Below are 57,671 nucleotides of genomic sequence, written 5' to 3'. Positions count from 1 at the left end.
CCAAAGTCCTGCGCGGCGCAGGCTGCTCTCGACAATATCATCAAGCTCTGCCTTGCGGCGCGCCAAACCATGCAAGCGCGGTCCGTAGGCAATATTTTCATAGATGGATTTGGGGAACGGGTTAGGCTTCTGGAATACGATGCCTACCTGGGCGCGAAGCAGTACCACGTCGCGATCAGGTGCATAGATATCGTTTTGATCCAGGGTAATTTTGCCTTCAACCCGACAGATATCAATCGTGTCATTCATACGGTTCAAGCAACGTAAAAATGTCGATTTACCGCAGCCCGAAGGGCCGATAAAGGCCAGCACTTCGTTTTCATAGATATCCAGATCGATACCGTTAATCGCCTGAGCGTCGCCGTAGAAGACTTTGACATTCTCGGCGTTCATTTTGACTTTATCTTTGGCTTTGCTCACGCGGCTTTCACCGCCGCCAACGCTTACTGAAGATGTTGCCATAGGCTGTGCAGGAATATTCACTTACCACCTCGTTTCGAATTTTTTACGCAACCAAATCGCCAACGCATTCAAGCTCAGCATTAACCCTAGCAGCACAATAATGGCTGCCGACGTGCGCGCTTCAAAGAAATTACGTAGCTCATTGCCCTGCCATAGGTAAATCTGTACCGGCAAGGCGGTTGATTGATCTAACGGTGTGCCCGGTACGTTAGCCACAAACGCGTTCATACCGATCAGCAGTAGCGGTGCCGTTTCACCCAGCGCCTGAGCAACCCCTAGAATGGAGCCAGTTAAAATGCCCGGCAATGCCAGCGGCAGCACGTGATGAAATACCGTTTGCACCCGCGATGCCCCTATGCCCAACGCCGCTTGACGAATAGACGGCGGGATTGAGCGCAGTGAAGCGCGAGTAGCGATAATAATAGTCGGCAGCGTCATCAGCGTCAGTACCAAGCCACCTACCAATGGCGCCGAGAGGGGCAAACGTAAATAACCGATAAATATCGATGCGCCCAGCAAACCAAATACGATAGAAGGCACTGCCGCCAGGTTATTGATGTTGATTTCAATCAGGTCGGTCAGGCGATTTTTAGGCGCAAACTCTTCCAGATAAATCGCGCTTGAGACCCCCAGCGGCACTGACAACGCAATGACGACCATCATCATAAATAGCGAGCCCATAAAGGCGCCAGCCAAGCCTGCCGAAGCCAGCGAACTGCGGGAATCGGTATTTAAAAACAGCGAGGTGCTAAACGAATTACGAATAACGCCCTGTTCATCAAGCTGGTCGGCCCAGGCACGGGTTTGAGCACTTAGCTGCTGACGGGCATCGGGCAGGTCACGATCAATATTGCCTTTGATCCACACATCCACGTTTGCGCTTGCCAACATCTTAAGTTCAACGGTCTGGCCGAGCAGCGATGGGTCTTCCACAAACCGGTCACGCAGTGCATAACGCTCGCCGGAGGTGACCAGGGCCCGTAAATCTCTTAGCTGACGTGGCTCAACCTCTTCACCCAGCGCGTCTTCAACGGCGCGATCAATAATCGCTTGCCAGTTCACCAGGCCAGCTCTAGTCATCCACTGTGTGTAACGCTCATCAAACGCAAACTGGCTTTCACCGCTTTCACGTTCAGGTTTTGGCTCAAGCTCAATCACTTCAGGGTCAAAATATACGTCTACATAAAACGTTGCCTGCCAAAAGGCGGGCACACCGCGCATAAGAATACTGGCAAACAGGATAGCCACCAGCGTCATGCCGGTAATTACCGCCATCAGACCCAGGCGCCGGAAGACGTTCTCCTTGCGGTGACGCTTCGCCAGCGATTTTTCGATCGTCATAAGCCGGTGCTGACGACGCTGCTCAATCGATATGGACATAGTCACTTACTCGTATTGCTGGCGGTATTTACGCACGACAACCAGTGCGATGACGTTTAACCCCAGCGTGATAACGAAGAGGGTAAGACCCAAGGCGAACGCGACAAGCGACTGCGGGCTTGCGAAGTCCATATCCCCGGTCAACTGATTGACGATCGTGACGGTAATGGTCGAAACGGCCTCAAAAGGATTGGCATGCAGCACGGGGTTATTACCCGCAGCCAATACCACGATCATGGTTTCACCAATCGCCCGGCTCGCCGCCAGCAAAAATGCGCCCACAATGCCTGGAAGTGCGGCAGGTAGCACCACCTGACGAATCGTTTCTGATTTGGTTGCCCCCAGGCCCAGCGCGCCATCGCGCAGTGATTTAGGCACCTGGGTAATAATGTCGTCAGAAAGCGAGGAAACGAACGGAATAATCATGATCCCCATTACCAGGCCCGCCGTCAGCGCGCTGGTCGTGCGAATATTGATACCGATCAGGTCACCGACGCTGGACAGGAACGGCCCCACTACGATCAATGCAAAGAAGCCGTAAACAATGGTCGGAATACCCGCCAGAATTTCGATCACTGGCTTGGCTACGTTACGCAGCCAAGGGGGTGCATATTCCGCCATGTAAATAGCGGTCATCAGGCCCACAGGAATGGCGACCAGGAGCGCGATGGTACTGACCATCATCGTTCCCCATAAAAGCGGCAGTAAACCAAAATCGCCCTGACTTGAAGTACCCGCCGTGCTGAACCGGGGGTTCCAGACCGTGCCAAAAAAGAACTCTGCGGGGCTGATGAAGCTAAAAAACCGCAGCGCCTCACCCAGCATGGAAAGCACAATGCCAATAGTGGTAAAGATGGCCACGGCAGAGCTTGCCGCCAAAGCAAACATGATAACGCGCTCTACCTGATTACGGGCGCGCCAGCTAGGCGAGATGCGCCGCCGGGCAACAATCAGGCCGACCACGACCAGTACGGCCATCAAGGCGACCAAACTAAAGTTCTCAATAGTTTGCAGCCTTGCCATATGTGTCGCGGCGGCTAGCTCTTCAGAGCTTCCCCCACCAGACACACCCTGTCCGTTGGCCAATGCAGTCACACGACGCAACAGGGTTTGTAACTCACGATCACTAAGCCCTGCCACCAAGTCGACTGGCAACTGCTGAGTGACTAGCATATCGATTAACTGTGGCGCCAAAAAAGACCACAACAAGAAGATGGCCAGTGCGGGCAGTCCACACCAAAGGGCTACCAGCACACCATAATAACCGGGCCGAGAATGCATCCGTACATCGTGCTCTGCCGCAACCGCGCGACTGCGAGTCAAGCCCAAGTGGTATGCCAAGGCCATCATTACCAGCAGCGTGGCTATCAAGGCAAGGTTGCTCATTATTTCTCCGCCTATGACTTCCTACGTTTAAACGCCAGCATCAACGCTTCGATGCTGGCGTAAAACAGACCTAATTAACTTGAAAACCTGAACCGTTCAGCTTACTCGGCAGTGGCTACCGTGCGTGACTGAAACTGTTCTAGCGCTTCGGCGCGCTCTTCTTCATCCATAGGAATCAAGCCAGCGTCTTCCAGCGGGCTGCCGTAGCCAGAGATCATTTCATTCAGGAAGAACTCAGTGTATTCAGCCAGGCCAGGAATCACGTCCAGGTGCTCGCCCTTCACGTAAAAGAATAGCGGACGAGAAACCGGGTACTCGCCAGAACCGATGGTTTCCAGGCTTGGCGTTACGCCGTCAACGGTTGCAACCTGTAGACGGTCACGGTTTTGGTCATAGAAGCTCAGACCGAAAACACCTACCGCGTCTTCCTGAGCATCCAGGCGGGCCAGCGTTTCAGTGTAGTCGCCTGCGATCTCTACGATACGGCCATCGCCACGCAGGTTGTTACAGGCGTCGTCTTCCACTTCAGCCACAGTATCGCAGCCTGGGTGCACGACTTTCTCTTCGAATACTTCGCGGGTGCCATGGTTGGAGGCAGGAATTACCAGAACGATTTCCTGATCCGGGAGGCTTGAGTCAATTTCAGACCAGCGGGTGTAGGGGTTATCAACCAGTTCGCCATCTTGCGGCAACTGTGCAGCGGCTGCTTTGAATACGTGCTCAGGCGTCAAGGCAAACTCGGCGCGGTCAAGACGCGAGGCGAATACAATGCCGTCATAGCCAAATTTGATTTCAAGAATTTCGTTAACGCCGTTCTCGCCACAGCTTTCGATTTCGCCGCTGCGGATTGGACGTGAAGCATTAGCGATATCAATAGTGTTTTCGCCAACGCCTTGGCAGAACTGGCGCAGACCGCCGCTAGAACCACCAGAACCAACGACCGGCGTGTTGAACTCAGAGTAAGTATTACCGAACTCTTCCGCTACGATACTTGCAAACGGCAGCACGGTAGAAGAACCCGCAATCTGGATAGTGTCACGTGCCATGGCGGCGGTTGAGACACTGGCGGCTAGACCGGCTACTACTGCAACACTTAGCATCTGCTTTTTCACGTCGAGCTCCCCTTTGGTTTTAATATCCGGTCAGCCACTGCTTACCGAAAAATTGGCCTTCTGGCCTTTCACAAAGAGGAGTTTGCACACAAACGATTGCAGAAATATGACAGTCAAAAAAATCTTGGCAAAGAGTCCGAACGATCTACAGCAACAGCCCGGCTGCTGCTGTACATAGCGCAAAGGAGGCGTATTGAAGCAGGCGCCTATCAAGGCGATGGGTAATCTTGTCGGCGTCAGGCTGCCAAACAAAGCTAGACATAACGGGCAGGTTTAACCGTTAGCAGTCGCACGCCCACATTCCCAAGCAAGGAAGCACCCAGCATGGTCAGCACCATTGGCCACAGGTGCGCCACTTCAAATGCCCCGACCAGAAAGCCTGCCAGCGCCCCACAGCTAAACTGAATGCCTCCCAATAGGGCAGTGGCCGTTGCGCTGATATGCCCAAAGTGATCCAGCAGGGACGAAATCGCATTGGGGGTAATCAGACCGATCATTCCCGTAAAGAGCATAATCAACGGCACAACGGTATAAAGCGATGCCATATTCAGCGCCGTCACCAACACGAGTGCCAGCGCCGCCACAAGCTGTACCGTTAACCCCAGGCGTAGATTTTGTTGCGGCGTGCGCTTGCGCAATAAATGGATATTGACGCGATTGGAGAGCGCAATGACCACGACATTCACCCCAAATACTACCGGATAGATACCGGGCGATAGCTCGAAGTAATCAAGGTAAACAAACGGTGATGCGGTGACAAAAGCGAAAAGCCCTGCAAACGAGGCAGCAACGGCGCAGATATAACCCATGCCTTCCCGATGGCACAGTACGCTTGCGTAGTTTCTGATTACCTGACGGGGCGACGCCGCCGGTAACGTCATATCCCGGGTTTCGGGAAGTCGGGTGCCTAACAGCCATAGTAAAAAACCTGCATATACGGCAAGAAAGACGAAAATCAGCCACCAGCCAGCGACATGTAGCAGCAGGCTGCCCACGGCGGGGGCCGCCAAAGGCGCCAACATCATGATCATAGCCATGGTAGACATCACTTTCGCCGCCTCACGCCCGCTGAAGCAGTCGCGCACTATCGCGGCCGAGTTCACCACACAGGCACCGCCGCCCAACGCTTGTACAAACCGCCAAAGTAAAAGCGTGGTTAAACTATCGGCAGTAGTAATCATCAAACTGGCCAACATGAATACCGTTAAGCCACCTAGCAATACCGGCTTGCGCCCTACCCGGTCGGAAAGCGGACCAAAACACAGCTGGCCAATCGCAAAACCAAACAAGAACACACTAATGGACAGTTCCGTATGGTGAATGCTGGCACCGATTGAGTCGGCCAATATGCCGATCGCAGGCAGATAGGCATCAATCGCAAACGGGGCTAACGCCGTATTGGCCGCCACCAATATAGCGACCCGGCGAGGATTCAGTTCCATGGGACTTCTTGAATTATTCGGGAATCATTAAGCAAAGTAGCCGAACGATAGGCCGCTAATAATACAGTGACAGCGAAGATTAAGCACCGAAGGCGCCTAAAACTGAAACATAAAACCCCTAGCCTCTGATTCATAAGTCTTTAACGATAGCTATCGAGGACAGTATGAGTCTTAAAGCGTTAAGCAATATTTCCCTTCGCTGGTTAAGCCTGGCAGGCCTATTTCTCGTTGCGCTATGCGTGCTTATGTTTGCACTACTAACGTGGAAAGTGATGCAACAGAGCCAACATGATCTGGCAGTTCTTGAGCAAGTGAATGTTCAGCAGTCGTCATCGCTAAACCGACTGCATATAGCCGGTCTTGAAGGGCTACACCGCCTGGACCGAGCGCTGGAACGTCAGCTACGCCCCTCACTTGGGGACCCAGTAGAGGCGCTTCAGGCGGTTGAACATGAGCTTTCTGAAATGTCTCTGGCCTTGGCAACGTTTCTGGAAGCAAGCGCAGAAACGTCTAATCAAGCGCTGCGCAACGCTATTGAGCAGCAGGCCACGGCACTGATGAGCACTATGCAGGAGCAGCTAAGCGCTGTTCAAGCCGGTGATCGTGCCAATTACCGCCAACTGACACTCATTGCCTTATCCAATAGCCAGGCATTCACCCAGCAAGCCCGCGCCTTTTATCAACTTGCCGACCGCCAAGGCACCGATTTAATGACCACAGCCGGGCACCGCGCCCAGTTTATCGGGCAGTTGCTGCTGGGAGGCATGGGCCTTGCTCTGGGGCTGCTGGGCTTAATGGCATGGATTGGCCAACGCCACTTGTTATCACCCATCAATCACCTGATCACCCATTTTCGAACCATGGCGCAGGGCGATTTAAGCGTAGGGGTTCCTCAGCGAGGCAATAATGAGATTGGTCAGCTCTATCAGGCGCTCGATCATATGCAGGGCGCGTTGATCAATACCGTCTCCCAACTGCATGACAATAGCCATCACATCTTCGATAGTGCACAACGTTTAGCGTTAGGCAATGAGGACCTGGCCATTCGAACCCGCCAGCAAAACTCGTTTCACGAGACCACGGCGGCCAATCTTGACGAACTGACAGAGAACGTGGCCACCACCGCCGGTTACGCTGCTGATGCCACCCAGCTTACCGCAACGGCGGCGGCCCAAACCCAGGATGGCAGCAAGATAATGGCTGAATTTCTTACCACCATGCAGGAAATCCATGCCCGCTCCAAGAAAGTGGATGAGATCGTCAACGTGATCGACTCCATCGCCTTTCAAACCAATATCCTGGCCTTGAACGCGTCGGTAGAAGCTGCCCGTGCGGGTGAGCAAGGCAAGGGGTTTGCCGTTGTGGCCGACGAAGTCCGCCTGTTGGCCTCGAGAAGTGCGGAGGCCGCGCGCCAAATTCAAGCCTTGCTGGCAGCGTCGGGTAGCAGTATTGCCCAGGGCCAAACCTTGTCGACCCAAGCGAGCCAAGGCATGCAAGCGATTGTCGAGTCTACCGAACAGGCCAATAGCATAATGCTCCAGATCGCTGACGCCGCCAACGAACAGCACCGCCATATAGAGCACCTTAATTCGACCCTGCACGAACAGACCCAGGTAAATCGGGCCAATGCCCAGCAGGTTGAAACCACCGCGCAGAATGCCATGTCGCTTGAAACCGCAGCGCAAAGTATGCGCGAACAGGCAGCACGCTTTAAAGTCGCCGACGAAATACCCAAAGATGGGTTTATTTGGCAGCCAGCACCATCAACATCGGCTGAACCGCCATCGGATAATATTCAGCGAGCACAAGCCTTGCTACAGTAAGGGTCTTACTACGCAAGGAGCAACGCATGGCCACTAGCTTACTGACACAACTTAAAGAAATGACCTCGGTGGTTGCCGATACAGGCGATCTTGATGCTATTCGCCGTTTTGCGCCTCAGGATGCGACCACGAACCCTTCGCTGATACTTCAGGCCGCACAGCAGGAACAGCGTCGGGCACGCCTTGCGGTTATTGCCAAGGAAAGTACCGATATTGATGATGCGGTAGACCGCGTTGCCGTTGAAATCGGCAGTGAAATTAGCGAACTGGTGCCCGGCTATGTATCGACTGAAGTTAGCGCCAGGCTTTCGTTTGACCGCGATGCCACGATTGCGCGAGCGCATTCGCTTATTGAGCGCTATGCCCAAAAAGGCGTTGGTGCAGATCGCATACTGATTAAAATGGCATCAACCTGGGAAGGTATTCAGGCCGCCCAGCAGCTTGAACGGGAAGGCATTCGCACCAACCTTACCCTGCTATTTGGTTTCGCTCAGGCCCAGGCGTGTGCGGATGCAGGGGTTACCCTGATATCGCCGTTTGTAGGGCGCATTCTTGACTGGCATAAAGCCCATCAGCCCGATGCCGATTTCAGCGGCCAGAATGACCCTGGCGTGCAGTCGGTTAAGCAGATTTACAATTACTTTAAAGGCCACGGTTACGCCACCATCGTAATGGGCGCAAGCTTTCGCAATATAGATGAAATTGTTTCATTGGCCGGTTGTGATCGATTGACGATCTCCCCCGCGCTGCTTAACGAGTTAGACGAGCAGCAAGGCGAACTAATACGTCAATTAACCCCGATGGGTGCAAGCAGCTCGGCAGACGAGGCGCTAACCCAGAGTGAATTCCGCTGGGCAATGAACGAGGACGAAATGGCCTCGGATAAGCTAGCCGAAGGTATCCGCAAATTTATGGCCGACCAGCGCAAACTGGAAACGCTATTAGGCGATCTGCGTAAAGCGTAACGTCCAGGTAATTAAAAGCCTCCGAGCGGAGGCTTTTGTTAGTGCTGAGCTTCGGTATTTTGCGCTTCCAGCATATCAACCAGCGGCTGAAACTGTTCCCGATTATGCTCGTTCATGTGCATCAAAATACGGTGCGCCTCAAGAATACGTTCGCGCAGCCCCTCTTCATCCGCAGGCTCTTCAGGCAGCTCAATCAGCGCGCTATTAAGCGCCGTTGTCTGCTGAAGCGGCGCTTCCATCAGCGTAAAAAAACGCGCAAACCCCATTACGTCGAGCATTTTTCGAACGTCAGGATTATCGGCAATGATGGTAGGCGGGTGCGCCAGGCGCCCTTTCACCGCCATCGCCACTTTTGCTAAAAAGCCCAACGCCGTCGAATCAACATTCGTTGCTTCGCGTAAGTCTATCATTACGGTCTGTAAGCCTGGCGTTTCAGCAAGGCGCTGTGCTTGGCTATCAAGCGTGGCACAAAGCGTTAAACGCACATCGCCACAGAGTTTTAATACAAAAACACCGGAGTCGAACGCCGCCTTAATACGGCCTTCATCAATCAGCATGACCAAATCCGCTCACCATCATGATTGTTAGATCATCGGGTAAAGCATCGCGGTCTGGGTTTGCCTCATCAATTGCATCGCCTTCTGCAAGGAGTGCATTTGTTTGGGCTAGCCGGTCGCGCAACTGCTCAAGCGTGACACTTTCGCTTATTAATTGCTCAAGTTCCTTGAGCCGCGTGTCGAGCGTTTTACCCGGCAAGCATTCCAATACACCGTCTGAACACAGCCATAAACGAAATTCAGCCGGCAAAGTACAGCTCAGCGAAGGATACTCTATATCGGGGAAAAGACCTACCGGCATTCCCTCTCCTTCAAGCCGAACGAGCTGGCCATCAGCGACCAATAAAGGCATCGGCAGCTGAGCGCCGAGCGAATAGTGAAGGGTATGCGAGCAATGGTCAATAACCCCGACGAACAAGGTGGCATGTTTACCGATATCGGTGCCCTGCAACTCCCGATTCATGGCCGCCAGCCAGTCCGGTGGCAGGCGTTCTGGCTGCAGACCATCCCACTCATTGAGCCATCGATTGCACAAATACTTCAAAAGTACAGTTACAAACGCCGATGAGGCCCCATGGCCAGAGACATCGGCGAAGTAGAACGCGCTGTAGCGCTCGTTATAACGCTGGTAATCGAGAAAGTCGCCGGACAGATACAGCGAAGGCGCAAACCAGTAGTCGTAATAGATACTGTTGATCACCTTAGGCCGGGGCGGAAGCAGCCTTCGCTGTATATGACCGCCGCTCTGCTGATCCATACGTAAAAGAGCCAGGTGCGTTTCGAGACTCTCGTTAAGCTCCGCCAGGCGCTCACGATCGCGGTCGCGCTCAATGGCCAGGGCATGCAACTCAATCGCCTTACGAATCATTCGGCGCAGCAGCTCAGCATGGCGCAGCGGGTGCACAATGTAATCAACAAGACCTACATCAACGGCCTTGATAAGGTCGGCATCCTCGCGTGAATCGCTGACGACCAGGGTGGGCAGGCGGCGGGTTAGCTGCGACCACTGCTGGCGCGGAACAGAATGCGCATGGGCCACAATAAGCGCTGTCTCTGCCGGGAGATGATCGATATCAGCTGCTGCGTACACCCACATGCCGTCGCAGGTGATCGCTTCTGCCAGCGCGTTGCGGTCAGGGCCCGGCTCGTCGATCACCGCAATCAGCTGTTTGGAATGATCCATGTTAAGCCTCAATCGGCGAAATCGTCGTCACTAATGTCGCTGTCGTCGAAATCACTGTCTTGGAAATCGCTGTCCTGGAAATCGCTGTCCTGGAAATCAAAGTCATCCATTGCAAAAGGATCATCGCCTAACTCGCCATCATTAATTTCAAACTGGCGGCGCTGTAGAAAAGCATCGCGTATAAACCGATAACGATCACCGCTAATCAGTTTTTCCTGGTCGAGCAATCCAGCGCGAATATCGACAATATTAAGCGCGCGAAGACCTAATCTAGTCGCATCATCTTCCACATAGGTGGTTGGATACGCCGCCATATCCGCCGGTAGCCCTGTTGTATCACGTAAGGTGCTGGGGCCTAAAAGCGGTAACACTAAATAGCGCGAGTCTTCCCATCCCCAAACGGCCAGGGTCTGTCCAAAATCCTCGTCACTTGCGTTAATTTCCATCAATGTCGCGTAATCAAGCAGTCCGCCGATACCCACGGTTGAGTTGATCAAAAAACGTGACGTTGCCAAACCAGCATTGGCCGGCTTGCCTTGAAGCAAGCTGTTGATGGCCGTGCGTATTTCTCCCAGGTTGGAGAAAAAATTACCCACCCCGGTCTGCACAGGGTCTGGCGTGACCGTGCGGTACCCCGTTGCTACCGGTTTTAACGCATAACGATCAAGCACATCGTTAAACACAAAAACGCGGCGGTTAAAGCCTTCCCAAGGATCTTCCGGGTGCGCTTCGGCAGTCATTTGAGTACTGGTGCTGGCGCATCCGCCTACCGCAAACGTAGCAAACAGCACCATAGGCAGCGCCGCATTACGCAGGGATATGGCGGAATTCCGTTTGGCTAAAAACCGCAGCATGGTCTTTCCTCTTGTAAAACTTAAATGCTATTACTGACGCCGCACCACAACGCTACCCGCGCTATAGCCCGCTCCAAACGAGCAGATCACCCCAATATCGCCCTCTTCCAAACCATCACGATGCAGGTGAAAAGCAATAATGGAGCCTGCTGAGCTGGTATTGGCGTAACGGTCCAAAATGATAGGCGCCTGCGTTTCGCTGGGCTCAAAACCTAGTACCTTACGGGCGATAAGATCATTCATATGGCGATTGGCTTGATGCAGCCACATTTTTTTAAGATCGCTACCCGATAGCTCAAGCGACGCTAAATGCTCAGAAATGAGCTTAGCTACCAGCGGGCATACTTCCTTGAAAACCCGCCGCCCTTCCTGCACAAACAGTTTATCAATTGCCAGCGGATCACTATCCGTCACACGGTTCAAAAACCCCGCGTTATTACGAATCGCATTGGAAAACTGAGTAACCAGTCGCGTGCCCAATATCTCAAAGCGCTCACAAGCAATGGCCGCCGCACTATTTTCTAATACCACAGCCGTACAAGCATCGCCGAAAATAAAGTGGCTGTCACGGTCTTGGAAATTTAAATGTGCTGAGCATATTTCCGGATTAATCACCAAGGCACGCTTTACGCTACCCGATGCAATGGCATTCGCGGCGGTTTCCAGAGCAAACGTCGCGGAACTGCAGGCAACGTTCATATCAAACCCATAGCCGCCTGCGCCCAGAGCTTGCTGTACTTCAACCGCCACGGCCGGATAGGCACGTTCCAGGTTTGAACACGCCACAATTACGAGTTCAATATCTTCTGGCGCTACCTGGGCATTTTCCAGCGCCTGCCGGGCGGCCGCGGTTGCCATATCACACTGAATGGACGGCTCATCATTTAGCCGCACGGGAAGCTGGGGGCGCATACGTTCAGGATCGAGAATGCCCGCGGCATCCAATACGTAACGACTCTTGATACCCGAGGCTTTTTCAATGAACTCACTGCTGGAGTGCGCTAACGGCACGCGCTCACCGCGCAGTATCTCTTCAGCAAAGCGCGCATTCTCATTGTCGACCCACGTATTAAATGCGCTCACCAGAGCCGCATTATCAATGGCGTGTTCCGGCGTATAAAGCCCCGTACCGGTTATCACCACATTTGTCATGCCTGTTCTCCTCTAAGCGGTTTGCCATCCATCATTGGCGTAGGCCTATGGCTCGCGCTTAACATTACTGTGTGCGTTATTGGCCGGTTTTACCAGTCATCCTCTAAACGCTAATTATCTCTTGCCAGCGTTTTTCAAGCCGTTTGCCCGATACCGGTATTAGCGTTCCCAACTGCTGAGCAAAAAGTGACACGCGAAGCTCCTGTATCCACCAGCCAAATGCCACTAACTCAGGGTCTTCAACCTGCCCACGCCGCTCGCTTTTACGCCGGGCATCAAAGCGTGTTTCCAGGGCTTGAATATCGTGCATCATCATATGATCACGACCACGCTCACGAGCCGCTTTTTCAAGGCGAATAAGCGCCGCTTCCGTATAGCGCGGATATTCGGTAAGCCACTGGTCCGCATCACGAATGAAGCCAGGATAGACCAAGCGCTGCATCTGTGCGCTGATATCGCTGTAGGTCAAAGCCAGTGCAAAATTGAGCTTACCTTTAAGCACTTTAGTCACCGCCAAATGGCCTTTCAATGCGGCTTCAACCTGTTTGAGTAACGTGGCGGCATGCTCAACAAGCTCTGCTTTAGTGGTGTCCAGGCGCGCGACCAACTCAGCAGATGAGCGCGGCAGAGGATGCTGAGCAACTACCTGGGTAAATACCGCCAGCAAGAGATCGTCCACTAATGCCTGCTTGCTGCCTACCTTGGCAAACAGCAGCGCGCATTTTTCAACATCAGGTAAGCGTTTGATGGCCTTAACCTGGTCAGGCTGACGGGCAATGGCCAGACGGGCAACGCCTTCCTGATGCGCGGCTTGCGCTTTTGCCGGATGATCAAACAGCGCAACTCTAAACTCACCGGCCTCAGCGACTAGCGCGGGATAAGCTTCAACACGAATACCCGCCTGTGTGGTAACGCGTGACTCGGGTAACGGCTCGTCAGGCAATCCCTCAAGTGCGGGTGCCTGGTTTGCCTGCTCGGCTAATGCCTGCGCACCGGCGCTGGCAGCCGCCTCAAAGCGCTGTTCAAGCACCCTTACGTTGCGCCCTTGCCCCAGCTGTTTTCCCGCATGATCGACCACACGAACATTCATCATCAGATGCGGCTCAAGCAGATCCAACCGCCAATCATCCGTATGCACCCGTGTGCCTGTGCGGCGGCGGATAAACTCACCCAGCGCTTCCGTTAGCGGACGTTGGTCAGGTACCAGCGTCTCCAAAGCAGCGTCTACCCAATCAGGAATAGGCACCACCTGGCGACGAATGCTTTTGGGCAGCGATTTCAAGAGCGCAATGCACTTCTCACGCAATAACCCCGGCACCAGCCACTCCAGAGCATGTACCGGCAGTTGCGGCAACATGGCAGCTGGCACCGTCAGGGTAACGCCGTCATCCTCGGCATGGGGTTCAAAATGATAGCTAACCGGGTAGGCCACCCCGCCAAGCGTTAAATGGTCAGGATACTGCGCCTGAGTGACATCGGCTGCGTCACGGGCTTTTAACGCCTCAATATCAAAGTGCAGCAGCTTGGGTGTCTGACGTTCCGCCTCTTTACGCCAGTGCTCGAAGCCTTTGCCGTTGATAACGTCATCAGGAACACGCTCATCGTAAAACGCAAACAGCGTATCTTCATCGACGAGAATATCCCGCCGACGGGCACGATCTTCGAGCGCCTCGACTTCATCAATCAACCCACGGTTATGGGCGAAAAACGCACCTTTCGTATTGAATTCACCCTCTACCAGCGCGCGACGAATAAACAGCTTTCGTGACTCTTCAGGGTCAATTGGCCCGTAATGCACGCGGCGGCGCGCCACAATCGGCAACCCAAACAGCGTCACTTGCTCAAACGCTACAACCTGAGCGCGCTTTTGCTCCCAGTGCGGTTCACTATAGCTGCGTTTGACCAGATGTTCGGCCTGCGGCTCGATCCATTGAGGATCAATTTTGGCCACGGTACGCGCATAGAGCTTGGTGGTTTCAATCAGCTCAAACGCCATAACCCATTTAGGCGACTTCTTGGCAAGTCCCGAGCCTGGGTGAATCATGAACTTACGGTTACGTGCGCCCAGGTATTCACGATTTTCGAGCAGCGTGCCCAGGTTCGACAATAAGCCGGATAGAAGAGCCTGGTGCAGCTTGCCGGATGTTTTGCGCCGCGCCTGACGGGCCTGCTCTTCGCTCTCATCTTCATCCCGCGGTAGTGGTGCAGGCACCTCGATCTGCATATCACGCAGCAGCTGCCGGAGCTGGCGGAACGTATCGTGCCATTCGCGCATACGCAGGTAGTTAATATAGTGTTCGCGGCACCAGCGGCGCAGCTGATTACCCGACAAGGCCTCACGAGCATTTTCAATGCCGTGCCAAAGGTTGAGCAGGGCCACGAAATCGGAATCCGGGTCATGCCACCTCTGATGCGCCTGGTCGGCGGCCTGGCGCTTATCGGCCGGGCGGTCACGCGGGTCCTGAATGGCCAGTGCGGATACCACGACCAGCACATCGCGCAAGCTGCCGCGCTCGGCACCCGCCAGCACCATACGTGCCAGCCGCGGGTCAATGGGCAGCTTGGCCAGCTTGCGACCCAACGGACTTAAGCGCTGACCTTCATCGACCGCGCCCAATTCAAAGAGCAGCCGGAAGCCATCTTTGACGAACCGGCTATCGGGTGGATCCACAAACGGAAACGCTTCGATATCACCCAGCTTCAGCGCCAGCATGGAAAGGATTACCGAGGCCAGATTGGTGCGCTGAATTTCCGGGTCAGTAAACGCCGGGCGGGAAAGAAAGTCCTCTTCATCATAAAGACGAATACACACGCCTTCCGCTACCCGACCACAACGCCCCTTACGCTGATTGGCGCTGGCCTGGCTTACCGGTTCGATCGGCAGGCGCTGAATTTTTGCCCGGTAGCTATAGCGGCTAATGCGCACCAACCCAGGGTCAATCACATAGCGAATGCCCGGCACCGTCAGCGAGGTTTCCGCAACGTTGGTGGAGAGCACAATCCGCCGACCACGATGCGCCGAAAACACCCGATTCTGCTCTTCATTGGAAAGGCGTGCATAGAGCGGCAGAATTTCCGTGCCCTTTAAATCGGCACGCCGCAGAGTATCGGCCGTTTCGCGAATTTCCCGCTCGCCGGGCAGAAACACCAGCACATCCCGCGGGCCATGTAGCCAGCCCTTTTCACGCTCCATGGTTTCGATTTCGTTGACCGCATGCAAAATACCCTCCTGGAGCGTGCGGTCTTCTTCGTCTTCTTCATCACGTGCCAAAGGGCGGTAGTGCACATCGACCGGGTACGTACGCCCCGATACCTCAATCACCGGCGCGGGCGCATCAGGTGTGCCGAAATGGGCCGAGAAGCGGTCTACATCAATAGTGGCCGAGGTGATGATAACTTTAAGATCGGGACGTTTGGGCAACAGCCTTTTCAGGTAACCAAGCAGAAAGTCGATATTCAGGCTGCGCTCATGCGCTTCATCAATAATGATGGTGTCGTAACGCATGAGTAAGGGGTCGTGCTGGGTTTCAGCCAGCAAGATACCGTCGGTCATCAGCTTAACCAACGTTGTAGGGCTACTTTGGTCGGTGAAGCGCACCTGGTAACCCACCTGCTCGCCCAGCGGGACTTCAATCTCTTCCGCCAACCGCCCAGCAACGCTTCGCGCCGCTAACCGGCGCGGCTGAGTATGGCCAATTAGTCCTCTCCGCCCACGTCCTAGTTCCAGGCACATTTTGGGTAGCTGGGTGGTTTTACCCGACCCGGTTTCTCCAGCGACCACCACCACCTGATGATCGCGAATGGCGTTTAAAATATCGTCCCGACGCTCGACGACCGGCAGCTCAGCGGGGTAGTTAAAGGCTACGTTCAGCGCCTCACGCTGGTTGAGTAATTGCTGTGACCGCTCAATCTCGCGCTGCACCTCGTTCAAACCATGATCGATTGGCTTATTATCACGTACACGCCGCGCCAACCCTGCTACACGGCGCTCCAGGCGCTGTGCATCACGCAGCATAACGTTGCTTATGGCTTTTTTGAGCACAGCAAGGCGTTGGGTATCGGTTAAATCGGAGGGCATATCGGTGGTCACGTTAGGCTCAGTTTCCATTCGTTACTCAAAAGCGGGATTGCCAGCCGTGTAGCGACAGGGCAAATAAATATCCGGCCCGCTTTAGTGAGCGGGCCGGATATTGTAACGCTTCCATCAACGTGACGCCTAACCGGGGCTGGGGGCGTTAATGGCTGTCGCTAGACGCTGGCTTTTCATCACGTAGTTCGCGGCGTAATACCTTGCCGACATTCGTTTTGGGCAGTTCGTCACGAAACTCAATGTACTTGGGCACTTTATAGCCCGTTAACTGCTCTTTACACCAGCTACGCAGCGTTGCAGCATCTAGCTGGCTATTTTTGGATACGACAAACAGCTTGATGACTTCTCCGGCATCTTCATCCGGCACGCCAACCACCGCTGCTTCAATAATATCTGGGTGAGAGGCGACGATATCTTCGACTTCATTGGGATAAACGTTAAACCCGGACACCAAGATCATGTCTTTCTTGCGATCCACAATGCGGATGTAGCCATCGTCCTGAAGTACCGCAATATCGCCGGTGAAAAACCAGCCATCGCTATCAATGGACTTACGAGTTTCATCTTCACGCTGCCAGTAGCCCTTCATTACCTGAGGGCCCTGTACGCAGAGCTCACCCGGCTCGCCTAGTGCTACGTCATTACCTTCAGCATCAATGACTTTCACAGCGGTGCCCGCGACGGGCTTGCCGATGGTGCCAAGCTGAATGGCATCGGTTGGATTAAAGCTCACAATGGGCGAGGTTTCTGTTAATCCATACCCTTCCGCAATCGGGCAGCCGGTGGTTTCCTCCCAGCGCTGAGCTGACGTCTTTGTTAAAGCCATCCCACCGGAAATCGTCAGTTTAAGCTGGGAAAAGTCGAGCTGTTTGAAATCATCCCGGTTGCATAGCGCGTTAAACAGCGTGTTCAAACCGATAAACGCGGTGAACTTAACTTTTTTGAGTTCTTTAATAAACCCATCGAGATCACGCGGGTTGGTAATCAGCAGCGAGTGATTGCCCGATTCCATCAAGAACAGGCAGTTAACCGTAAACGTATAGATGTGATAAACCGGTAGCGGCGCAACCACCAGCTCCTGACCTTCTTTTAAGTGCGTACCGATCGCCAGCCGTGCTTGCAGCATATTAGCAATCAGGTTGCAGTGCGTGAGCATCGCCCCTTTGGGCAAGCCGGTAGTGCCGCCGGTGTACTGCAGTGCAGCCAGATCATCCTGGCTTCGGCTTACCTCGGTATACTTTAAGGAGGCGCCCTTGTTCATGGCATCGCGGAAACTGATCGCTTTAGGCAACGAGTAAGCCGGTACCATTTTTTTCACGTGCTTGACCACAGCGTTAATTAACCACCGTTTGGGTAAGCCGTGAAGATCACCAAGCTCGGTCACCAGCACATGTTTGATGTCGGTCTTATCAACCACGTTTTCAAGCTTTTTAGCCATATTGGCTAAAATCAGCACGGCCTTGGCACCTGAGTCCTTAAACTGGTGGGTCATTTCCCGCTCGGTGTAAAGCGGGTTGGTATTTACCACTACCAAGCCTGCGCGCATAGCTCCGAATACAGCAACCGGAAACTGTAAAACGTTAGGCAGCTGGATGGCTATTCGATCGCCAGGCTTAAGGTCAGTCTCGTGCTGAAGCCAGGCCGCAAAGTCGGCGGATAGACGATCAAGGTCGGCAAAGGTTAGCGTTTTACCCATGCAACTAAACGCAGGCCGTTCCTTATGACGGCTGACAGCAGCATTAAAAACGTCCGTAATGGAGTCGTACTGATCCAACCCTTCAAGCTCAGGGCCGCGTAATATAGGAGCTGTGGCGTGTTCGCTCATGGGCAATCTCCGCTATCCATGTCGATGATATTACCGACCTTGTTATTGTCGTAAGGTGAGAGAGCCAACGATATACGACGCGCAGCATGCTGTAAAACGATCGCTTGAAACTTGTGTTTAAACTTTAGCCATAGTGATCGAGTCGTACGCCACCCTCTCAATGTCTACTTAGTAATGTAGCGACTATTGGCCTTAAGGACAGTATTGCGCCTTAATTTCTCCTTCATGCCAGACTAATAGCTCGCCGGGAACCATTCGCCCCCACGCTTCATTATGGGTTAACGGTTCGGTGGCAATCACTGACACCACGTCGTTAGGCGTTGTATGCTCGGCAAAGTTAACCGTTATTTCCGCATCAGAGAGTTCGGCATCACCAAACGGGGCTCGCCGGGTGATATACGCAAGCTTCGTGGAGCAGTAGGTGTAGAGATATTGACCATCGGAGAGCAGTAAATTAAACACCCCCAATGCTCGTAGCTGCTCGCAAAGGCCATGCAGCGTTGTCCATAAGGCATTGAGGGATGCTGGCGGGGTCGGAAAAGCATCACGCAATTGGCCCATCAACCAGCAAAAGGCATGCTCGCTGTCGGTATTGCCAACTGGCGTATATACCCCCAGAGGCAAACCCTGCCAGTCGCTTAGCTGGCCGTTATGCGCATAGCACCAGGGGCGTCCCCACATTTCACGGGTGAAAGGATGTGTATTGGCCAGTCGCACGCCACCGACGTTAGCCTGTCGGATATGGCTAATCACTACGTTGGACTTAATCGGATAGTCGCAGATCAAGCGGGCGATAGGGGAATCAACCGACGGGTGGGGATCGCGAAACTCCCGGTACCCGCCCTCTTCATAGAAGGCGATACCCCAGCCATCGCGGTGCGGACCGGTACCGCCACCACGATGCAAAAAGCCTGAAAAGCTAAAACAGATATCGGTCGGAACGTTGGCGCTCATCCCCAGCAGCTCACACATAGCAACGCTCCTTCTCGGTGACCATCAACATTAACCGATAACCGGTTCGCGCCGACGCGTGGGCTGAGGGTCATCTTCCACGTCCTGCTTGACGCGCTTGGCGGGCGGCGTGCTGGCTGGTCTGCGCCACCACCAAAGAGCAATACCGATCACCGCACCAATTGCCACGCCGGCGATCAGGCAGAGCAGGCCACCGGTGATTGCGCTGGCGTTATGCTCTAAAAAACCTACCGCGGCAACCATCGCCGCTGGCGCCCATCCGGTATAGAATTCACCTTCTTCTATCAGGGGTAAGCGGAAAAACGCTGGCGCCCACATGGCCCCTCCCACACCCCATGTGATCACTAAGCGTGGCAAACGCGGTAGGAACGCCAGGGCAAAATAGACAGCCACTAACACCAGCAGCGAAATACCGTAATAACTTAGCCACAACAGTGACATTGAATTTACAAGCAGCATAATACCTCTCATATGGGTGTACGCACCCGACGTTGATTTCCCGCTATGGTACCTATCAATTTATGAAAGCACAGCCAGACACGCTCTCAGGTTCTCCCGTCGCGCGCTATTATCGCGCTAATGACCCCAAATGGCACTGGCTGGAAGCACGCGAGACGCCTGATGTCAGCGCTTTTTTGGAAAGCGCTAATCAGCAGCAGGAAAAATGGTTTGCCCCACTAGCGCCGTTGGCCGAGGCATTATACAAAGGCCACCTGGCGCGTCGCGAGCTTTCCGTCACAAGCCTTGAGACACCGCTTGACCACTATACGTTCTGGAGCGAAACCGGTTCTGAAGACGACTACCCTCGCTGGTGGCGTTACCTCAATGGGCACCCAGAGCAGCGTGAATGCTTTTTTGACGTTCAGGCTCGCGCCGTCGATGAAGAGTTTTATGAAATGGGCGATATGGCCCTTTCGCCGGATGAGCAGTGGCTCGCCTGGACAGAAGATACCCAGGGCGACGAACGCTATACGCTGTGGATCAAATCGCTGCCGAATGGCCAACCGCAGGCACTGATCAGCGATATAGGCGCCGGTCTGTGCTGGGGTGAGGATCAAACTGCTGCCTCGGCCACGCTGTTTTTTACTCGCTTTGACGCAACCCAGCGCCCCGACAGCATATGGCGGGTATCACTGCCTTTTGAGGCGCCTGAAAAGCACGCCGAGCCCGCGCTTGTCCTGCGTGAAGACGATACTGAATTTTGGCTCGGCATCGGTAAAACACGCTCACGTCAGTGGCTGTTAATTGAAAGCGGCTCCAAAGATACCAGCGAAGTCTACGCCCTGCCGGCCCAACAGCCTACGGCGGTGCCGCTCTGCGTTCAGCCCCGCCAGGCAGGCGTTGAGTACAGCATTGACCATCGCCCCGGCGCCTTTTACCGGGTACATAACCAGGCAAGCACACATTTTCAGCTTGATTATCTGCCTGAATCCGCGCTGGGCGACACCAAAGCGCAGTGGCAGCCGCTTATCGAACCGCGTGACGACGTGACCCTGGAAGGCATTGATGCCTTCTCCTGGGGGCTTATGATCGCTGAGCGCGATCATGCTCAGGCACAGGTCGTGCTGCGCCGCTGGGTGCTGGATGCGCACCAGCATCGCTTGCTTGATGAGTATTTGGATCTTCCCGAACAGCCCTGCTCCCAGCTACTCGAAGATGCGCCGCATTTTGATACCCAGATACTGCGCCTGCGTGAGGAGTCGTTTACGCAACCGCCCAGCTGGTTTGCACTGGACCTTACCAGCGGCGAGCGGACGCTTCTAAAGCGCGCACCGGTTTATGGCGCCCTGACACCTGAACAGCTGGTAAGCCGTCGAATCTGGGCAACCAGCTCTGATGGCGAACAGGTGCCGGTATCCATTGTAATGCGCGCGGACCTGGCTGATCAGCCGCTACCCACCCTGCTATATGGCTATGGCGCCTATGGTGAGGCACTTGACCCGTGGTTCTCGATTGCCCGCCTTGAATTACTGGAACGTGGCGCTGCCTTTGCCGTGGCCCACGTGCGCGGGGGCGGCGAACGGGGTGAGCCCTGGTACCTGCAGGGTAAAATGACCCATAAAGAGAACAGCTTTAATGACTTTTTAGCGGCCCGAGATGCGCTGGTGGAAACCGGTATTAGCGATCCTGACCGGATAGCGGCCTATGGCGCCAGTGCCGGTGGTTTGCTAGTGGGCACCTGCATTAATCGAGCGCCCAAGGCCTTTTGTGCGGCCTTGCTGGATGTACCCTTTCTGGATGTTTTGCGCACCATGCAAAACCCTGACCTTCCGCTGACCACCGCAGAATACAGCGAATGGGGCAATCCAGAAGAACCCGAGGTAGCCGAGCGCATTCGACGCTACTCACCGATGGACAATATTACCGCCCAGCACTACCCGGCCCTATGGATCGAAGGCAGCTGGTTTGACACACGGGTGAGCTACTGGGAGCCGGCCAAATATTACGCGCAGGTAACGCAACACCAGCAAGGCAGTGCGCCCATTCTGCTGCATACCGATATGAGCAGCGGCCACGGCGGGGCGTCCGGCCGATTTAAAGCGTGGCGCGACACCGCCCGCCAGGACGCGTTTATTCTTTGGGCATTGGGCTTAAGCGCTCTCTAAGCACAAGCTTCAAGGCGTAAGCATTCAAACACGTTGCGGCTCAGGGAGTTGAGCCGCCTATCAAAAGAACAATCGCTTTAGGCAGCCCTTGCGCTGCCTTTTTATTCTTTGAAAATACTTTCCATAAAAATAATCCTGCGCCATACTATACCTTAGTAGCACAAACCTTAGTCGCGTGAACTTATGTCTAGCACTGGAGTAGAGCATGAAGTATCAGGATAACTTTCCCACCATTTGGGATACGCCGCTTAAGCAAGCCAAACCAGCTAAAAACACAGCCGCTCAGCCTCCCGCATCGTTTAAGGAGGTATTTTTCACTATCTGGGATAGCGCTAAGCGTAAGTCAGCTGCCTAACTGTCGGGCCAGGGAGGGCGTTATTTAAGACATTTATCAAATGCTCGCTTACATCGGCAGTACGGCGATAATGTGAGACTCCAGCGCCCGTTCGGGCACGTCATCCTGAGACACGGCAAAGCCACGCACGCTAACCCCTTTACGGTGTACGCGCTCTGCATCGTTGCTCAACAGCGGGTGCCAACCGGCGAGCTTTCTGCCCTCTTCAACCCGCCGATAAGCGCACGAGGCAGGCAGCCAGGTAAACTCTTTAACCAGCGCAGGGGTTAATTGGGTGCAGTCCGGCACGCTTTTAAAGCGATTCTCGTAATCACTGCACTGGCAGCTTTGAATATCCAAAAGCCGACAGGCAACGTTTAATACCGCAAGCTCCTGGGTTTCATCATCGTGCAGCTTTAACAGACAGCACTGGCCACAGCCATCGCACAGCGCCTCCCACTCTTGTGGGGTTAGCTCTTCCAGCGTGTAACGCTCCCAAAAGCGCTCGCGCATTGTGGTTTCCATCATGACTCCTCTCGTTGCGACTTATCGCACTGGGCATTACGCCCTGAACTACTTAACGTGGCACTTAGCGCTGGCCATAAGCTCTGAAAATCCGCTTCCAATAAAGCGTAGTCGCGGTGCAGCCAGGGAATGAGCTCTGCCAATCGGTTAGGGCCTGAAAGCCGCCGACCGAGCCCCGCTACCGCATTACAGGTGAACTCAAAATCAGCGTAGTTTCTTAACCAGTCGTGTTCGACCAAATAGGGCACCATGGCCTCAAGGCGATTGGGCGCAGACCTTGACGACAGCAGATCATAACAGCGAGTCACAAGCTTTTGCTGCTCGTCACGCCCAGCTTTATCGCGTGCCAAAAAATGATCCCAAACAATATCCAGGGCAATGCCCGCATAGCGGCGCTTGCCTTCGGGCGCCCGCTGTTTGGCACCCAGCACGCTGGGGTGCTGATCCACCCAGGCATCAACCTTGCGGTGATGACGAATACCGTGTGCCACATCAGACGTCCAGGCGCTTAGATCACTGCCTTTGACGCCGTCGGCAACAAGATTTCCGTACAGGAAATCATCGTTGCCGCTTGATGCCAACCACGCATGGGCAAGAAAATTCACGGCAAACCGCTACTGCGCCGAGCCGCGCGCGCTCTGCTGCGCCCGATGCACGTCGAGTAGATAGTCCTCTTTAGCGGGCGGCATCTGCAGATAGAACCCCTGGGTCTCAATCGCGCTGATCACGTCTTCGGTGTTAACGCGTGCAAGCTTTTTATCCGCCGTTAAAATCATCGTTAATACCGCAATTGGCTTACCGAACGTTGCCATTAACGCTTCAGGTACGGGCTTTACCCCCTGGCGCTTATCAACATATAGGTACATCTCTTCTTTACGCGAGCTTTTGAAAATCTCGCAAAGCAGCTTGTCGCTCATTTTGACAACTCCTCAAGCGCTTGGCCCAGCGCATCCGCCAGACACTCTCCCCGCCACCCTTCGGGTAGCAGCAGAGGCTGCCCAGCCATATCCTGCATTACCAGCGCTTCGATATCACGCCGACGCATCAGCATTTCTGAAGCCATTCCCAGCTCGCCCGCCTTGGCGTTAATAACACTTTTGAGCGCTTTGAAGCGCTGCTTAAACGCCGGCTGCATCGGGTCAGGCCAACGTTCTGGCAAGTCACTCTCTTCGCCGTGCTGCGCCTGTTTAACCAGCCCTAACAGCGTATCGCCCTCTTTCTTGACCAGCATCGGCTTAAAGCCTTCCACGTTGGCCAGGTCATAACGGCTTTTAGGCATCGCTTCAGCAGTCGCGAACAGGAGCTTGTCACTGATCAGCCAATTGCGCGGTAAGTTACGGCGCCGTGTCTCTCCTTCACGCCAGATGGTCATTAGGCGGTAAGCTTCCACCTGACGTGCATTCAGCCGCCACAGCTGACGGTTACGCATATACCACTGACCATCAGCCTCGACGCTGCGCCCCGCCTGATCTATCAAGCCAGTACACTCTTCACTCAACCAGCGGTAGCGCCCTAACTCTTCCAATCGCTCAGCCTGAAGCGCCCAGACTTGAAGCAGGTAGATAACGTCCAGCGCCGCGTACTCGCACTGTGCAGGCGTTAAAGGCCGCTCCAACCAGTTTGAACGCGTCTCCTCCTTAGGCAAAGTTTCGCCCATCCAGAATTCAACCAGCTTCTGGTACCCCATTGAAGGCATTTCGCCGAGAAACCCTTGAGCTACCTGGGTGTCGACCAGCGGCGTGGGCAATACACCTGCCCAGTGCTGGAATACTTCCAGATCTTCACTACAGGCATGCAGCAGCTTGATCGCACTGTTTTGCAGGAGCTTACGAAAAGCAGGCGTGCAGGGCGTCGCCAGCGGATCAATCAAATACGCAAGCTCACCGGCCGCAAACTGGATCAATGCCGGAACCGGGAAAAACGTATTTTCACGGAAAAACTCGGTATCCAGGGCGATGACAGTGGCATTAGCCACTTGTTCACAAGCCGCATCAAGCGCCTCGGGGCTGTCAATCCATTGATATAAGGGGGAGGCTAGAGAAGACAAAGCATACTTCCAGGTTGCTACAACCGCGATTGCGCTTGCAATGTGAGGTGGGGTTAATCGCTGGTAAAAGGCTGACGCCCATTAAACGCTCGGCTTAGCGTACCGCCGTCGACGTATTCAAGCTCTCCCCCCATGGGAACACCATAGGCCAAACGTGAAAACCGCACACCGTAGTCAGACAGCTGGGCGGCGATATAGTGCGCCGTAGCCTCGCCTTCAACAGTCGGGTTGGTCGCCAGAACGATTTCTTCGATATGGCCTTCCGCCACCCGCGCTTCCAACTGCTCAAGGCCAATGGCGTCGGGGCCGATACCATCCAGCGGCGATAGATGACCATGCAGCACAAAATAACGCCCCTGAAAACCACCCGCTTCTTCGATCGCCAACTGGTCTGCTGGCGACTCAACCACACAAAGCAGTGCATCATCGCGACGCGGCGTTTCGCATATGGCGCAAATATCCGCTTCCGTCAGCGTACGGCAGCGTTGGCAATAACCGACTTCATCGATAGCCTTTTGGATGATCGATGAAAGCCGCTGACCACCTGCCCGTTCACGCTCAAGCAGATGCATTGCCATGCGCTGGGCCGTTTTAGGCCCAACGCCAGGCAACACACGAAACGCATCCATCAGCTGTTCAATAAGAGGAGAGAATCTCATTCTTTAGAACGGCATCTTAAAACCAGGCGGTAGGTTCAGGCCTGCCGTGGCTTCTTCCATTTTCGCTTTAGAGTTTGCTTCGACTTTACGTACCGCATCGTTAACAGCGGCTGCCAGCAGATCTTCAAGCAGCTCCTTATCTTCTTCCATGACGCTTGGGTCAATCGTCACCTGGCTCACGTCATGACGACCGTTCATGATGATTTTGACCATGCCTGCGCCTGCCTCGCCGTGTACTTCTGACTGGGCAACCTCTTCCTGGACGCGCTGCATTTTGTCCTGCATTTCTTGGGCTTGTTTCATCAAGTTGCCCATTCCACCTTTAAACATGGCGCGCTCTCCTAGCGGGTTAAATACTGACCTGTTAAAACAGATATTGGATTAAATGCTAACGCTTTGCAGTCGCTGGCTTGACGGTCGATTCAATGAGCGTTGCGCCAAACGCCTGCTGTAATTTCTGTATATTGGGGTCGTGGTTCAAGAGATCAACGGCCTGCACATGCCGCTCTTGATTAAGCCGACCCTCACGCTGACGAGGCGTTTCGCTTTGCGTGGAAAGCTCCGCGACCACAAACACTATCCGACGCGGCATCCCCTGTTCGCTCAATGCCCGCTCAATACGCGTCTGATGAACCTCTGCCTGCATGGCTTCCTGGCTTGGGTCCAGGCGCAGCGTCAGGGTTTTACCATCATCGCTCTCTAAAAGGCAGTTGGCGGCAAGGCTACGTGTTAATCCGCCCAACCCCAGAGAATCAAAGCATAGCAGCCATTTCGCATGATCAAGCAATTCATCCGCTACGTCTGCGATCGTTAGAGGTTGCTCTTCTGTCGGCGCAGGGGCTTTTACTTCTGACGCAGACACGACTGGTGCGTCGACAGACTCCGGCGCGGCTTCTTCAGGCTGCGGCGCTACCATCGCTTGTGATACGGGCTCAGGCTCAGGCTCAGGAGCTGGAGCTGGAGCTGGAGCTGGAACAGCGTCAGGCTCAAACGCAGATTCCTGCTCCATGGCTGCCGCCTGGGCGACGTCATCAAGTGACCAGGGCGGCGGCATTTGATTGTCAGCGTTAGACGCCGCAAGATCGGGCGGCTCGATGCGGCTCTCAGGCTCAGCGCTTGTCTCTTTCAAGCTCTCTTTCAAGTCGGCGCCTTCATCAGAGCCCGGCTGTTGAGTATGTTTTTTTTCGAGATCAGCCGAGGCTGGGCTGGCACTGGCAACGCCGGCGTTGCCGAAGTTGCCTGCGTCAGGTGCCGCGTTTACATCCGGCTTAACCGGCGTTTCAGTTCCAGCTTTATGCTCCGCTTGAACGTTATTACTAGCGGGCAGCGGAGCAGACGGTTGGGCAGGCGTACTCGCTGGTGCAGAACCAGAACTTGTCGGCTCAGCGCGCAGCGGTAGCGGCGTGCGCGGCGGCTTGGGAACGCCCTGGGGCCGAAACGCCAGCATGCGCAACAGAGTCATTTCCAGCGCGCTGCGCAAATCGGGGGCGTGCACCATATCGCCTCGCCCCTGAATGCCAATCTGGTAGTAAAGCTGAATATCCTCAGCGGTAAAGCGGCTGGCCAGCTGTAAAATTGCTTCCCGGTCGCCGTGGCTGTTATCAACAGCGTCCGGCACCATTTGGGCGACAGCAAGCCGGTGTAAAATGGCCGAAAGCTCGTCCAGTACGGCGGCAAAGTCAGGGCCCTGCTCAGCAAGCTGGGCGACTTCGGCCAAGAGCTGCTGTACGTCCACATCGGCCAGCGCCCCCACCAAGGCTAAAATATGCCGGTGGTCGAGCGTACCCAGCATGGCCGCAACATCGACATGGCGCACGGCGCCCTGACCAAACGCAATCGCCTGGTCGGTCAAGCTCATGGCATCACGCATGGAGCCTTCAGCCGCCTTGCCTAATAGCCATAGCGCGCTTTCATCAAACGCCACGCCCTCTTCACCCAGCACATAGGTCAAATGCTCGACAACGCGCTCGGGGGGCATATGTTTAAGCGTGAACTGCAGGCAGCGTGAAAGCACCGTTGCCGGGAGCTTTTGGGGGTCGGTAGTTGCTAACAAAAATTTAACGTGAGGCGGTGGCTCTTCCAGCGTTTTCAACAGCGCATTGAAACTACTGGTGGAGAGCATGTGCACCTCATCAATCAGGTACACCTTATAACGCCCTTGGGTAGGCGCGTACTGGACGTTATCCAGCAGCTCACGCGTATCTTCAACCTTGGTGCGTGAAGCTGCATCGACTTCGATCAGGTCGACAAAGCGCCCTTCATCAATCGCTTGGCAGCTATCGCATTGACCGCAAGGCGTTGAAGTAATGCCTTCATCGCCACGCCCTTTGGCCGTGCAGTTCAAACACTTTGCCAATATACGGGCCAAGGTGGTTTTACCCACCCCACGGGTGCCAGTAAATAAATAGGCGTGATGAAGACGGCCTTGGTCAAGCGCATTGACCAAGGCACGCTGAACATGGGCCTGACCCACGAGTTCGTGGAATGTACGTGGCCGCCACTTACGGGCCAGAACCTGATAGCTCATTGAGCAATATTTCCTTCGGCGGGCTGTCCTGATGGTGCATTAGTTCAATACAGCAGGTGCCACAATGCGTGATAAAACGCCATTCTAGCGGCTACGCCTCAGCCCGCCAACCGCCCGAGCAGGTAACCCGGGCATCGTCATCAGGCGTTCTGCTCGCCGCCTTCGACGTTAGCACGCTGCGCGGCGGCTTTAACTAGCGTTTCCAGCTCACCGCTTTGGTGCATTTCCATCACGATATCGCATCCTCCCACTAGCTCGCCTTCTACCCATAGCTGCGGAAAAGTAGGCCAATTGGCAATTTTGGGCAGCTCTGCTCGAATATCGGGGTTATCTAAGATATTAACGAAGGCAAAGCGCTCACCGCAGTTCATTAGCGCCTGAACGGTCTGAGCTGAAAACCCACACTGCGGCAGTTGGGGCGAGCCTTTCATATAAATCAAAATGGGATTTTCGCTAATTTGGCGCTGAATATTTTCGGCTGTTGTGCTCATGTGGATACTCCTTAAGTAAAGAACTAGCGCGACGCAGGTAAGTATACGCAAGAAATAAAACGCAGTTCATTCAGGCGTCTGTCACCTACCTTAATACCCGAGTGCGACACTCGGCTTTAATCTTTGGACGCCATTCTACGCGTGCCGTTCGCGTTGCGCATCCCCCGCTGCCTCGCTAGGATGGTGTTTTTGCGCGGAGAGAAGCAACCATGGCGACACGCCATTTCCTTACCCTGCTGGATTTGACGCCCGGTGAACTGGATTATCTGATTCAGCGTGCTATTAAAATTAAAACCGACCTTAAAGCTAACGGACCGGTTTACACTCCGCTGCCTAACCGTACGCTGGCGATGATTTTTGAGAAGTCATCCACGCGCACACGCGTCTCGTTTGAAACCGGCATGGCGCAATTTGGCGGACACGCGCTGTTTCTGTCTCCGCGTGATACTCAGTTGGGTCGCGGCGAACCTATCGAAGATACCGCGCGGGTACTTTCTGAGATGGTCGATGCCGTCATGATTCGCACCTTCTCTCACGCTGGGCTCGAAACATACGCCAGCGCCAGCAACGTTCCCGTTATCAACGCATTAAGCGATGATTACCACCCCTGCCAGCTGCTCGCCGACGTAATGACCTGGACCGAGCTGCGCGGCAGCGTAAAAGGCCGCACGGCTGTCTGGATTGGCGATGGCAACAATATGTGCCACTCATGGATTAACGCGGCCCGCCAGTTTGATTTTAAGCTGCGCGTGTGCTGTCCGAAAGGCTATGAGCCACGCGCAGACATTATGCAAGCGGCCGGAGATCACGTCACGCTGACGCACGACCCACAGGCTGCCGTTCAGGGCGTTGACCTGGTTACCACGGATGTCTGGGCTTCCATGGGTCAGGAAGAAGAGCAAGCCAAGCGCGAAGCAGATTTCACTGGCTTCCAAGTAACGGAAGCCATGCTGGATCAAGCGAAAAGCGATGCGCTTTTCTTACACTGCCTGCCTGCTCACCGCGGTGAAGAAATCAGTCAAACGCTGCTTGAAGACCCGCGCGCCGTAGTATGGCAAGAAGCTGGAAACCGCCTACATGCTCAAAAAGCGCTGATCGAGTTTCTGCTGCTGGGCCGCATCGACAGCTAAGTCTTTTTATTGGCTAGCCGCTGCACACACTATGCTAGCGGCTAATCAAAACGACTTATGGGATGAACTTATAAATTCATGTCATTAATTGGGGATATACAAAAAGCCTCGCTATGAATAGCGAGGCTTTTTGATTGTATCTTGGTGGAGCCTAGCGGGATCGAACCGCTGACCTCAACACTGCCAGTGTTGCGCTCTCCCAGCTGAGCTAAGGCCCCTTCAACCATCCTGGCGGACAGCGAGCGAATACTATTATGAAATTAGACCGAGGTCAATCCTCCGTTCAATTAAGTCCTTACTAATTCTCCTTTATACTTAGCTGTGGCACTCTATGGGTCAGCGTCAAAGGCCATCGCCTGAGCCCACTATGTTTTCATGCAGGAGCTAGCCCCTTGATCAACGTTCTAATAGCCGATGATCACCACCTGGTGAGAACCAGTATTGCTCACCTGCTAAACGAAGAAAGTGATATTAAAATTATAGGCGAGGTCGACGATGGCGAAAGCGCAGTCACTCAGTGCCGCCATTTGAAACCGGACATAGTGCTAATGGATATACGCATGCCCGGAATAGGGGGACTTGAAGCCACGCGCCGCATTCATCGCACAATGGAAGATGTCAAGGTACTGATCTTAACCGCGCATATGGAAGATAGCGTGCTACGACGCATGCTTGAAGCCGGTGCTTCAGGCTTCTTGAGCAAGGGCGCTGATGCAGCGGAAATGACTGATGCGATCCGCCAGGTTTTCCATGGCCGTCGCTACGTCAGCCAGGAAATTGCTCAACGCCTGGCACTGGCGCACTTTACCAACGAAGACAACCCGTTTAGTCATCTGTCGCATCGTGAGCTGCAAATTGCATTGATGATCGTCAACTGTCAGCGTGTTCAGGACATTTCTGATCGCCTGCATTTAAGCCCTAAGACGGTTAATACGTATCGCTACCGGTTGTTTGATAAACTACAGGTAGCCACTGATGTGGAGCTAACCCATTTAGCACTGCGCCACGGTTTAGTGGAAGGCTTTGACGGCAGCCAGGGATAAACCTAACATCCTTAGCCACTTCTCGGCGCTCGATACGGTGCAATGACATTTAACGCAAAGCAGTTTTTAAGCTCGGTAAGCACCTCGCCCGGCGTTTACCGAATGCTTGATGAAAGCGGCAACACTCTTTATGTAGGCAAAGCGAAACGCTTAAAAGCACGCCTTGCCAGCTATTTTCGTGGCCAGTTAAACACCAAGACACAGGCAATGGTCGCGCGGATTGCGGATGTGCAGATTACCGTAACCCGCAGCGAAACCGAGGCGCTGCTGCTTGAACAAACGCTTATCAAGGAGCTGCGCCCGCCCTACAATATTTTATTGCGGGACGACAAATCCTACCCGTTTGTTTTCGTGACCGACCGCCACGCCTACCCCAAGCTTGAATATAAACGCGCCCGCCAGCGTCGCGATGACGGCCGCTACCTGGGGCCATACCCGAGCAGTGGCGCGGTGCGCGAAAGCCTTTCGCTAATGCAAAAAATCTTCCGTATCCGCAACTGCGAAGATAGCGTGTTTGCGCACCGCTCACGGCCGTGTTTGCAGCACCAGATTCAGCGCTGTAGCGCTCCCTGTGTCGACTATATCGCCGAAGAGGATTACCGGCGCGATGTCGAGCATGCCATCATGTGCCTGGAAGGCAAAAGCGAGCATGTCACCCAAGCGCTCACCCAGGCGATGGAAGCGGCCAGCCAAGCGCTGGATTTTGAAGAGGCGGCCCGTTTTCGCGACCAGATACAGCAGTTGCGTCAGCTACAGCAGCGCCAGTTTGTCGATAATGAGAGCGGCGATGCGGACATTTTCGCCCTTGCCCAACGCCCTGGCGCCATGGGCGTTTCCGTATTAAGCGTTCGAGATGGCCGCATGCTGGGTGCTCGTCACCATGCACCTAAGAATGGTCTGGATCTTACCCCGGAAGCTCTGCTGACCGACGTCGTCAGCCAGTACTATTTTGGCCAGCCGCATAATGTTCCCAGTGAAGTCATTACCAGCCACACCCTGGACGATAGCGAGCTGATTGCTGACGCTTTGACCGAACAGGCAGGCAAACGTATTCGCGTTACAAGCCAGGTGCGCGGACATCGCGCCCAATGGCAGCAGCTCGCCATGACCAATGCCGAACAGCAACTGGCATCTCAACTGGCTAACCATACCCAGCTGACCCAGCGCTTTGCCGCCCTTCAGAAAGCTCTGAAGCTTGAATCGATGCCCGAGCGGCTTGAGTGCTTCGATATCAGCCATAGTCAGGGCGAAGCCACCGTGGCCTCCTGCGTGGTGTTCGATCATCAGGGCCCGCGCAAGAGCGACTATCGCCATTTTCGTATTGAAGGGGTGGCGGCTGGCGATGATTATGCTGCCATGCAACAGGCGCTTACCCGCCGCTTGAAACGTGTTCAGAGCGGCGAAGCCATAGCCCCGGATATTTTAATTGTCGATGGTGGTAAAGGTCAGCTCAACATGGCTCGCGAGGTACTTAATGAGCTCGCTATCAGCAATATTATTTTGTTAGGCGTGGCCAAAGGCACAACGCGTAAAGCGGGACTTGAAACACTGTTTCTGGAAACATCGGATAACCCTCTGCCGCTGGACCCCGCATCCCCAGCCCTGCACCTCATTCAGCATATTCGCGATGAATCACACCGTTTCGCCATTGCAGGACACCGCGCCCAGCGCGATAAAGCCAGGCGTACTTCTACCCTGCAGGACATTCCCGGCATTGGCCCTAAACGGCGCCGTGAACTGCTGCGCTTCTTCGGCGGGCTACAGGGCGTCCAGAAGGCCAGCCGTGCCGAGCTATCGCGTGTTCCAGGGATCAGCGCCGCGCTGGCAGAGAGTATTTATCTGGCCCTTAACGGATAAACCCGCTTTGGGCATAGATGCTGCTCGCCAAGGGGGATAGAATGTCCCTACCCTACATTTCGAATTTAATGACTCTCCGGTAAGGATCGCCGCCCGCGATGAATATTCCCAACATACTTACACTGGCAAGAGTTGCCTTTATTCCACTCTTAGTGGTGCTGTTCTACCTGCCGTACAACTGGAGTATGCCACTTGCTGCGGGCCTGTTTGCAGCGGCTTCAGTGACCGACTGGCTGGACGGCTACCTGGCCCGTCGCTGGAATCAGTCAACGCCCTTTGGGGCTTTTCTAGACCCAGTGGCCGATAAATTGATGGTGGTGGTGGCGCTTGCGCTCCTGATTGAACGCTACGATACACTCATCCTGACCTTACCTGCGCTCGTCATCATTGGCCGTGAAATCGTTATATCCGCCCTACGCGAGTGGATGGCAGAAATGGGTAAGCGCGGCCTAGTGGCGGTTTCCTGGGTCGGCAAGCTTAAAACCACGCTACAGATGGTGGCCCTGCTGATTCTTCTGGCGCTGCCACCCGCACATGAAATCGCCCTGCTGGGTGTAGTAGTGCTGTACGTCGCTGCGGCCATGACGCTTTGGTCAATGATTCAATATCTCAAAGCTGCCTGGCCTCATCTTAGCCGCTCCATGTAAGCAGTTGATTACTCGGGCGTGATGTTTAAGAAATTGTTGATTGACAAGCTCGCAACGATGCGTATAATTCGCCCTCGAGTCGAGCGGGAATAGCTCAGTGGTAGAGCATCGCCTTGCCAAGGCGAGGGTCGAGAGTTCGAATCTCTTTTCCCGCTCCAACTTGGATAGTGCGGTAAGCAGGTAGGGTCGAAAGCTGAGGCGTCAGTCCGATGGAGCGCCAGCCCGGTCAAATCTCTTTTCCCACTCCATCGACTCTTTAGGCTGGATGGCAGAGTGGTTATGCAGCGGACTGCAACTCCGTGTACGCCGGTTCGATTCCGACTCCAGCCTCCACTTTTGTGTTAAGTGCAAGATGCACCCACTGCACTGCCCGGATGGCGAAATTGGTAGACGCAAGAGACTTAAAATCTCTCGGAGGTAACTCCGTGCCGGTTCAAGTCCGGCTCCGGGCACCATTACTTATATGTCCCCAATGAATTTATTGTCTGCGAGATCACTTAGATCGGCGCGGATTTTTTTGCGTCTATACATCGTCAACGGCTAATGGCCACGCTATGATGCCTGCCTTTATGCTGCACAGCATTAGATAAAGAATAAGGAGCGGGCCGCATGAGCACGCCAACAACCAATGTATTAATTATTGGCGGCGGTGTCGCAGGGTTAACCCTCGCCCTGGAAGTCGCCAATCACTTATCAGTCACCTTGGTAAACCCAGCCCACGGCGATAAAGGTGCAAGCCGCTGGGCTCAAGGTGGCATTGCCGCAGTACTCTCGCCCGATGATGACGTACAAGCGCATATACACGATACACTGGTAGCCGGTGATGGCCTATGCGATGAACAGGCCGTTCGCTTTACCGTTACCCATGGCCCTGCCGCTATCCAATGGCTGATTAATGGCGGCGTACCGTTTACGCCAGACCCCGACCCCAATGCCCGCTACCCGTATCACCTGACCCGTGAAGGCGGCCATAACGCACGGCGTATAATTCATGCCAATGACGCTACCGGACGCGCGGTGGTGGATACGCTACTCCAAAAAACCATAGCACACCCCAATATTACCCAGCGCCGCGATGTGACCATTTTAGGGTTATTACAAAATAATCAGGGACACTGCGTAGGTGCCTACGGGGTTGATGACCATCATCAGTATCAAACGCTAACGGCGCATTACACGGTGCTAGCCACCGGCGGTGCCAGTGGGCTTTACCGGCATACTACGACACCCACCCCCAGTAGCGGCGAAGGCATGGTAATGGCGGCCGAACTTGGCGCCGACCTGATGAATCTAGAGTTTCAGCAGTTTCATCCGACAAGCCTTTACGACCCAGATGGTCCGGCTTTTTTGATCAGCGAAGCGGTACGCGGTGAAGGCGGTTACTTAATCAATGAAGCTGGCGAACGATTTATGCCTGCTTTAGATGAGCGCGCAGAGCTGGCCCCTCGCGATGTGGTCGCGCGCGCGATCGACACCCAGATTCAGCAAGGCACTCAAGGTCATGTATGGTTGGATATTCGCCATCTGGGAGAAAAAGCCATCCTCCATCACTTTCCTACCATTCTTGCCCACTGCGCCTCACGATGCATTGATATCACGCAGCAACCGATTCCGGTAGTACCCGCCGCACACTATAGCTGCGGAGGAGTGGTAACGAATTGCGATGGGGCAACCAGCGTATCGGGGCTTTACGCCGTGGGAGAAATTGCCTGCACCGGCCTGCATGGCGCAAACCGTATGGCGAGCAACTCACTGCTGGAATGCTTGGTATATGCACGCAGCTGTGCAGGCGCTCTGCGGCAACTAAGCTTTGATACATGGCAAGCACCGGCTTTTGCCCCTGCAGAGCCGCCTACTCGCCCGCTAACCGCTGAGGAACAGTGCCTTTTAACTCAATGGCGTCACGAGCTACGTGCCACGATGAGTCAGCACGTCTCGATTGTACGCAGCAATGCCGGATTAAGCACTGCCCACGAGCAGCTCACCTTGCTATCGATGCGGCTGGAAAACCTTGAGAAGGGACAGCGGCCGAGACGAGCGGAATGTGTATCGCTGCGCCACGCCCTTACGCTGGCACAACTAACCGTGATCGCTGCTCTAAGACGGCATGAATCACGCGGCCTGCACTACTCAACCGACTGGCCGGCGCAGCACCCTACCCCTACGCCCTCACGTTTGACTCTGGCGGACTTAGCGACCCGCACGGTGGCATAAACGGCGAAGCATTCGATGACTGTGGCGCGGCAAACTATCCGGCCACAGCCAAACTCGCTCAGGGCCAACCCATAAGCCGATCAGCCAAGGCCCAAGGTAATCGCAGCGCACTACCAGCTCCTCACTTAACTCGCCATAAGGCCGCTGCCAGTGGCCGTATAAGTGATCATCACGCCTGGCCAGATAAAGCATACCGCTTGCCTGAGCATAAAATGCGCGCCAAAGTAAAAAGCCCGCCAGAAGGGTAACGCTACTGCTTATCCATACACCCAGCCACCATCCCCTCAACGCACAGTAACAGAGCACACAGAGCCCAAGCGCCAGGCCAAACTGGAGTAACGCGGCAATTTTAGAGGGTGCGATAGGCAGAGTTATCGGTGTTTTCTGCATGTTCAACGATCATTTTCACAAGGCGCCGTAATGCTGGGTCTTCCGGCCATTCACGGTGCATTAGCCAAACAAACAGATCTTGATCTTCTTCTGCGATTAGCCGCTCATAGGTAAGCCGATCATCTTCGCTAAGTGTATCAAAGCATTTTTCTAAAAACGGGATCAATAAGAGATCCAGTTCCCACATGCCGCGGCGTGAATGCCAGTATAGCCGTTTGCGCGTTATGGCTGCTGGGGATGCATCGTCGTTCAAGGTCAGCCTCTTTGATTGGTATAAATGAAACGCCAGTATACCTAAGCTAAAGGGTCGCGCCAGCGCCAAGCTTCGCCTATGCTGTTATTCAATCTAGTACCTTGTTTTATCTGAATTGTTTAATATCGATTTGCACAGTATGCTGAATCTGAGGTTATCGAGGTTAGTAGCCATCTACAGCCTTCACCGTTTGCAGGGAGCCAACCGATGACAAAATCTGAACTAATCGAACAAATCGCGATGCGTCAACCGGAGCTATCCGCCAAAGAGGTAGAAACGGCGGTCAGAATCATCCTGGATGACATGACCGATGCGCTTTCAAGTGGCGGACGTGTAGAGATACGTGGCTTTGGGAGTTTCTCACTCCATTTCCGCGAGCCACGCACCGGCCGTAACCCTAAAACCGGTGATCCAGTTGATCTAGACGGCAAATATGTACCCCACTTCAAGCCAGGCAAAGAGCTACGTGAGCAGGTGGATGCCAGCCGGGCATTAGGTTACTAACGCGAAGCATGGACTGCCCATGAAAAGACAATCTGTGTCTGTGGGATGACGTCGCGCCAAGACTCATACACAATAGGGCTATTCTGCGAACGTCACTGACTAGGAAACTCTCATGCGTTGGATTAAAGGGCTGATTCTTGCCATTATTTTGTTGGTGGTGCTACTGGTAGGCATTTTGTTTGCCGTCAACAACCAGCAAACGACTGCCTTGAATCTAATCTGGGTTGAATTACCGCCCGTCTCGCTCTCTGTGTGGTTGCTTGCAACCTTAACGTTTGGTGTGATCATCGGCATGTTAGCCATGATGGGCGTGTACGTACGGCTAAAAGCCAAGCTTGCACGTAGTGAGCGTCACAACAAACAGCAGCGCAAAGAGCTTGATCGTTTACGCACTCAGGAGTTCAAGGAAATAGCGTAAATGCATGATTTCATGCTGCTGGGGTTGCTGTTGGCAGCGATTGCTATCGGTTTTGGGCTGGGCATTCGCCACACCACCCGCCGCCGCCATCAAACGCCAGCAGCCCCCTCCTCGAACCTATCACGCGAATATTTCGTCGGTTTAAACTACCTGCTTAACGAGCAGCCTGATGAAGCCATCAATACGTTTATCAACGCTCTCGACGTTAATAGCGATACCGTGGATACGCATATTGCGCTGGGCAAGCTTTTCCGTACCCGCGGCGAGGCCGACAAAGCGGTCAGTATCCACCAAAACCTATTGGCCCGTCCTGCACTATCTCGCAGCACTAATGAGCATATTCAACTTGAACTTGCCCGTGACTTTATTGCCTTGGGCGTGCATGACCGTGCCCAGCGCCTGCTGCGCTCATTGCTTGAGCAGTCATCAGATGACACTTATCGCTATGCGGCTAAACAGCTTCTGGTCGATTTGCTGGAGCGCGAAAAGGAGTGGCAAAACGCTTTTGATGTGATCCAGCCCATTCTAAAGCAGCACCCGGGCATGCGGCGTCCTGCATCACACTGGCTTTGCGAACTTGCACAGGAAGAAATTGAGCAGTCCAGCCGCGCGTTAGCCAAAAAACATCTCAAAAAGGCGTTACTGCTTGATGAGCGCTGCATTCGTGCCACGCTACTCCTAGCAGACCTTGAGATGGATAACGGCCATTATGGGCGTGCAATAGAGCGTCTGGACCATATTCCTCAGCAAGACGCTGCCCATATTCCGACCATGCTGCCTGCTCTTCAGCGGGCGTATGTCCGCAACGATGATATCGCCGGCCTTGAAAAACACTTATACCGTCTGCTGGGTCAAGCCCCCTACACCAGCGTCATAATCATGCTGGGTGAACTTATCCATCAACGCGACGGCGTCGACAGCGCCATCGAGCGGACCGGCGAATGGCTGCGTGATGCGCCAAGCTTAGGTGGGCTGGATTACTTGTTGGATCTTTACCTTGAAAGCCAGCGGCTAAGCGGAAGAACCTCACCTGACTCGCGTCTGCTGCTGCTTAAATATCACACGGACGCCCTGCTAAAAGATCGTCCGCGCCATCAATGCAGGCGCTGTGGCTTTGCCAGCGACGCGCTTTCCTGGCAGTGCCCCAGCTGCCGTCGCTGGGGCACTATCAAGCCGATTACCGGTGTTGAAGGCGAGTAAGGGCTACTGAAGCTCGGCTTCTATAGCCGCCAGGGCTGCCATTGGGTCAGATGCCTGGGTGACTGGACGTCCAATAACTAAGTGCGTGCTGCCTGCCTGCATGGCTTCACTGGGCGTCATGATGCGCTGCTGATCGTTGACTGCGGCAAAGCTTGGCCGAATGCCTGGCGTGACTTTCAAAAATGATTCCCCGCAAAGCTCCTTCAGGCGCGAAGCCTCCTGTGCTGAGCACACTACTCCCTGCAAACCACTTTGCTGTGTCAAACGCGCCAATCGCTCAACCTGCGCTGCCGGTGAACCGCATAAGCCGATCTCCTGTAAATCACTCTCTTGCTGGCTGGTCAACACGGTCACCGCAATAAGATGGGTTTTTAAACCATGCTGAGTAAGCCGTTCTGCCGCGGCCTCCATCATTTTCCGACCGCCGCTGGCATGCACGTTAACCATCCAGACACCCTGCTCTGCCGCGGCCTGAACCGCACCCGCCACGGTATTGGGAATATCGTGAAATTTAAGATCCAGAAACACGTCGAAGCCACGCCCATGCAGCGCCTCAAGTACCGCCGGGCCGCTGCGGGTGAATAGTTCTTTGCCGACTTTCAAGCGGCACCGCTTGGGATCAAGCTGGTCGGCCATACAAAGGGCGGCATCCAGGGAGGGATAATCAAGCGCGATAATCAACGGGGACTCAGACACAACATTACTCCAGACTCATTTTCTTACATTATACCAGCCACACAAACGCTGCTTGTAAGCTATTTACTACATTTAGGCTAGTCAAAATCTTACAAACAGTGTCGTACATTGCTTACATCAAGACACCCCCTTAACGCGATAGGTTAGTGAAGGCGCATCGCTAAAACATCGCTAAAAACAATGTTCGGCTTTGCTATACATCTTATATAAATCAAGGGACATTTCACTTAATGAATATGACACTGAAAAGCCTGTTAACCGCCGCAGCACTTAGCCTGAGTTTAAGTTTCGCGGGTACAGCACTGGCTCAGTCAGTCGCGCCCATTAACGTTAATTCCGCTAATGCCGAACTGCTCGCAGAGCTTCCCGGCATTGGCCCAAGCAGGGCCGAAGCAATCATTAAAGAGCGTGAGGCGAACGGTGAGTTTGAAAGTATTGATGACCTCACCCGGGTTAGCGGCCTCGGTGAAGCCACAGTAGACCGAATGCGTGACCAAATCACTTTAGACGAATAATAAATCCGAGTGACCAGAACAGCCCGGTAGCGCTTAGCCGCACCGGGTGTTTTTTTATGATGGATCATCCGCCACGTGGCGCTTTAAATCATCCAAAGTGTCATAAACCGATCCACCGACGTCGCTTCAAGCGCCTCCTGATCGTCACACAGACGACTGATTTTTTCGCAGAGAGAGGCTGGGAATCGTGTGGCTAAATGCCGCTCAAATTTCTCGACCAAGAGTGGCATTCCTTCTTCACGACGGCGCTGATGCCCTATCGGATACTCCACTGCGACCTTGTCGGTGGCGCTGCCATCACTGAAAAATACCTGTACGGCATTCGCGATAGAGCGCTTTTGCGGGTCGTGGTAAGCCGCTGAATAGTCGCTATCCTCCTCGACCACCATTTTGTCGCGCAGTACATCAATTAGCGGATGAGCCGCATGAAAGCTGTCTTCATAGTGTTCGGCGGTTAGCGTACCGAAAATAAGCGGCACGGCCGTCATATACTGCAGGCAGTGATCGCGGTCAGCGGGGTTAGCCAACGCTCCGGTTTTGGAAATTATCCGAAGCGCCGAGTCATGTGTGGTAATCACGATGCGCTCAATATCAGCTAAGCGCTCTTTTACCTGAGCGTGCAGAAGTACGGCCGCCTCGCAGGCGGTTTGGGCATGGAACTCGGCCGGGAAAGCGATTTTGAATAAAATGTTTTCCATCACATAGCACCCAAACTCACGCTGAAAACGCAGGCGCCGCTCTGCTTCAGGTTTAAGGCTCAGGTCTTTATTGCTATGGCTAAAGGATACATCGTAAAACCCCCATTGCGGTGCGCTGAGCGCGCTGGGGATGCCCATCTCACCGCGTAACGCCATGTCCGCCAGGCGAACGGCCCGGGAAGTAGCATCGCCAGCCGCCCAGCTTTTTCGCGACCCGGCATTCGGCGCATGCCGGTAGGTGCGCAGGCTCTGTCCGTCTACCCACGCATGGGAAAGCGCGGCCAAAAGCTGCTCACGCGTGGCGCCCATTAGCTTGGCAACTACCGCCGTTGAAGCCACTTTCACCAACAGCACATGATCCAGCCCCACCCGGTTGAAGCTGTTTTCCAGGGCCAGCACCCCCTGAATTTCATGCGCCATGATCATGGCGTTCAACACCTCACGCATCGTCAGAGGGACGTCCCCTTGGGCAACCCGCTTTTGCGACAGATGATCGGCAACCGCCAAAATACCGCCCAGGTTGTCAGAAGGGTGCCCCCATTCGGCGGCAAGCCAGGTATCGTTATAATCCAGCCAGCGGACAGTTGCGCCGATATCCCAGGCGGCTTTTACCGGGTCAAGGCGTAGTGAAGTGCCCGGCACACGCGACCCAAATGGCACCTGGGTGCCTTCCACCAGCGGGCCGAGATGTTTGGTGCATTCTGGAAAACGCAGGGCTAGAAGTCCGCAGCCCAGCGTATCCATCAGGCAGTAGCGGGCCGTGGACAGTGCCGCCTGCGAGGGCGTATCAAAGCTCAGCACATAGTCAGCGATTAGCTGTAGCTCATCATCGTATTCTGGCCGCTCGTTTATCTCTGCTGTGACGTTCATGGAGTCGCCTCCCGAATGCATTGAGTTAAAAGCTATCGCCCGGCACGCGTACCGTACCTTCCATCAGTATACGTGCGCTGCGGCTCATGATGGCCTGATCAATCTGCCAACGCCCGTCAATCAGATTGGCCTCAGCGCCCACGCGCAAGCTGCCCGAAGGGTGGCCAAACGTGACGGACTGACGCTTACCGCCCCCGGCCGCCAAGTTAACCAGCGTACCTTCAATGGCCGCGGCGGCGGCAATGGCTACGGCGGCGGTGCCCATCATGGCGTGATGCAATTTCCCCATGGAAAGCGCCCGCACCACCAGATCGATATCGTCAGCGTTAACGGCCTGACCGCTCGATGCGACGTAATCAACCGGCGGCCCAACAAACGCTACCTTGGGCGTATGCTGGCGGCTGGCGGCTTCGCTGATATCACTGATCAGCCCCATACGCACAGCGCCATGGGCACGAATCGTCTCAAACATGCTTAGTGCTTGGCTGTCGCCATTGATGGCTTCCTGTAGCTCGGTACCGCGATAACCAATATCGGCGGCATTAATAAATACCGTGGGGATACCAGCATTGATAAGGGTAGCTTTCAGAATACCCACGCCCGGCACATCGAGGTCATCCATCAGGTTGCCGGTGGGGAAAATCGCCCCCTCGCCGTCAGCCGGGTCCATAAAGGCCACAGGAATTTCGGCGGCGGGAAAGGTCACGCCATCCAGCTCGAAATCACCAGTCTCCTGAACCTCCCCATTCACGATAGGCACCTGCGATACGATGGTTTTCTGGATATTTACCTGCCAGATTCTCACCTCGACCACACCGTTTTCAGGCACGCGTGCCGGATCAACCAAGCCATTCGCTATGGCAAATGGGCCCACCGCCGCCGAAAGATTGCCGCAGTTGCCGCTCCAATCCACGTAGGGCTTATCGATAGACACTTGGCCAAACACATAGTCCACATCGTGATCAGGCGAGTGGCTTTTGGAAAGAATGACCGTTTTACTGGTGCTTGAGGTCGCGCCGCCCATACCGTCAATCTGTTTTTCGTAAGGGTCGGGGCTTCCAATCACACGCAGCAGCAGCTTGTCTCGCGCCTCGCCCGGCATCTGAGCGGCCTGGGGTAAATCGCTTAATTTAAAAAACACGCCTTTGCTGGTGCCGCCACGCATATAGGTAGCGGGAATTTTTATTTGCGGCACATGGCGTACGTTGGCTACATCGGTCATCCTGTTTACTCCAAAAAATAACCCGGCACTTAGGCAGCCGTTGACTCGAGAAAGTCCTGGGCAAAGCGCTGCAGCACACCACCGGCGGCGTAAATTGATACTTCCTCAGCGGTATCCAGGCGGCACTTGACCGCTACGCGCTCACTGCCCCCGCTTTGGCGATGGATCACCAGCGTCAGCATCGCGCCCGGCGAGACAGCCCCCTCAACATCAAAGGTTTCGGTGCCATCCAGGCCTAGTGTCGTGCGCTTGGTTCCCGGCTCAAACTCCAGCGGCATTACGCCCATGCCAATCAAGTTAGTGCGATGAATGCGCTCAAAACCTTCCGCCGCAATGGCTTCCACACCAGCAAGCGCCACGCCTTTGGCAGCCCAGTCCCGCGAGGACCCCTGACCATAATCGGCGCCAGCAATAATGATCAGCGGCTGCTTACGCGCCATGTAGGTTTCGATAGCTTCCCACATGCGGGTCACTTCACCTTCAGGCTCGACCCGTGCCAGAGACCCCTGTTTTACATTGCCATCGGCATCGCGAACCATTTCGTTAAACAGCTTGGGATTGGCGAAGGTCGCGCGCTGAGCGGTGAGATGGTCCCCGCGGTGAGTCGCGTAGGAGTTGAAGTCCTCCTCCGGCAGGCCCATTTTCGCCAGGTACTCACCCGCCGCGCTATTAAGCTGAATGGCGTTGGAAGGCGATAGGTGATCGGTGGTGATATTGTCCGGCAAGATTGCCAGCGGCCGCATGCCTTTCAAGGTACGCTCTTTCGCCATATTGCCCTCCCAGTAAGGTGGGCGACGAATGTAGGTACTCTGGGGGCGCCAGTCGTATAGCGGATTAACCTGAGCACGCGCGCTTTTATCAATATCGAACATGGGGATATAGGTCTGGCGGAACTGCTCGGGCTTCACCGATGCTTTTACAATGGCGTCGATCTCTTCATCCGCTGGCCAGATATCTTTCAAGGTAACGGGATTTCCCGCCTGGTCGATGCCCAGCACGTCTTTTTCAATATCAAAGCGGATAGTGCCTGCAATGGCGTAAGCAACCACTAAAGGCGGCGAAGCCAAAAAGGCCTGCTGGGCATAGGGGTGAATCCGCCCGTCAAAGTTGCGGTTACCGGAAAGCACCGCCGTGGCGTAAAGGTCTCGGTCAATGATTTCCTGCTGAATAACAGGGTCCAGCGCGCCAGACATGCCGTTACAGGTGGTGCAGGCATAGGCCACTACGCCAAATCCCAGGTTCTCCAGCTCATTCATCAAGCCGGCTTCTTCCAGGTACATCTTGACCGTTTTCGAACCGGGCGCCAGGGATGACTTTACCCAGGGTTTACGCAACAGGCCGAGCCGGTTGGCGTTGCGCGCAATTAACCCAGCCGCCACCATATTACGCGGGTTAGAGGTATTGGTGCAGCTCGTGATGGCGGCGATAATAACCGCACCATCAGGCATTTTACCGGCTTTCTCTTCTTCGCGAGCAGCCTCAAGCCCTACCGCAATTCCGCGCTGAGCCAGCTCGGAGGTCGGCAGGTGCGCATGTGGGTTGGAAGGCCCTGCCAACGTCCGCGCAACCGATGAAAGATCAAAGCTCAGCACCCGCTCATACTCAACCTGCGTCAGGCTGTTGGCCCAGAGGCCGGTGTGCTTGGCATAGGTTTCGACCAGCGCCACCTGCTCATCTTCACGACCGGTGAGCTTCAGGTAATCGATGGTTTGGCTATCGATATAAAACATCGCCGCCGTGGCACCGTACTCGGGCGTCATGTTTGAAATCGTGGCACGATCGCCGACCGTCAGCGCATCGGCGCCTTCGCCATAAAACTCCAGATAGGCACCGACCACGCGCTCTTTACGCAGAAACTCGGTGATCGCCAGCACCATATCGGTACCCGTGATACCCGGCTGCAGCTTGCCGGTCAGCTCTACACCGACGATATCCGGCAAGCGCATCATGGAAGCGCGCCCAAGCATGACGCTCTCAGCCTCCAGGCCACCCACGCCGACTGAAATAACCCCGAGCGCGTCCACCATGGGGGTATGGCTATCGGTGCCCACGCAGGTATCAGGATAAGCAATGCCGTCCCGGTTCTGCACTACCGGCGACATTTTCTCCAGATTGATCTGGTGCATGATGCCATTGCCAGGCGGGATAACATCAACGTTTTCAAAAGCCGTTTTGGTCCAGTTAATAAAGTGGAAGCGGTCATCATTGCGCCGGTCTTCAATGGCGCGGTTTTTCTCAAAGGCCCCCTCTTCAAAGCCCGGATGCTCTACTGCCAACGAATGATCGACAATCAGCTGAGTGGGCACAACGGGGTTAACCTTGGCCGGGTCACCGCCCTTTTCGGCGATGGCATCGCGCAGCCCGGCCAAATCAACCAGTGCCGTCTGGCCTAGAATATCGTGGCATACCACGCGTGCCGGGTACCACGGAAAATCAAGATCGCGCCGGCGCTCGATAAGCTGCTTAAGCGCGTCCGTCAGCAGCGCAGGATCACAGCGGCGTACCAATTGCTCTGCCAGCACGCGTGACGTGTAAGGGAGTGTGGCGTAGGCCCCTGGCTGAATATCCTCAACGGCTTGGCGCGCATTAAAGTAATCAAGCTCGGTGCCTGGCAGTGGTTGACGATATTGGCTATTCATAGCAAGCAAACTCATGAAAAGGGAGCTAAAAAAACGCCCGGCACGCAAGCTGCCGGGCTGCACGCTGATTAATCACGCGCCTCAATGGGGACCCATTCGCTTTTTTCAGGACCGATGTAGTCGGCGCTGGGACGGATAATCCGATTATTGGCCCGCTGCTCAAACACATGGGCAGCCCACCCGGTGAGCCGAGACATTACGAAAATCGGCGTGAACAGCTTGGTGGGGATATCCATAAAGTAATAGGCGCTGGCATGGAAAAAGTCTGCGTTGCAGAACAGCTTTTTCTCGCGCCACATCACTTCTTCGACCTTTTCAGATACGGGATAAAGCACCGTATCGCCTACATCGTCGGCCAGCTTTTTAGACCAGTGCTTGATAATCTCATTACGCGGATCAGACTCGCGATAGATCGCGTGGCCAAAGCCCATGATTTTGTCTTTGCGCTCAAGCATACCCATGATCTTGCTCTCGGCTTCTTCAGGCGATTGCCAATCCTCGATCATCGCCATTGCCGCTTCGTTCGCGCCACCATGCAATGGCCCGCGCAAAGAGCCGATAGCCCCGGTAACGCACGAATGCATATCAGAAAGCGTGGAGGCACACACCCGGGCGGTAAAGGTAGAGGCGTTAAACTCATGCTCGGCATACAGAATAAGCGAAACGTTCATGACCCGTGCATGCAGTTCGGAGGCCGGCTCGCCGCGCAGCATGTTAAGGAAATGACCACCTACCGAGTTATCGTCGGTTTGAGTATCGATACGCACGCCGTCGTGAGAGAAACGGTACCAGTAGCAGATAATCGACGGCAAGACGGCCAAAAGACGATCGGCAACGTCCTGCTGCTCGTCAAAACTCTCTTCGGTTTCAAGATTGCCCAGCATGGACGTGCCAGTCCGCATGACATCCATCGGGTGGGCGTCTTTAGGGATCTGCTCCAGCACAGTTTTGAGTGCCTCAGGCAGCCCACGCAGGCTTTTTAGCTTGCGGATGTAATGATCCAGCTCTGACTGATTGGGCAGCTTTCCTTTTAAGAGCAGGTAGGCGACTTCTTCAAATTTAGCCTTTTCGGCAAGCTCTTTGATATCAAATCCACGGTAAGTCAAACCTGAACCGGTTTTACCTACTGTACATAGCGCGGTGGTACCGGCGCTTTGGCCACGCAGTCCTGCACCTGTCACGGGTTTATCAGCCATGGTGTGTCTCCTGTCGCTACTTTTATTTTAAGTATGTATTAACGTCTGTAATCAAATAGCAGTTTGGTTACTGGTCGCTGCCTCGCTCGGCAAACAAAGCGTCCAGTTTCTGCTCGAAGTCGTGGTAGTTAAGAAAATCGTAAAGTTCATCGCGTGTTTGCATGGTACTGACCACGTCTTTTTGATGGCCGTTATCCAGTATGCTCTGGTAAACGTTTAGCGCTGCTGCATTCATGGCCCTAAACGCGGAGAGCGGGTAAAGCACCATGCGGCAGCCGACATCGCCAAGCTCTGCCTGAGTGAACAGTGGCGTTGCGCCAAACTCGGTAATATTGGCCAAAATGGGCGCATCGACTCGATCACAAAACGCCTGATAATCTGCAAGGGTATGCACGGCCTCGGCAAAGATGGCATCAGCCCCCGCGTCGACACATGCATTGGCGCGCTCAATAGCGGCATCAAGCCCCTCTTTCTGAAACGCATCGGTGCGGGCAATCAGGTAAAAGTCAGGATCCAAGCGAGCATCTGCGGCGGCTTTGATACGATCAACCATCTCGTCTTGGGAAACGATCGCTTTATTGGGCCGGTGGCCGCAGCGCTTTTGCGCAACCTGGTCTTCTAGATGAACGGCTGCAACACCAGCACGCTGCATCTCTTTGACAGCACGCGAAATATTAAACGCCCCACCCCATCCAGTATCGATATCCACCAGCAGCGGCAAGTCGGTGGCACCACAAATCCGGTGCGCATCCTCCACCACATCGTTCATGGTGGTCATGCCTAGATCAGGCAGGCCGAAGGAGGCATTTGCGACCCCGCCGCCGGAAAGATAGATCGCCTGGTGGCCCACACGTTCTGCCATCATTGCTGTGTAAGCATTGATAGTACCCAGTATGGCAAGCGGACGATTAGCTTCCAGGGCGGCTTTAAAACGGGCGCCGGGGGTGCGGGTCGACATTAGCGTTTACTCCTGACAGGTAGTGGATGGCATGCCGGATGACTCAGCAGGCTCTGATGATAAATCTGATGATTCCGAAGATTGCTGTTTGAGAATCGCGGCATAGCGGTCAGCAACGTTGGCACGCGAAGCACTGACGTGGCGACGCATCAATAGCTCGGCAAGCTCGGCATCACCCGCCTCAATCGCATCCACGATCCGATGGTGCTCAACAAAGGCGCGCTGGGGGCGCGTACCGCTGGCACTAAACTGCGTGCGGTAAAGGCGGACTAGATAATAAAGGTCGTTACACAGCAGACTCATCAACATCTTGTTATGGCTGCCTTGCACAATGCGATAATGAAAATCGAGATCGCCTTCACGCTGATAGTAAGCCTCGCCGCGTTTTAAATCGGCCTGACCTTCATGCAGGGCCAGCACATCGCGCAGGCCCTGTATTTCTTCTGCAGACATATGTTCCGCGGCCAACCTTGCCGCCATGCTTTCCAACGCTTCACGGACGTCAAACAACTCAATTAACTCTTTCATTGATAGCTTAACTACGCGCGCGCCAACGTGCGGTACACGCTCAATTAGCCGGTGGGACTCTAAACGTCGCATCGCTTCACGTAGCGGGCCGCGAGAAATACCGTAGGTTTTCGAAAGCCCCGGTTCGGTAATTTTGCTCCCCGGTGCCAAAACGCCACGCACAATATCGCTCTGCAACTGATGAAATACCCGTTCGGCTAGCGTTCGCACTTCAGGCGGTGCCATTTCAAGCGGCGAATCAACAGAATAAGGGGCACTAATGGGTGAGCTCATGGGTAATTGTCGACAATTAGAAAAAGTATCCAAACTTTAGCTGTGCGCCTGACTAGCGTCAACCATAGAATACTGGCGATTTAATGCATCTTTGGTTGTACGCAAAAAGTCTATCGCATCCATCAGTGTCAACAATCTAGCGGTACCCGTGAGAAGTTTGCCAAGGACACCTCTGGTGTCGGTGTTCAACGCCCTTTAATATAAGCAGCCTTTTACCGGCGAGGCGCTTGCTACATGACCACGGCATTGTCGATTTTTACGCTGCCCTACTCTTCTGACCCGCTAGCGCTGTTTGATGCGCTTCGCCAGCGTCCAGGTGCGGTACTTTTGGATAGTGGTCGCCCCGTTGCTCAGGGCCGCTACGATATTCTGAGTAGCGACCCCTTAGCGACGCTAGAAATAGACGCTAGGGGAAAGTCGGTACTGGCGAGCGATCAGCTTGATATAACGAACCTGCCCTCCGGCGATTGCTTTACCCACCAGCAGTGGCTGTTAAACAAGTTGCCCTCCCAGGCCACTCAGGCGAATCAAAGCGCTATACACAACGAGCTGCCCTTTATGGGCGGACTGATCGGCTACTGGGGCTATGACTTGGGGCGTTCACAGGCAACCCACTACCAACCCAGGATTACCGACCTTCCTCAGGCGCGTCTGGGCCTTTATGATTGGTGCATTACTCTTGATCACGTGGCTCAGCAGGCTTGGCTAATAGCCACCCCGCAGCGCCGAGATCAGGTAGTAGAGTGGTTAAGCCAGGAACCGCCCAAACGGGCTCCATTTACCTTAACTGCCCCCTTTCAAGCAGGGTTGAGCTACAGCGATTACGCTGAGCGCTTTAAAGCCGTTCAGCGCTACATTCTGGCGGGCGACTGCTATCAGATTAATCTTGCCCAGCGATTTTCTGCCACTTATCAGGGCGATGAATGGCAGGCCTATTTGCGTTTACGCAAAGCCACGCCCACACCGTTCTCGGGCTTCATGGCTTGGGGCCAACAGGCCGTCCTTTCCCTTTCACCTGAACGCTTTATTCAAAGTAAAAATGGAGCGGTCGAAGCTCGTCCTATAAAAGGAACCCGGCCGCGCGGCGCAACGGTCGATGAGGATCTTGCCCTGGCAAATGCGCTAACGAGCAGCCTTAAAGATCGCGCTGAAAATGTGATGATCGTTGATTTACTGCGCAATGATCTAGGCCGCGTATGCATGCCGGGCAGCATTAATGTTCCCCAGCTGTGCAAGTTAGAAAGCTACCCTAATGTACATCATCTGGTGAGCGTAGTGCGTGGGCAGCTAGCGCCCGGCGCCTCACCGCTTGCCTTACTGGCGGCGGCTTTTCCCGGCGGTTCGATTACCGGCGCGCCGAAAGTGCGCGCCATGCAAATTATCGCCGAGCTTGAGCCGTGTCAGCGCAGCGTGTACTGCGGAAGCATGGGATACGTTGATATACGTGGCAGCATGGACACCTCTATTACCATTCGCACCTTAGTGGCTGATGCCGGAACACTACACGTGTGGGGCGGCGGCGGCCTGGTGGCTGACTCAACACTGGATGAAGAGTATGTCGAGACACTAGATAAAATCCGCCACCTCATAAAGTCATTAACCTAAGCCATAGGGCTTTTTTAAATCAAAAAGGAATATAAAAGCCAAACCAAACGGTATTGGGGGAATATGCTTGCAGTTTGATAGCCTAACAGCATGGTTCATCAACATGACAAGGAGGCGACATGACTTCATCGCTTGAAGCGATCAACCGCGACTTCGGCAACAATCCACAAGCCCTTATTGAGTGGGCGCTGGCCCAAGGTAAACGCCCCATTTGCACGACCAACTTTCGCCCGTTTGAAGCGGTTATTCTGCATATGGTGACTCAAGTGCGCCCAGATATGCCGATTGTGTGGATGGACAGTGGCTATAACACCGAAGCTACGTATCAGTTTGCCGACGCAGTAATTAAGCGCCTGAACCTGAACATGGTGAATTTTCTGCCCCAACGCACTCGGGCCCACCGCGAAGCGTTGGAAGGCCCTATGCCTGGCATTGATGACCCGCGCCACGCGGCCTTTACTCAAGAGGTCAAAATCGAACCTTTTGAGCGTGCGTTGAGTGAAATGCGCCCCGATATATGGTTTACGGCACTACGTGCAGAAGACACGCCCGAGCGCGCCAAGATGCAACCGATTAGCCGCAATAGCGATGGTCTGGTGAAGGTGGCCCCGCTGCTTCACTGGTCGGCCAAAGAGATGTACCAATACCTGCAAGCCCACGATCTTCCCAATAACTTTGATTACTTTGACCCCACCAAAGTGGAAGAGAAGCGCGAGTGCGGGCTGCATTTACAGCACTAATCTTCATGCTGAGCTTTAATACTAAGTTGCAGTACTGATTTGCATTACGAATCTTCAGCACTAGGCTATAGCGGCTAATTTAAGCACTGAATAAGCCGCTCACTTAGCTATCGGCTGTCTGTGGCCATTGAGCAGACGCAAGCGCCGCTGGCTAAGTGAGCTTTTAACTCATCGGGCTTATTCAATAAATCAGTGCTCAGGGAGGTCGATCCCTTCAAACAGTGACTGCTCAAAACGCGGCCCAGCGATTAACGCTTCATCGACCCGATCACGGGTAAGGTGCGGTGCAAATCGCGCTAGGAAGTCGTACATATAGCCGCGCATAAAGGTGCCCCGTCGAATGCCGATCTTGGTTGTAGAGCTGGCAAACAGATGACTGGCGTCCAAGGCAACCAGATCCTCGTCCAGCGTATCGTCGACGGCCATATGCGCCACGATGCCCACGCCCATCCCGAGGCGTACGTAGGTTTTAATCACGTCGGCGTCGGCGGCGGTAAGCACCACGTTGGGCGTTAGCCCTTGCGCTTTGAAGGCATCATCAAGCTGCGAGCGACCGGTAAAACCAAACACGTACGTCACTAGCGGATGCGCGGCCAATGCTTCCAGAGTTAAAGGTCCGTTCAGAGAGGCGAGCGGATGATCTTTAGGTACCAGGGCGCAGCGGTTCCAGCGGTAGCAAGGCAAGAGCACCAGATCCGTAAATAGCTCCAAGGATTCGGTGGCAATTGCGAAATCCGCCTGCCCCTCACTCACCATCTGGGCAATCTGCTTGGGTGTACCCTGCTGCATATGCAAGGCAACTTCCGGGTACTTCAGCGTAAATTCACTGATAATAGGCGGTAACGCATAGCGTGCCTGAGTATGGGTCGTGGCAATTGATAAACTGCCGCGGCGCTCATCACTATGCTCCTGGGCTACCTGCTTAATATTTTCAGCGAGCTTAAGCACCTGCCCCGCCAGATCAATGATCGATTGGCCCGCGGGCGTTACACGGGTTAAGTGCTTTCCGCTACGCGCAAAAATCTCCACACCGAGCTCATCCTCTAGCAACCGTATCTGCTTTGAAATACCGGGCTGCGAGGTAAACAAGCTTTGTGCGGTGGCCGAAACATTTAAATTATGTCGGTTAACTTCCCAAATATAACGAAGTTGTTGTAGCTTCATATCGTCACCTCATTTTCTATACCGATCGCAGGCAGGTTTTCTTACGCAGATACCGCCTCTCCCGCTCGCCATAAAGCACTATTTAGAATAAAAAAAAATCTTATAATTCACTTATATTATAAAAGAAAGCGTCTATTAGCATCTATTAATTTCTTACATTACTAACAAATCAGTCGAGTATATTTGCCAGCAATCGCCACGCCCGCTACCATTTGCCGACTTGGCGCGATAAAAGTGAGCAGGTTATCGCGTAATGACCGTTGCTCCATTTGAGGCAACGAAACTGAAAGAGCAACGCAAACGGGAGAAGCAAATGGCTAATAATGTTGATGTCACCAATGCCAACTTTGAGCAAGAAGTCCTCAATGCCGAACAGCCTGTCCTGCTTAAATTCTGGGCGCCCTGGTGTGGCCCATGTAAAGTTATGGCACCGGTTGTAGATGAAGTAGCTGCTGAGCTTGGCGACAACTTAAAGGTTGTCAGTGTCAACGTTGACGATGCGCCGGAAATTGCCGCTGAGCAAGGCGTGCGCGGTGTTCCCACCGTTATGCTGTTCAAGTCTGGCACTAAAGTCGCTTCGCTGGTTGGCGCTCAATCCAAGTCTCAACTAACGCAATTCATCGACCAGAACGCTTGATGAAATTAGCCACCGCCGTTATCACCGGCGGTGGCTATGCACGAGCCTTGCTTGACCAGGCTTCCTTTCTTGAATTAGCTGCCCCGCCTTTATCTAGCTCTCCCCTTCTTTCAGATGTTCTTCGTGCTGATCATTATTTTTACGTTTCCAAGGCGCACGACCTGCATCCCGCTGGCTCAGATAGCGGCCGGTACGATGCTTTCCTGGACCTAGAAAGTGCGCAATCCAGCGTGTCTGCGGATGGCTATCCAGGGCAATCTTGAGCGTCATGGTCAATACCACCGAAAGCAGCATCCCCGCCGCACCAAAAATCCACCCCCATACCACCAGTGACAGAAACGCCACAAACGTTGAAAGCCCCAGCGCTTGACCCATGACGCGTGGCTCAATCAGATTTCCCAATACAAAATTAATGACCAAATAGGCGGAGGCCAGCAACAGCGCCTGAAATACCCCGCCATCTTGGGCAACCAGCAAGAGCAGAACCGGTGGAATCGCCGCCAGTGCCGAGCCGATATTGGGAATGAAGTTAAGTCCAAATGCCAACACACCCCACAGCAAAGGGAAATCAACCCCGACGATAAGGCAGGAGAGCCATACCAACACCCCGGTCGCCAGGCTGATGACCGTCTTTACCGCCAGGTAACGCTTTAGCGTTAAACTAAACTCGCTAAAACGTTTTAAGCTGGGCGCCGGGTTCTCAAGGGCCCGGGAAACTTTTTGGCGAAAATTAAGCGTCTCAAACAACATGAAAATGACCAGCAGCCCTACAATGATGCTTTGCATGATCAAGTTGCCCAGTTCGCCCAGCAGGGTAGCTATCCACGAGCCTTCTTCGTCCATTTGAAAAACGGCGCTAAGCTGATCAGGGTCAACCGCAAAGCCATGCATTGCCAGGGTGTTGAGCAAATCCCAATAGTGTTCGTATAGCCGCTCTTCTATATCAGGCAGCGCTGCCACAAAGGTGCTGAAGCTATTCACCACCAGCACGCCAATCAGCGATAGAAAGACCAATAAAACCAGTAGGGTTAAAAAGGCTGACATCCGCATGCTCAGGCCCCAACGATGCAGCCACTGCACGGGAGAGGTGCACACCACGGCGATAAACACCGCCAGCAGTAAAGGCACTAAAAGATCCGCGCCCATTTTCATTCCCGCAATAATGATCACCAGCGCGGCAAGCGCCAATGTGGCATGCAAGGGAATACTTCGGTAATCCTCATCCGACAATTGTGGCATAGCTTCATCCTTAGCTAGTTATCCGTACATAATGGCTGCAATCAGGACATTGCACAAACCGTGCAAGTAATAAGCAACTGTTTTACGTCACCTCTTTAAACAGGAACTTTCGCTTCTCCTACTATTCCAAGCAACGTCTACACTGTGACGACACCACTCTACTTTGCTATTCATTAAGGAAATTCCATGAACCCAACACCGGCACGTTTACCGCGTTTTCGCTATGGCCTATTAAGTGGCGCGCTGTTGGCGTTACTCAGCACACCGCTTGCCTTTGCCGCGCCACCCACTCCACCAAGCCTGAGCGTCCAGGCCCAGTCCTGGGTCGAAGTTGAACCAGACCAAGCTACGCTCACCGCCAGACTGTGGGAAAACACGCCCGCCGTCTCGTCAATGGAAGATACTGACAGCGAAGCGCTAGGTGAAGCTCGTGAGCGCCTTGAAAGCCGTGCCAGTGAACTGATCTCTGCCATCGAAGCATTAGGTATTGAGCGGCATGCGATTAATGCGGGTTCTTTAAATGTTTACCCTGACCATGTGGCGGCACCGCGCAGCGAGAACGGTGATCAGGAAATGCTCCAGCGCACGCGTCTTGAGCGTCCGTTCAGCGTAGAGCTAACCGACCTTGATCAACTGGGTGAAGTCCTCAACGCGCTTATCGGAGTAGGCGTTAACGCGTTAGACGGCGTGCAGTTCGATTTGCAGGATAGAGACGCAGCGACCGATGAAGCCCTGGTAAAAGCGCTTGATAAGGCCCGCCACAAAGCTGACCTGATGGCGAGTACTCTGGAAGCCGAGCTGGGTCATGTTCAGCGTATTGAAGAGACACAGTCGCCGATTTTTCAGCCCCGCATGATGGCGATGCGTGCTGAAAGCGACGCCGCCAGTAGCGGTGCGCAAAGCGACTACAGCCCCGGCACCATTCGTATTGATGCCGGGGTAAACGTGGAGTGGACCCTTAAAGGGCCAGACGCTCCTGACCACGCAGATACGGACGTAGCGGCTCAGGAATAATCACCGAGCCATCCGCCTGCTGGTGGTTTTCAAGAACGGCCAGCAGGCAGCGGCCTACAGCCAAGCCTGAACCATTCAACGTATGCAGAAGCTGAGGCTTTTTCAACTCCGGATCGCGAAAACGCGCCTGCATGCGCCGCGCCTGAAAGTCCTCGCAGTTAGAAACCGATGAAATTTCCCGATAGGTTTCCTGGCTAGGCAGCCAAACTTCCAGATCGTAGGTTTTCGCTGCGCCAAAGCCCATATCACCGGTGCATAGGGTAACGACCCGATACGGAAGCTCCAAAGCCTGCAAAATCGCCTCAGCGTGACCACGCATTTCTTCAAGGGCCGCGTAGCTCTTCTCAGGTTCAACGATTTGCACCATTTCCACTTTATCAAACTGATGCTGGCGAATCATGCCGCGAGTATCGCGTCCGTGCGAACCGGCTTCGCTGCGAAAACATGGTGTGTGCGCGGTGAGCTTCATCGGTAACGCCGCCTGATCGACAATTTCATCGCGTACAAAATTGGTGAGCGGCACTTCTGACGTGGGAATCAGGTAGTACTCGCGCTCATCATCAAGCTTAAACAGATCTTCGCCAAACTTAGGCAACTGACCAGTTGCCATCAGCGAGTCGCTGTTGACCATATACGGCACGTAGCACTCTTCATAACCGTGCTGCTCGGTTTGGGTATCCAACATAAACTGAGCCAGTGCACGGTGCAGCCGGGCAATCGGCCCACGCATTACGGCGAATCGCGCACCGGTTAACTTAGCCGCCAACTCAAAATCCAGGTACCCGGATTTCTTGCCCAGATCAACGTGGTCGAGCACTTCAAAATCAAACGCGCGGGGCGTGCCCCAGCGGTGTAGCTCTACGTTATCATCTTCGTTTTTGCCTTGCGGCACGCTTTCATGGGGCAGGTTAGGAATTCCGCTGACGGCATCGTCCCACTCGGCCTGCACCTCAGCAAGCTCGCGTTTTGCGCTATCCAAACGTTCGCCCAGGTCGCTCACGCTATCTAACAGCGGCTGGATATCTTCCCCATTCGCTTTGGCCTTGCCAATGGCTTTGGAACGCGTGTTGCGCTCGCTCTGCAACTGCTCGGTCTGGGTTTGCAATTCACGGCGGCGCGACTCCAGCGACTGCAGTCCCTCTTTATCCAGCATGAAGCCGCGACGAGCTAGTTGTTGCGCAGCCGCGTCCAGATCACCGCGCAGCAGTTTCGGATCGAGCATAAGTTATCCCTTAGCCTGAATTCAGTTAAACACGGCGCCAAACGCCTGCATCAAAGCCACCTATTGTAGGCAAAAGCGTGGCATGGGGCTATGGGGGTTTCCTACCTCGCGCTCAAGCTTGAGCATCTCAGCCCTTTTGCGATCCGTTTTGCTTATAGCGCCGCCTACCGACATCCCCGCCCCTCGCGTGAAAAGTGGTAAAGTGCGCGCCGAATCGTTATCCAGCGCTTCTTTTTCGATCAACTTTTAAAGCACAGCAAGGAGGATATGCCCGTGAGCACATCACAAGGCGCATTCGGATGGTGGCGAGGCATTGCCCTATGGAAAAAAATTCTCGCAGGCCTAGCACTGGGGATATTGGCTGGCGCGTTACTGGGTGAAAATGCCAGCCTCTTTAAACCACTGGGCGATATTTTCATCAATGCGATAATGATGTTGATCGTGCCCCTGGTGTTTTCCACACTGATCGTGGGCATAACCTCAATGCGCGACCCGCAAAAAATGGGGCGCATCGGCGCGCGCACTATTGGGCTTTATCTTCTCACTACAGCGTTTGCGATCAGCATCGGCCTGTTACTCTCTACTCTGCTTCAGCCCGGCGCGGGCGTTAATATAAGTTTTGACGGCAGTGTCGATGCAAGCGAGGCGCCTACACTCGCGTCTATTTTGATTGATCTGGTTCCCCGTAATCCTATTGATGCGCTGGCCAATGGCAATATTCTGCAGATTATCGTGTTTGCCATCGGCCTGGGTATTTCGCTCACCCTGATTGGTAAGAAAGGTGAGCCGCTGGTCGTTGTGTTCGATAGCTTTGCCGAAGCGATGTACAAACTCACCGGTATTGTTATGGCGTTTGCGCCTTTTGGCGTCTTTGGCCTTATCGCCCATGTGTCCGGCCAATACGGGTTAGAAATCCTTCTGCCCCTCGCCAAGCTAATTGGCGTGGTGTACCTCGCCAGTGCGCTGCATGTTCTGGTGGTTTATTCAGGCTTTATCAGCCTGCTGGGAAGGCTTAATCCGGCTCGTTATCTTCAAGGTAGCCTGGATGCCATGATGGTGGCGTTCTCCTCGGCCTCATCAGCAGGCTCGCTGCCCGTATCGATTCGCTGCGCACAACAGAACCTGGGTGTTTCTGAAGGTGTCTCCGGCTTTGTGCTTCCCGTCGGGGCGACTATCAATATGGACGGCACGGCGCTTTATCAGGGCGTCGTCGTCCTGTTTATTGCCCAGATGTTAGGTATTGAGCTAAGCCTGGTCGACTACGGCATGATTGTGGCAACCGGCACCCTCGCCTCTATCGGCACGGCCGGCGTACCCGGCGCGGGCCTGATTATGCTATCGATTGTAATGGCGCAAATCGGTCTGCCGCTTGAAGCGATTGCTGTGGTAGCGGGTATTGATCGGATCCTCGATATGGCGCGTACCAGTGTGAACGTGGCGGGCGACATTATGGTCACGACCCTGGTAGGCAAAAGCGAGGGTGAATTGAACCTTGATATCTATAATGCCGATAATAAAGCGTAACTGGCGTAGTCAAGACCTAGACCACGACAAAGCAAGCCAAGAGTTTCTGCAACCTGCCCAGGTTGCAGAAACTCACTAGCCCAAGGAACGCACAATGACTAATCGCCTTGAACAGGTAATAAACGCGTTGGATCAACTCCACAGCGAAGACCCGCAAGCGGTTAACGTTGATGGCGAGTCGGTGGCGGCCGAACTGCTTTATGCACAGCGCATGAGCGCATGGCTTACCACGCTTACCCAATCCCCTGGGGAGTGCCTGCAAATCTCTGTGCGAGCCCAACACTTACAACGCTGGCAAGTAACGCGCGAAGAGTACCCTGAAGGCCGCGTGGGGTATTTAACCTGGCGACGTGACCAGGGTATACGTGCTGGAGAGACTACCGCACTGCTGATGAGTGAAGCAGGCTACTCTGCCGAAGATGCCGCGCGGATCGCTACTATTATCAACAAGAAAGGGTTAGGCCGTGATCCAGACGTACAGGCTCTTGAAGACTGTGCCTGCCTGGTATTTTTAGAGAACTACTTTGCCGACTTTTCACGCAAGGTCGAGCACGACCACATGCTGCGGATTATTCAAAAAACCTGGCGCAAAATGTCTCCGCAAGCACATGAACTAGCGCTTGGCCTGCCCATGTCGGCTAGCTCTGCCGCGCTGGTCAAAGAGGCCTTAAGCTAAGCACTCCTCACAAGGGTGCAGCTTAACAAACGCTGCGGTAAAGTAGCGCTCTTTCTTTTTTATGCCCTGGCACTGACGGCTTGAACGATTATGATTGCATCTCTGGACTCTCGTACCGCCCCGTTTAAACGCTTAGGCACCCACTACCTGCGCTTTCTGGAAGCCCTAAAGACCCGCGGCTTCGACGGCGAGATTGCCCCTGATTAT

Annotated in this window: 51 protein-coding genes and 4 tRNA genes (1 of these 55 running past the window's edge); 21 read left to right on the top strand and 34 right to left on the bottom strand. The window is 54.2% G+C overall.

From position 1 onward, the window contains the following. The 5 genes from pstB to ACT3XD_RS13305 form a co-directional block, all read right to left on the bottom strand. Nucleotides 1–462, bottom strand: the 5' portion of a protein-coding gene (pstB, locus tag ACT3XD_RS13325; RefSeq protein ID WP_192539255.1) for a phosphate ABC transporter ATP-binding protein PstB. 354 nt of this gene lie to the left of the window's left edge; the window shows 462 of its 816 coding nt (coding positions 1–462); it begins with the start codon at nt 460–462; its stop codon lies off the left edge, out of view. Nucleotides 463–483: 21 nt separating this feature from the next. Continuing rightward, nucleotides 484–1,842 (bottom strand): phosphate ABC transporter permease PstA, encoded by a 1,359-nt coding sequence (pstA, locus tag ACT3XD_RS13320; protein WP_192539248.1) that lies wholly within the window; start codon nt 1,840–1,842, stop codon nt 484–486. 6 nt (nt 1,843–1,848) lie between these two features. Beyond that, nucleotides 1,849–3,228 carry a phosphate ABC transporter permease subunit PstC gene (pstC, locus tag ACT3XD_RS13315; RefSeq protein WP_192539247.1) on the bottom strand — a complete coding sequence of 460 codons (1,380 nt, stop codon included), beginning with the start codon at nt 3,226–3,228 and terminating at the stop codon, nt 1,849–1,851. A gap of 101 nt (nt 3,229–3,329) precedes the next feature. Further along, nucleotides 3,330–4,340: a substrate-binding domain-containing protein gene (locus ACT3XD_RS13310; protein WP_318782777.1), complete on the bottom strand. Its 1,011-nt coding sequence runs from the start codon at nt 4,338–4,340 to the stop codon at nt 3,330–3,332. A gap of 254 nt (nt 4,341–4,594) precedes the next feature. Continuing rightward, on the bottom strand, nt 4,595–5,782 hold the full coding sequence (locus tag ACT3XD_RS13305; protein ID WP_192539246.1) for a multidrug effflux MFS transporter: 1,188 nt from the start codon (nt 5,780–5,782) through the stop codon (nt 4,595–4,597). A 164-nt stretch (nt 5,783–5,946) separates the two neighbouring features. Here ACT3XD_RS13305 and ACT3XD_RS13300 point away from each other — a divergent pair, with 164 nt between their 5' ends. Beyond that, nucleotides 5,947–7,605: a methyl-accepting chemotaxis protein gene (locus tag ACT3XD_RS13300; RefSeq protein WP_192539245.1), complete on the top strand. Its 1,659-nt coding sequence runs from the start codon at nt 5,947–5,949 to the stop codon at nt 7,603–7,605. A gap of 26 nt (nt 7,606–7,631) precedes the next feature. Continuing rightward, entirely contained in the window at nt 7,632–8,570 is a 939-nt protein-coding gene (gene tal, locus ACT3XD_RS13295; RefSeq protein ID WP_192539244.1) for a transaldolase, read from the top strand. A gap of 38 nt (nt 8,571–8,608) precedes the next feature. Here tal and ACT3XD_RS13290 read toward each other — a convergent pair whose 3' ends face one another. The 8 genes from ACT3XD_RS13290 to ACT3XD_RS13255 all read right to left on the bottom strand — a co-directional run bounded on the left by ACT3XD_RS13290 (nt 8,609) and on the right by ACT3XD_RS13255 (nt 19,662). After that, nucleotides 8,609–9,127: an STAS domain-containing protein gene (locus ACT3XD_RS13290; RefSeq protein ID WP_192539243.1), complete on the bottom strand. Its 519-nt coding sequence runs from the start codon at nt 9,125–9,127 to the stop codon at nt 8,609–8,611. Next, nucleotides 9,117–10,310 carry a PP2C family protein-serine/threonine phosphatase gene (locus ACT3XD_RS13285; RefSeq protein ID WP_192539242.1) on the bottom strand — a complete coding sequence of 398 codons (1,194 nt, stop codon included), beginning with the start codon at nt 10,308–10,310 and terminating at the stop codon, nt 9,117–9,119. The genes ACT3XD_RS13290 and ACT3XD_RS13285 overlap by 11 nt, the downstream gene beginning before the upstream one ends. Nucleotides 10,311–10,318: 8 nt before the next feature. Continuing rightward, complete coding sequence (locus tag ACT3XD_RS13280; RefSeq protein WP_192539241.1) at nt 10,319–11,164, bottom strand: MlaA family lipoprotein; 846 nt, start codon at nt 11,162–11,164, stop codon at nt 10,319–10,321. Between the two features lie 30 nt (nt 11,165–11,194). Beyond that, nucleotides 11,195–12,316, bottom strand: a complete 1,122-nt coding sequence (locus ACT3XD_RS13275; RefSeq protein WP_192539240.1) for a beta-ketoacyl-ACP synthase III — start codon at nt 12,314–12,316, stop codon at nt 11,195–11,197. Between the two features lie 103 nt (nt 12,317–12,419). After that, on the bottom strand, nt 12,420–16,424 hold the full coding sequence (gene hrpA / locus ACT3XD_RS13270) for an ATP-dependent RNA helicase HrpA (RefSeq protein WP_192539239.1): 4,005 nt from the start codon (nt 16,422–16,424) through the stop codon (nt 12,420–12,422). Nucleotides 16,425–16,551: 127 nt separating this feature from the next. Next, nucleotides 16,552–18,231: an AMP-binding protein gene (locus ACT3XD_RS13265; protein WP_192539238.1), complete on the bottom strand. Its 1,680-nt coding sequence runs from the start codon at nt 18,229–18,231 to the stop codon at nt 16,552–16,554. Between the two features lie 192 nt (nt 18,232–18,423). Next, a complete protein-coding gene (locus ACT3XD_RS13260; RefSeq protein WP_192539237.1) occupies nt 18,424–19,203 on the bottom strand; it encodes a class II glutamine amidotransferase in 780 nt (259 codons plus the stop codon). Between the two features lie 30 nt (nt 19,204–19,233). Then, on the bottom strand, nt 19,234–19,662 hold the full coding sequence (locus ACT3XD_RS13255; RefSeq protein WP_192539236.1) for a hypothetical protein: 429 nt from the start codon (nt 19,660–19,662) through the stop codon (nt 19,234–19,236). 62 nt (nt 19,663–19,724) lie between these two features. Here ACT3XD_RS13255 and ACT3XD_RS13250 point away from each other — a divergent pair, with 62 nt between their 5' ends. After that, nucleotides 19,725–21,809, top strand: coding sequence for a S9 family peptidase (locus ACT3XD_RS13250; protein WP_444280596.1), 2,085 nt, complete (start codon nt 19,725–19,727; stop codon nt 21,807–21,809). 403 nt (nt 21,810–22,212) lie between these two features. Here ACT3XD_RS13250 and ACT3XD_RS13245 read toward each other — a convergent pair whose 3' ends face one another. From ACT3XD_RS13245 to grxD, 8 genes are all read right to left on the bottom strand, one after another. Then, the gene (locus ACT3XD_RS13245) at nt 22,213–22,668 is read right to left on the bottom strand and encodes a YcgN family cysteine cluster protein (protein WP_018916803.1); all 456 of its coding nucleotides are present in this window, start codon (nt 22,666–22,668) and stop codon (nt 22,213–22,215) included. Next, nucleotides 22,668–23,273, bottom strand: coding sequence for an acyl carrier protein phosphodiesterase (locus ACT3XD_RS13240; protein ID WP_192539730.1), 606 nt, complete (start codon nt 23,271–23,273; stop codon nt 22,668–22,670). Before ACT3XD_RS13240 ends, ACT3XD_RS13245 begins: the two co-directional genes overlap by 1 nt. A gap of 9 nt (nt 23,274–23,282) precedes the next feature. Then, nucleotides 23,283–23,585 carry a YcgL domain-containing protein gene (locus tag ACT3XD_RS13235; RefSeq protein ID WP_018916801.1) on the bottom strand — a complete coding sequence of 101 codons (303 nt, stop codon included), beginning with the start codon at nt 23,583–23,585 and terminating at the stop codon, nt 23,283–23,285. After that, nucleotides 23,582–24,715, bottom strand: a complete 1,134-nt coding sequence (rnd, locus tag ACT3XD_RS13230; RefSeq protein WP_192539731.1) for a ribonuclease D — start codon at nt 24,713–24,715, stop codon at nt 23,582–23,584. Before rnd ends, ACT3XD_RS13235 begins: the two co-directional genes overlap by 4 nt. 53 nt (nt 24,716–24,768) lie before the next feature. Further along, nucleotides 24,769–25,374 (bottom strand): recombination mediator RecR, encoded by a 606-nt coding sequence (gene recR / locus ACT3XD_RS13225; RefSeq protein ID WP_192539732.1) that lies wholly within the window; start codon nt 25,372–25,374, stop codon nt 24,769–24,771. Between the two features lie 3 nt (nt 25,375–25,377). Then, complete coding sequence (locus tag ACT3XD_RS13220) at nt 25,378–25,704, bottom strand: YbaB/EbfC family nucleoid-associated protein (protein ID WP_192539733.1); 327 nt, start codon at nt 25,702–25,704, stop codon at nt 25,378–25,380. Nucleotides 25,705–25,762: 58 nt separating this feature from the next. Next, nucleotides 25,763–27,901 carry a DNA polymerase III subunit gamma/tau gene (gene dnaX / locus ACT3XD_RS13215; RefSeq protein WP_192539734.1) on the bottom strand — a complete coding sequence of 713 codons (2,139 nt, stop codon included), beginning with the start codon at nt 27,899–27,901 and terminating at the stop codon, nt 25,763–25,765. Nucleotides 27,902–28,041: 140 nt separating this feature from the next. Then, nucleotides 28,042–28,392 carry a Grx4 family monothiol glutaredoxin gene (grxD, locus tag ACT3XD_RS13210; RefSeq protein WP_192539735.1) on the bottom strand — a complete coding sequence of 117 codons (351 nt, stop codon included), beginning with the start codon at nt 28,390–28,392 and terminating at the stop codon, nt 28,042–28,044. A 209-nt stretch (nt 28,393–28,601) separates the two neighbouring features. On the opposite strand from grxD, the gene argF reads away from it, so the two are divergent. After that, a complete protein-coding gene (gene argF, locus ACT3XD_RS13205) occupies nt 28,602–29,522 on the top strand; it encodes an ornithine carbamoyltransferase (RefSeq protein ID WP_192539736.1) in 921 nt (306 codons plus the stop codon). A 142-nt stretch (nt 29,523–29,664) separates the two neighbouring features. Here the strand turns inward: argF and ACT3XD_RS13200 are convergent. After that, nucleotides 29,665–29,740, bottom strand: a tRNA-Ala gene (locus tag ACT3XD_RS13200). A 174-nt stretch (nt 29,741–29,914) separates the two neighbouring features. Here ACT3XD_RS13200 and uvrY point away from each other — a divergent pair. The 7 genes from uvrY (at nt 29,915) to nadB (ending at nt 35,283) form a co-directional block, all read left to right on the top strand. Beyond that, nucleotides 29,915–30,565 carry a UvrY/SirA/GacA family response regulator transcription factor gene (gene uvrY, locus ACT3XD_RS13195; RefSeq protein ID WP_192539737.1) on the top strand — a complete coding sequence of 217 codons (651 nt, stop codon included), beginning with the start codon at nt 29,915–29,917 and terminating at the stop codon, nt 30,563–30,565. Between the two features lie 42 nt (nt 30,566–30,607). Continuing rightward, on the top strand, nt 30,608–32,422 hold the full coding sequence (gene uvrC / locus ACT3XD_RS13190) for an excinuclease ABC subunit UvrC (protein ID WP_192539738.1): 1,815 nt from the start codon (nt 30,608–30,610) through the stop codon (nt 32,420–32,422). 98 nt (nt 32,423–32,520) lie between these two features. Next, the gene (gene pgsA, locus ACT3XD_RS13185) at nt 32,521–33,069 is read left to right on the top strand and encodes a CDP-diacylglycerol--glycerol-3-phosphate 3-phosphatidyltransferase (RefSeq protein WP_192539739.1); all 549 of its coding nucleotides are present in this window, start codon (nt 32,521–32,523) and stop codon (nt 33,067–33,069) included. An 83-nt stretch (nt 33,070–33,152) separates the two neighbouring features. Further along, nucleotides 33,153–33,227, top strand: a tRNA-Gly gene (locus ACT3XD_RS13180). 101 nt (nt 33,228–33,328) lie between these two features. After that, nucleotides 33,329–33,402, top strand: a tRNA-Cys gene (locus tag ACT3XD_RS13175). A gap of 35 nt (nt 33,403–33,437) precedes the next feature. After that, nucleotides 33,438–33,524: transfer RNA gene (locus ACT3XD_RS13170), tRNA-Leu, on the top strand. A 154-nt stretch (nt 33,525–33,678) separates the two neighbouring features. After that, complete coding sequence (nadB, locus tag ACT3XD_RS13165; RefSeq protein WP_192539401.1) at nt 33,679–35,283, top strand: L-aspartate oxidase; 1,605 nt, start codon at nt 33,679–33,681, stop codon at nt 35,281–35,283. Here the strand turns inward: nadB and ACT3XD_RS13160 are convergent. Together ACT3XD_RS13160 and ACT3XD_RS13155 are read right to left on the bottom strand one after the other, a co-directional pair. After that, nucleotides 35,260–35,673: a protein YgfX gene (locus ACT3XD_RS13160; RefSeq protein WP_225736293.1), complete on the bottom strand. Its 414-nt coding sequence runs from the start codon at nt 35,671–35,673 to the stop codon at nt 35,260–35,262. The genes nadB and ACT3XD_RS13160 overlap by 24 nt on opposite strands. Next, nucleotides 35,633–35,926, bottom strand: coding sequence for an FAD assembly factor SdhE (locus ACT3XD_RS13155; protein WP_192539402.1), 294 nt, complete (start codon nt 35,924–35,926; stop codon nt 35,633–35,635). Before ACT3XD_RS13155 ends, ACT3XD_RS13160 begins: the two co-directional genes overlap by 41 nt. Before the next feature lie 207 nt (nt 35,927–36,133). Here ACT3XD_RS13155 and ACT3XD_RS13150 point away from each other — a divergent pair, with 207 nt between their 5' ends. The 3 genes from ACT3XD_RS13150 to lapB all read left to right on the top strand — a co-directional run bounded on the left by ACT3XD_RS13150 (nt 36,134) and on the right by lapB (nt 38,048). Beyond that, nucleotides 36,134–36,430 (top strand): integration host factor subunit beta, encoded by a 297-nt coding sequence (locus ACT3XD_RS13150; RefSeq protein WP_018916788.1) that lies wholly within the window; start codon nt 36,134–36,136, stop codon nt 36,428–36,430. Nucleotides 36,431–36,542: 112 nt separating this feature from the next. Then, nucleotides 36,543–36,848 (top strand): lipopolysaccharide assembly protein LapA domain-containing protein, encoded by a 306-nt coding sequence (locus ACT3XD_RS13145; protein WP_192539403.1) that lies wholly within the window; start codon nt 36,543–36,545, stop codon nt 36,846–36,848. Next, nucleotides 36,849–38,048, top strand: a complete 1,200-nt coding sequence (gene lapB, locus ACT3XD_RS13140; protein WP_192539404.1) for a lipopolysaccharide assembly protein LapB — start codon at nt 36,849–36,851, stop codon at nt 38,046–38,048. A 3-nt stretch (nt 38,049–38,051) separates the two neighbouring features. Here the strand turns inward: lapB and pyrF are convergent, their stop codons facing one another. Next, on the bottom strand, nt 38,052–38,744 hold the full coding sequence (gene pyrF, locus ACT3XD_RS13135) for an orotidine-5'-phosphate decarboxylase (RefSeq protein ID WP_192539405.1): 693 nt from the start codon (nt 38,742–38,744) through the stop codon (nt 38,052–38,054). 230 nt (nt 38,745–38,974) lie between these two features. On the opposite strand from pyrF, the gene ACT3XD_RS13130 reads away from it, so the two are divergent. Next, nucleotides 38,975–39,259: a ComEA family DNA-binding protein gene (locus ACT3XD_RS13130; RefSeq protein ID WP_192539406.1), complete on the top strand. Its 285-nt coding sequence runs from the start codon at nt 38,975–38,977 to the stop codon at nt 39,257–39,259. A gap of 83 nt (nt 39,260–39,342) precedes the next feature. Here ACT3XD_RS13130 and prpD read toward each other — a convergent pair whose 3' ends face one another. From prpD to ACT3XD_RS13100, 6 genes are all read right to left on the bottom strand, one after another. After that, on the bottom strand, nt 39,343–40,827 hold the full coding sequence (prpD, locus tag ACT3XD_RS13125) for a 2-methylcitrate dehydratase (RefSeq protein ID WP_192539407.1): 1,485 nt from the start codon (nt 40,825–40,827) through the stop codon (nt 39,343–39,345). 25 nt (nt 40,828–40,852) lie between these two features. Beyond that, the gene (gene prpF, locus ACT3XD_RS13120; RefSeq protein ID WP_192539408.1) at nt 40,853–42,049 is read right to left on the bottom strand and encodes a 2-methylaconitate cis-trans isomerase PrpF; all 1,197 of its coding nucleotides are present in this window, start codon (nt 42,047–42,049) and stop codon (nt 40,853–40,855) included. Between the two features lie 29 nt (nt 42,050–42,078). Next, on the bottom strand, nt 42,079–44,688 hold the full coding sequence (acnD, locus tag ACT3XD_RS13115; RefSeq protein ID WP_192539409.1) for a Fe/S-dependent 2-methylisocitrate dehydratase AcnD: 2,610 nt from the start codon (nt 44,686–44,688) through the stop codon (nt 42,079–42,081). 68 nt (nt 44,689–44,756) lie between these two features. After that, nucleotides 44,757–45,884: a bifunctional 2-methylcitrate synthase/citrate synthase gene (gene prpC, locus ACT3XD_RS13110; RefSeq protein WP_192539410.1), complete on the bottom strand. Its 1,128-nt coding sequence runs from the start codon at nt 45,882–45,884 to the stop codon at nt 44,757–44,759. A 67-nt stretch (nt 45,885–45,951) separates the two neighbouring features. Continuing rightward, on the bottom strand, nt 45,952–46,842 hold the full coding sequence (gene prpB, locus ACT3XD_RS13105) for a methylisocitrate lyase (protein ID WP_192539411.1): 891 nt from the start codon (nt 46,840–46,842) through the stop codon (nt 45,952–45,954). A 6-nt stretch (nt 46,843–46,848) separates the two neighbouring features. Then, the gene (locus ACT3XD_RS13100) at nt 46,849–47,643 is read right to left on the bottom strand and encodes a GntR family transcriptional regulator (protein WP_192539412.1); all 795 of its coding nucleotides are present in this window, start codon (nt 47,641–47,643) and stop codon (nt 46,849–46,851) included. A gap of 234 nt (nt 47,644–47,877) precedes the next feature. On the opposite strand from ACT3XD_RS13100, the gene pabB reads away from it, so the two are divergent. Continuing rightward, nucleotides 47,878–49,248, top strand: a complete 1,371-nt coding sequence (gene pabB, locus ACT3XD_RS13095) for an aminodeoxychorismate synthase component I (RefSeq protein WP_192539413.1) — start codon at nt 47,878–47,880, stop codon at nt 49,246–49,248. 119 nt (nt 49,249–49,367) lie between these two features. Next, nucleotides 49,368–49,988, top strand: coding sequence for a phosphoadenosine phosphosulfate reductase domain-containing protein (locus ACT3XD_RS13090; RefSeq protein ID WP_192539414.1), 621 nt, complete (start codon nt 49,368–49,370; stop codon nt 49,986–49,988). 189 nt (nt 49,989–50,177) lie between these two features. Here ACT3XD_RS13090 and cysB read toward each other — a convergent pair whose 3' ends face one another. Beyond that, the gene (gene cysB / locus ACT3XD_RS13085) at nt 50,178–51,152 is read right to left on the bottom strand and encodes an HTH-type transcriptional regulator CysB (RefSeq protein WP_192539415.1); all 975 of its coding nucleotides are present in this window, start codon (nt 51,150–51,152) and stop codon (nt 50,178–50,180) included. A gap of 253 nt (nt 51,153–51,405) precedes the next feature. Between cysB and trxA the strand changes: the two genes are divergently transcribed. Beyond that, a complete protein-coding gene (gene trxA, locus ACT3XD_RS13080) occupies nt 51,406–51,789 on the top strand; it encodes a thioredoxin (protein ID WP_192539416.1) in 384 nt (127 codons plus the stop codon). Nucleotides 51,790–51,882: 93 nt separating this feature from the next. Here trxA and ACT3XD_RS13075 read toward each other — a convergent pair whose 3' ends face one another. After that, the gene (locus ACT3XD_RS13075; protein WP_192539417.1) at nt 51,883–53,028 is read right to left on the bottom strand and encodes an AI-2E family transporter; all 1,146 of its coding nucleotides are present in this window, start codon (nt 53,026–53,028) and stop codon (nt 51,883–51,885) included. A gap of 186 nt (nt 53,029–53,214) precedes the next feature. On the opposite strand from ACT3XD_RS13075, the gene ACT3XD_RS13070 reads away from it, so the two are divergent. Then, on the top strand, nt 53,215–54,042 hold the full coding sequence (locus ACT3XD_RS13070) for an SIMPL domain-containing protein (protein WP_192539418.1): 828 nt from the start codon (nt 53,215–53,217) through the stop codon (nt 54,040–54,042). Here the strand turns inward: ACT3XD_RS13070 and serS are convergent. Continuing rightward, a complete protein-coding gene (gene serS / locus ACT3XD_RS13065; RefSeq protein ID WP_192539419.1) occupies nt 53,987–55,264 on the bottom strand; it encodes a serine--tRNA ligase in 1,278 nt (425 codons plus the stop codon). The two genes, ACT3XD_RS13070 and serS, sit on opposite strands and share 56 nt — an antisense overlap. A 267-nt stretch (nt 55,265–55,531) precedes the next feature. On the opposite strand from serS, the gene ACT3XD_RS13060 reads away from it, so the two are divergent. Beyond that, a complete protein-coding gene (locus ACT3XD_RS13060; RefSeq protein WP_192539420.1) occupies nt 55,532–56,788 on the top strand; it encodes a dicarboxylate/amino acid:cation symporter in 1,257 nt (418 codons plus the stop codon). 94 nt (nt 56,789–56,882) lie between these two features. After that, nucleotides 56,883–57,464 (top strand): DUF4202 domain-containing protein, encoded by a 582-nt coding sequence (locus tag ACT3XD_RS13055; protein WP_192539421.1) that lies wholly within the window; start codon nt 56,883–56,885, stop codon nt 57,462–57,464. Nucleotides 57,465–57,671 lie beyond the last annotated feature (207 nt).

This window comes from Halomonas sp. AOP7-B1-5, from assembly GCF_052353045.1.
Lineage (GTDB): Bacteria > Pseudomonadota > Gammaproteobacteria > Pseudomonadales > Halomonadaceae > Vreelandella > Vreelandella colorata.
Note: the sequence above shows the minus strand (reverse complement) of the source record. Positions and strands in the feature narration are given on the sequence as shown.

Coding starts and splice junctions, on each gene's coding strand:
- pstA (WP_192539248.1), bottom strand. CDS start 1,842: ATGTCCATATCGATTGAGCAGCGTCGTCAGCACCGGCTTATGACGATC.
- pstC (WP_192539247.1), bottom strand. CDS start 3,228: ATGAGCAACCTTGCCTTGATAGCCACGCTGCTGGTAATGATGGCCTTG.
- ACT3XD_RS13305 (WP_192539246.1), bottom strand. CDS start 5,782: ATGGAACTGAATCCTCGCCGGGTCGCTATATTGGTGGCGGCCAATACG.
- ACT3XD_RS13300 (WP_192539245.1), top strand. CDS start 5,947: ATGAGTCTTAAAGCGTTAAGCAATATTTCCCTTCGCTGGTTAAGCCTG.
- tal (WP_192539244.1), top strand. CDS start 7,632: ATGGCCACTAGCTTACTGACACAACTTAAAGAAATGACCTCGGTGGTT.
- ACT3XD_RS13290 (WP_192539243.1), bottom strand. CDS start 9,127: ATGCTGATTGATGAAGGCCGTATTAAGGCGGCGTTCGACTCCGGTGTT.
- ACT3XD_RS13285 (WP_192539242.1), bottom strand. CDS start 10,310: ATGGATCATTCCAAACAGCTGATTGCGGTGATCGACGAGCCGGGCCCT.
- ACT3XD_RS13280 (WP_192539241.1), bottom strand. CDS start 11,164: ATGCTGCGGTTTTTAGCCAAACGGAATTCCGCCATATCCCTGCGTAAT.
- ACT3XD_RS13275 (WP_192539240.1), bottom strand. CDS start 12,316: ATGACAAATGTGGTGATAACCGGTACGGGGCTTTATACGCCGGAACAC.
- hrpA (WP_192539239.1), bottom strand. CDS start 16,424: ATGGAAACTGAGCCTAACGTGACCACCGATATGCCCTCCGATTTAACC.
- ACT3XD_RS13265 (WP_192539238.1), bottom strand. CDS start 18,231: ATGAGCGAACACGCCACAGCTCCTATATTACGCGGCCCTGAGCTTGAA.
- ACT3XD_RS13260 (WP_192539237.1), bottom strand. CDS start 19,203: ATGTGTGAGCTGCTGGGGATGAGCGCCAACGTTCCGACCGATATCTGT.
- ACT3XD_RS13255 (WP_192539236.1), bottom strand. CDS start 19,662: ATGCTGCTTGTAAATTCAATGTCACTGTTGTGGCTAAGTTATTACGGT.
- ACT3XD_RS13250 (WP_444280596.1), top strand. CDS start 19,725: ATGAAAGCACAGCCAGACACGCTCTCAGGTTCTCCCGTCGCGCGCTAT.
- ACT3XD_RS13245 (WP_018916803.1), bottom strand. CDS start 22,668: ATGGAAACCACAATGCGCGAGCGCTTTTGGGAGCGTTACACGCTGGAA.
- ACT3XD_RS13235 (WP_018916801.1), bottom strand. CDS start 23,585: ATGAGCGACAAGCTGCTTTGCGAGATTTTCAAAAGCTCGCGTAAAGAA.
- recR (WP_192539732.1), bottom strand. CDS start 25,374: ATGAGATTCTCTCCTCTTATTGAACAGCTGATGGATGCGTTTCGTGTG.
- ACT3XD_RS13220 (WP_192539733.1), bottom strand. CDS start 25,704: ATGTTTAAAGGTGGAATGGGCAACTTGATGAAACAAGCCCAAGAAATG.
- dnaX (WP_192539734.1), bottom strand. CDS start 27,901: ATGAGCTATCAGGTTCTGGCCCGTAAGTGGCGGCCACGTACATTCCAC.
- grxD (WP_192539735.1), bottom strand. CDS start 28,392: ATGAGCACAACAGCCGAAAATATTCAGCGCCAAATTAGCGAAAATCCC.
- argF (WP_192539736.1), top strand. CDS start 28,602: ATGGCGACACGCCATTTCCTTACCCTGCTGGATTTGACGCCCGGTGAA.
- uvrC (WP_192539738.1), top strand. CDS start 30,608: ATGACATTTAACGCAAAGCAGTTTTTAAGCTCGGTAAGCACCTCGCCC.
- pgsA (WP_192539739.1), top strand. CDS start 32,521: ATGAATATTCCCAACATACTTACACTGGCAAGAGTTGCCTTTATTCCA.
- nadB (WP_192539401.1), top strand. CDS start 33,679: ATGAGCACGCCAACAACCAATGTATTAATTATTGGCGGCGGTGTCGCA.
- ACT3XD_RS13160 (WP_225736293.1), bottom strand. CDS start 35,673: ATGCAGAAAACACCGATAACTCTGCCTATCGCACCCTCTAAAATTGCC.
- ACT3XD_RS13150 (WP_018916788.1), top strand. CDS start 36,134: ATGACAAAATCTGAACTAATCGAACAAATCGCGATGCGTCAACCGGAG.
- ACT3XD_RS13145 (WP_192539403.1), top strand. CDS start 36,543: ATGCGTTGGATTAAAGGGCTGATTCTTGCCATTATTTTGTTGGTGGTG.
- lapB (WP_192539404.1), top strand. CDS start 36,849: ATGCATGATTTCATGCTGCTGGGGTTGCTGTTGGCAGCGATTGCTATC.
- ACT3XD_RS13130 (WP_192539406.1), top strand. CDS start 38,975: ATGAATATGACACTGAAAAGCCTGTTAACCGCCGCAGCACTTAGCCTG.
- prpD (WP_192539407.1), bottom strand. CDS start 40,827: ATGAACGTCACAGCAGAGATAAACGAGCGGCCAGAATACGATGATGAG.
- prpF (WP_192539408.1), bottom strand. CDS start 42,049: ATGACCGATGTAGCCAACGTACGCCATGTGCCGCAAATAAAAATTCCC.
- acnD (WP_192539409.1), bottom strand. CDS start 44,688: ATGAATAGCCAATATCGTCAACCACTGCCAGGCACCGAGCTTGATTAC.
- prpC (WP_192539410.1), bottom strand. CDS start 45,884: ATGGCTGATAAACCCGTGACAGGTGCAGGACTGCGTGGCCAAAGCGCC.
- prpB (WP_192539411.1), bottom strand. CDS start 46,842: ATGTCGACCCGCACCCCCGGCGCCCGTTTTAAAGCCGCCCTGGAAGCT.
- ACT3XD_RS13100 (WP_192539412.1), bottom strand. CDS start 47,643: ATGAGCTCACCCATTAGTGCCCCTTATTCTGTTGATTCGCCGCTTGAA.
- pabB (WP_192539413.1), top strand. CDS start 47,878: ATGACCACGGCATTGTCGATTTTTACGCTGCCCTACTCTTCTGACCCG.
- ACT3XD_RS13090 (WP_192539414.1), top strand. CDS start 49,368: ATGACTTCATCGCTTGAAGCGATCAACCGCGACTTCGGCAACAATCCA.
- cysB (WP_192539415.1), bottom strand. CDS start 51,152: ATGAAGCTACAACAACTTCGTTATATTTGGGAAGTTAACCGACATAAT.
- trxA (WP_192539416.1), top strand. CDS start 51,406: ATGACCGTTGCTCCATTTGAGGCAACGAAACTGAAAGAGCAACGCAAA.
- ACT3XD_RS13075 (WP_192539417.1), bottom strand. CDS start 53,028: ATGCCACAATTGTCGGATGAGGATTACCGAAGTATTCCCTTGCATGCC.
- ACT3XD_RS13070 (WP_192539418.1), top strand. CDS start 53,215: ATGAACCCAACACCGGCACGTTTACCGCGTTTTCGCTATGGCCTATTA.
- serS (WP_192539419.1), bottom strand. CDS start 55,264: ATGCTCGATCCGAAACTGCTGCGCGGTGATCTGGACGCGGCTGCGCAA.
- ACT3XD_RS13060 (WP_192539420.1), top strand. CDS start 55,532: ATGCCCGTGAGCACATCACAAGGCGCATTCGGATGGTGGCGAGGCATT.
- ACT3XD_RS13055 (WP_192539421.1), top strand. CDS start 56,883: ATGACTAATCGCCTTGAACAGGTAATAAACGCGTTGGATCAACTCCAC.